General features: G+C 62.1%; 53 protein-coding genes, 1 tRNA gene and 1 pseudogene (1 of these 55 running past the window's edge). 34 read left to right on the top strand and 21 right to left on the bottom strand.

Translation table 11 applies throughout. The annotated features are described in order from the left end of the window. The 7 genes from V6M61_RS10035 to V6M61_RS10005 form a co-directional block, all read right to left on the bottom strand. On the bottom strand, positions 1–919 hold the 5' portion of the coding sequence (locus V6M61_RS10035; protein ID WP_332776429.1) for an NAD(P)/FAD-dependent oxidoreductase. 347 nt of this gene lie to the left of the window's left edge; 919 of the gene's 1,266 nt are visible here — the first part of the coding sequence; the start codon lies at positions 917–919; its stop codon lies off the left edge, out of view. Positions 920–1,210: 291 nt separating this feature from the next. Continuing rightward, positions 1,211–1,990 carry a uroporphyrinogen-III C-methyltransferase gene (gene cobA, locus V6M61_RS10030; protein ID WP_332776428.1) on the bottom strand — a complete coding sequence of 260 codons (780 nt, stop codon included), beginning with the start codon at positions 1,988–1,990 and terminating at the stop codon, positions 1,211–1,213. Between the two features lie 17 nt (positions 1,991–2,007). Beyond that, positions 2,008–2,913, bottom strand: coding sequence for a DNA-binding protein YbiB (ybiB, locus tag V6M61_RS10025; RefSeq protein WP_332776427.1), 906 nt, complete (start codon positions 2,911–2,913; stop codon positions 2,008–2,010). Between the two features lie 42 nt (positions 2,914–2,955). Further along, positions 2,956–5,955, bottom strand: coding sequence for a nitrate reductase (locus tag V6M61_RS10020; protein WP_332776426.1), 3,000 nt, complete (start codon positions 5,953–5,955; stop codon positions 2,956–2,958). An 84-nt stretch (positions 5,956–6,039) separates the two neighbouring features. Beyond that, on the bottom strand, positions 6,040–6,444 hold the full coding sequence (gene nirD, locus V6M61_RS10015) for a nitrite reductase small subunit NirD (RefSeq protein WP_332776425.1): 405 nt from the start codon (positions 6,442–6,444) through the stop codon (positions 6,040–6,042). Between the two features lie 20 nt (positions 6,445–6,464). After that, positions 6,465–8,900: a nitrite reductase large subunit NirB gene (gene nirB, locus V6M61_RS10010; protein ID WP_332776424.1), complete on the bottom strand. Its 2,436-nt coding sequence runs from the start codon at positions 8,898–8,900 to the stop codon at positions 6,465–6,467. Beyond that, a complete protein-coding gene (locus tag V6M61_RS10005) occupies positions 8,897–9,088 on the bottom strand; it encodes a hypothetical protein (RefSeq protein WP_332776423.1) in 192 nt (63 codons plus the stop codon). Before V6M61_RS10005 ends, nirB begins: the two co-directional genes overlap by 4 nt. Before the next feature lie 247 nt (positions 9,089–9,335). Between V6M61_RS10005 and V6M61_RS10000 the strand changes: the two genes are divergently transcribed. From V6M61_RS10000 to V6M61_RS09980, 5 genes are all read left to right on the top strand, one after another. Continuing rightward, on the top strand, positions 9,336–10,634 hold the full coding sequence (locus V6M61_RS10000) for a type IV pili methyl-accepting chemotaxis transducer N-terminal domain-containing protein (protein ID WP_332776422.1): 1,299 nt from the start codon (positions 9,336–9,338) through the stop codon (positions 10,632–10,634). A 74-nt stretch (positions 10,635–10,708) separates the two neighbouring features. Beyond that, positions 10,709–12,481: a bifunctional protein-serine/threonine kinase/phosphatase gene (locus tag V6M61_RS09995; RefSeq protein ID WP_332776421.1), complete on the top strand. Its 1,773-nt coding sequence runs from the start codon at positions 10,709–10,711 to the stop codon at positions 12,479–12,481. A 214-nt stretch (positions 12,482–12,695) separates the two neighbouring features. Beyond that, a complete protein-coding gene (locus tag V6M61_RS09990) occupies positions 12,696–13,058 on the top strand; it encodes a thioredoxin family protein (protein ID WP_332776420.1) in 363 nt (120 codons plus the stop codon). Then, a complete protein-coding gene (locus V6M61_RS09985; protein WP_332776419.1) occupies positions 13,048–13,749 on the top strand; it encodes a cytochrome c biogenesis CcdA family protein in 702 nt (233 codons plus the stop codon). Before V6M61_RS09990 ends, V6M61_RS09985 begins: the two co-directional genes overlap by 11 nt. A gap of 76 nt (positions 13,750–13,825) precedes the next feature. After that, a complete protein-coding gene (locus tag V6M61_RS09980) occupies positions 13,826–14,020 on the top strand; it encodes a hypothetical protein (protein ID WP_332776418.1) in 195 nt (64 codons plus the stop codon). A 198-nt stretch (positions 14,021–14,218) separates the two neighbouring features. Here the strand turns inward: V6M61_RS09980 and V6M61_RS09975 are convergent, their stop codons facing one another. The 9 genes from V6M61_RS09975 to V6M61_RS09935 all read right to left on the bottom strand — a co-directional run bounded on the left by V6M61_RS09975 (position 14,219) and on the right by V6M61_RS09935 (position 23,720). Continuing rightward, positions 14,219–14,605 (bottom strand): nuclear transport factor 2 family protein, encoded by a 387-nt coding sequence (locus V6M61_RS09975; RefSeq protein ID WP_332776417.1) that lies wholly within the window; start codon positions 14,603–14,605, stop codon positions 14,219–14,221. A 461-nt stretch (positions 14,606–15,066) separates the two neighbouring features. Next, complete coding sequence (locus tag V6M61_RS09970; RefSeq protein WP_332776416.1) at positions 15,067–16,278, bottom strand: MFS transporter; 1,212 nt, start codon at positions 16,276–16,278, stop codon at positions 15,067–15,069. Between the two features lie 322 nt (positions 16,279–16,600). Further along, on the bottom strand, positions 16,601–17,059 hold the full coding sequence (locus tag V6M61_RS09965; protein ID WP_332776415.1) for a chemotaxis protein CheX: 459 nt from the start codon (positions 17,057–17,059) through the stop codon (positions 16,601–16,603). Between the two features lie 17 nt (positions 17,060–17,076). Next, positions 17,077–17,448 (bottom strand): response regulator transcription factor, encoded by a 372-nt coding sequence (locus V6M61_RS09960; protein WP_332776414.1) that lies wholly within the window; start codon positions 17,446–17,448, stop codon positions 17,077–17,079. A gap of 15 nt (positions 17,449–17,463) precedes the next feature. Next, positions 17,464–19,593 carry a type IV pili methyl-accepting chemotaxis transducer N-terminal domain-containing protein gene (locus tag V6M61_RS09955; protein WP_332776413.1) on the bottom strand — a complete coding sequence of 710 codons (2,130 nt, stop codon included), beginning with the start codon at positions 19,591–19,593 and terminating at the stop codon, positions 17,464–17,466. 48 nt (positions 19,594–19,641) lie between these two features. Further along, positions 19,642–20,457, bottom strand: coding sequence for an ABC transporter ATP-binding protein (locus tag V6M61_RS09950; protein WP_332776412.1), 816 nt, complete (start codon positions 20,455–20,457; stop codon positions 19,642–19,644). Positions 20,458–20,467: 10 nt separating this feature from the next. Then, positions 20,468–21,451: a nitrate ABC transporter permease gene (gene ntrB, locus V6M61_RS09945; RefSeq protein ID WP_332776411.1), complete on the bottom strand. Its 984-nt coding sequence runs from the start codon at positions 21,449–21,451 to the stop codon at positions 20,468–20,470. 15 nt (positions 21,452–21,466) lie between these two features. Continuing rightward, positions 21,467–22,711 carry a CmpA/NrtA family ABC transporter substrate-binding protein gene (locus tag V6M61_RS09940; protein WP_332776410.1) on the bottom strand — a complete coding sequence of 415 codons (1,245 nt, stop codon included), beginning with the start codon at positions 22,709–22,711 and terminating at the stop codon, positions 21,467–21,469. Positions 22,712–23,087: 376 nt separating this feature from the next. Continuing rightward, positions 23,088–23,720, bottom strand: a complete 633-nt coding sequence (locus tag V6M61_RS09935; protein ID WP_332776409.1) for an ANTAR domain-containing response regulator — start codon at positions 23,718–23,720, stop codon at positions 23,088–23,090. A gap of 281 nt (positions 23,721–24,001) precedes the next feature. Between V6M61_RS09935 and tsaD the strand changes: the two genes are divergently transcribed. Next, positions 24,002–25,051, top strand: a complete 1,050-nt coding sequence (gene tsaD / locus V6M61_RS09930; RefSeq protein ID WP_332776408.1) for a tRNA (adenosine(37)-N6)-threonylcarbamoyltransferase complex transferase subunit TsaD — start codon at positions 24,002–24,004, stop codon at positions 25,049–25,051. Positions 25,052–25,072: 21 nt separating this feature from the next. Here the strand turns inward: tsaD and V6M61_RS09925 are convergent, their stop codons facing one another. Further along, the gene (locus tag V6M61_RS09925; RefSeq protein ID WP_332776407.1) at positions 25,073–25,465 is read right to left on the bottom strand and encodes an Hsp20 family protein; all 393 of its coding nucleotides are present in this window, start codon (positions 25,463–25,465) and stop codon (positions 25,073–25,075) included. Positions 25,466–25,604: 139 nt separating this feature from the next. Between V6M61_RS09925 and V6M61_RS09920 the strand changes: the two genes are divergently transcribed. From V6M61_RS09920 to V6M61_RS09800, 25 genes are all read left to right on the top strand, one after another. After that, positions 25,605–26,906 (top strand): branched-chain amino acid ABC transporter substrate-binding protein, encoded by a 1,302-nt coding sequence (locus tag V6M61_RS09920; RefSeq protein ID WP_332776406.1) that lies wholly within the window; start codon positions 25,605–25,607, stop codon positions 26,904–26,906. A gap of 32 nt (positions 26,907–26,938) precedes the next feature. After that, entirely contained in the window at positions 26,939–28,135 is a 1,197-nt protein-coding gene (locus V6M61_RS09915) for a pyridoxal phosphate-dependent aminotransferase (RefSeq protein WP_332776405.1), read from the top strand. 124 nt (positions 28,136–28,259) lie between these two features. After that, positions 28,260–28,526 carry a 30S ribosomal protein S15 gene (rpsO, locus tag V6M61_RS09910; RefSeq protein WP_332776404.1) on the top strand — a complete coding sequence of 89 codons (267 nt, stop codon included), beginning with the start codon at positions 28,260–28,262 and terminating at the stop codon, positions 28,524–28,526. Positions 28,527–28,789: 263 nt separating this feature from the next. Beyond that, a complete protein-coding gene (gene pnp / locus V6M61_RS09905) occupies positions 28,790–30,907 on the top strand; it encodes a polyribonucleotide nucleotidyltransferase (RefSeq protein WP_332776403.1) in 2,118 nt (705 codons plus the stop codon). A 77-nt stretch (positions 30,908–30,984) separates the two neighbouring features. Continuing rightward, positions 30,985–31,971, top strand: coding sequence for an NAD(P)H-quinone oxidoreductase (locus V6M61_RS09900; RefSeq protein ID WP_332776402.1), 987 nt, complete (start codon positions 30,985–30,987; stop codon positions 31,969–31,971). 12 nt (positions 31,972–31,983) lie between these two features. Continuing rightward, positions 31,984–32,745 (top strand): triose-phosphate isomerase, encoded by a 762-nt coding sequence (gene tpiA, locus V6M61_RS09895; protein ID WP_332776401.1) that lies wholly within the window; start codon positions 31,984–31,986, stop codon positions 32,743–32,745. Between the two features lie 33 nt (positions 32,746–32,778). After that, on the top strand, positions 32,779–33,180 hold the full coding sequence (gene secG / locus V6M61_RS09890; protein ID WP_332776400.1) for a preprotein translocase subunit SecG: 402 nt from the start codon (positions 32,779–32,781) through the stop codon (positions 33,178–33,180). A 117-nt stretch (positions 33,181–33,297) separates the two neighbouring features. Beyond that, positions 33,298–33,382 (top strand) — tRNA-Leu (locus V6M61_RS09885). Positions 33,383–33,491: 109 nt separating this feature from the next. Beyond that, the gene (locus tag V6M61_RS09880; RefSeq protein WP_332776399.1) at positions 33,492–33,851 is read left to right on the top strand and encodes an NADH-quinone oxidoreductase subunit A; all 360 of its coding nucleotides are present in this window, start codon (positions 33,492–33,494) and stop codon (positions 33,849–33,851) included. Between the two features lie 35 nt (positions 33,852–33,886). Then, positions 33,887–34,366, top strand: a complete 480-nt coding sequence (locus tag V6M61_RS09875) for a NuoB/complex I 20 kDa subunit family protein (protein ID WP_332776398.1) — start codon at positions 33,887–33,889, stop codon at positions 34,364–34,366. Continuing rightward, positions 34,366–34,977, top strand: coding sequence for an NADH-quinone oxidoreductase subunit C (locus V6M61_RS09870; protein WP_332776397.1), 612 nt, complete (start codon positions 34,366–34,368; stop codon positions 34,975–34,977). Before V6M61_RS09875 ends, V6M61_RS09870 begins: the two co-directional genes overlap by 1 nt. Positions 34,978–35,078: 101 nt before the next feature. Next, positions 35,079–36,332 (top strand): NADH-quinone oxidoreductase subunit D, encoded by a 1,254-nt coding sequence (locus V6M61_RS09865; RefSeq protein ID WP_332776396.1) that lies wholly within the window; start codon positions 35,079–35,081, stop codon positions 36,330–36,332. A 5-nt stretch (positions 36,333–36,337) separates the two neighbouring features. Continuing rightward, a complete protein-coding gene (gene nuoE / locus V6M61_RS09860) occupies positions 36,338–36,826 on the top strand; it encodes an NADH-quinone oxidoreductase subunit NuoE (protein WP_332776395.1) in 489 nt (162 codons plus the stop codon). A gap of 2 nt (positions 36,827–36,828) precedes the next feature. Further along, entirely contained in the window at positions 36,829–38,214 is a 1,386-nt protein-coding gene (gene nuoF / locus V6M61_RS09855; RefSeq protein WP_332776394.1) for an NADH-quinone oxidoreductase subunit NuoF, read from the top strand. A 37-nt stretch (positions 38,215–38,251) separates the two neighbouring features. Next, positions 38,252–40,420: an NADH-quinone oxidoreductase subunit NuoG gene (nuoG, locus tag V6M61_RS09850; protein ID WP_332776393.1), complete on the top strand. Its 2,169-nt coding sequence runs from the start codon at positions 38,252–38,254 to the stop codon at positions 40,418–40,420. After that, the gene (nuoH, locus tag V6M61_RS09845) at positions 40,417–41,496 is read left to right on the top strand and encodes an NADH-quinone oxidoreductase subunit NuoH (RefSeq protein ID WP_332776392.1); all 1,080 of its coding nucleotides are present in this window, start codon (positions 40,417–40,419) and stop codon (positions 41,494–41,496) included. The genes nuoG and nuoH overlap by 4 nt, the downstream gene beginning before the upstream one ends. 143 nt (positions 41,497–41,639) lie before the next feature. After that, entirely contained in the window at positions 41,640–42,137 is a 498-nt protein-coding gene (gene nuoI, locus V6M61_RS09840) for an NADH-quinone oxidoreductase subunit NuoI (protein WP_332776391.1), read from the top strand. 29 nt (positions 42,138–42,166) lie between these two features. Beyond that, positions 42,167–42,811 carry an NADH-quinone oxidoreductase subunit J gene (locus V6M61_RS09835; protein ID WP_332776390.1) on the top strand — a complete coding sequence of 215 codons (645 nt, stop codon included), beginning with the start codon at positions 42,167–42,169 and terminating at the stop codon, positions 42,809–42,811. After that, a complete protein-coding gene (gene nuoK / locus V6M61_RS09830) occupies positions 42,808–43,116 on the top strand; it encodes an NADH-quinone oxidoreductase subunit NuoK (RefSeq protein WP_332776389.1) in 309 nt (102 codons plus the stop codon). The genes V6M61_RS09835 and nuoK overlap by 4 nt, the downstream gene beginning before the upstream one ends. Positions 43,117–43,122: 6 nt before the next feature. Beyond that, complete coding sequence (gene nuoL / locus V6M61_RS09825; RefSeq protein ID WP_332776388.1) at positions 43,123–45,159, top strand: NADH-quinone oxidoreductase subunit L; 2,037 nt, start codon at positions 43,123–43,125, stop codon at positions 45,157–45,159. Positions 45,160–45,175: 16 nt separating this feature from the next. After that, the gene (locus tag V6M61_RS09820; RefSeq protein ID WP_332776387.1) at positions 45,176–46,651 is read left to right on the top strand and encodes an NADH-quinone oxidoreductase subunit M; all 1,476 of its coding nucleotides are present in this window, start codon (positions 45,176–45,178) and stop codon (positions 46,649–46,651) included. A gap of 33 nt (positions 46,652–46,684) precedes the next feature. Then, on the top strand, positions 46,685–48,187 hold the full coding sequence (nuoN, locus tag V6M61_RS09815) for an NADH-quinone oxidoreductase subunit NuoN (protein ID WP_332776386.1): 1,503 nt from the start codon (positions 46,685–46,687) through the stop codon (positions 48,185–48,187). A 9-nt stretch (positions 48,188–48,196) separates the two neighbouring features. Continuing rightward, complete coding sequence (locus tag V6M61_RS09810; RefSeq protein ID WP_332776385.1) at positions 48,197–48,499, top strand: DUF2818 family protein; 303 nt, start codon at positions 48,197–48,199, stop codon at positions 48,497–48,499. Further along, positions 48,496–49,122 carry an NUDIX hydrolase gene (locus V6M61_RS09805; RefSeq protein WP_332776384.1) on the top strand — a complete coding sequence of 209 codons (627 nt, stop codon included), beginning with the start codon at positions 48,496–48,498 and terminating at the stop codon, positions 49,120–49,122. Before V6M61_RS09810 ends, V6M61_RS09805 begins: the two co-directional genes overlap by 4 nt. Positions 49,123–49,144: 22 nt before the next feature. Further along, positions 49,145–49,594 carry a DUF1178 family protein gene (locus tag V6M61_RS09800; RefSeq protein ID WP_332776383.1) on the top strand — a complete coding sequence of 150 codons (450 nt, stop codon included), beginning with the start codon at positions 49,145–49,147 and terminating at the stop codon, positions 49,592–49,594. Positions 49,595–49,652: 58 nt separating this feature from the next. On the opposite strand, the gene V6M61_RS09795 is transcribed toward V6M61_RS09800, so the two are convergent. From V6M61_RS09795 to V6M61_RS09780, 4 genes are all read right to left on the bottom strand, one after another. Then, on the bottom strand, positions 49,653–50,975 hold the full coding sequence (locus tag V6M61_RS09795; protein WP_332776487.1) for a Glu/Leu/Phe/Val family dehydrogenase: 1,323 nt from the start codon (positions 50,973–50,975) through the stop codon (positions 49,653–49,655). Positions 50,976–51,134: 159 nt separating this feature from the next. Further along, complete coding sequence (locus V6M61_RS09790; RefSeq protein WP_332776382.1) at positions 51,135–51,533, bottom strand: tautomerase family protein; 399 nt, start codon at positions 51,531–51,533, stop codon at positions 51,135–51,137. Positions 51,534–51,590: 57 nt separating this feature from the next. Further along, entirely contained in the window at positions 51,591–52,007 is a 417-nt protein-coding gene (locus tag V6M61_RS09785; protein ID WP_332776381.1) for a MarR family winged helix-turn-helix transcriptional regulator, read from the bottom strand. Positions 52,008–52,084: 77 nt separating this feature from the next. Further along, positions 52,085–53,875 (bottom strand): ABC transporter transmembrane domain-containing protein, encoded by a 1,791-nt coding sequence (locus V6M61_RS09780; protein WP_332776380.1) that lies wholly within the window; start codon positions 53,873–53,875, stop codon positions 52,085–52,087. A gap of 622 nt (positions 53,876–54,497) precedes the next feature. On the opposite strand from V6M61_RS09780, the pseudogene V6M61_RS21025 reads away from it, so the two are divergent. The 3 genes and pseudogenes from V6M61_RS21025 to V6M61_RS09770 all read left to right on the top strand — a co-directional run. Next, positions 54,498–54,632: pseudogene (locus tag V6M61_RS21025) on the top strand (IS91 family transposase); the annotation flags it as partial. Positions 54,633–54,902: 270 nt separating this feature from the next. After that, a complete protein-coding gene (locus tag V6M61_RS09775; RefSeq protein WP_332776379.1) occupies positions 54,903–55,313 on the top strand; it encodes a hypothetical protein in 411 nt (136 codons plus the stop codon). 89 nt (positions 55,314–55,402) lie between these two features. Beyond that, positions 55,403–55,966 carry an RDD family protein gene (locus V6M61_RS09770; protein ID WP_332776378.1) on the top strand — a complete coding sequence of 188 codons (564 nt, stop codon included), beginning with the start codon at positions 55,403–55,405 and terminating at the stop codon, positions 55,964–55,966. Positions 55,967–56,270: the final 304 nt, after the last annotated feature.

The raw sequence follows: 56,270 nt of genomic DNA, 5'->3' as shown, positions 1-56,270 counted from the left end.
GGCGGCTGGGCACCAGGCCGGCCAGCTCGTTGGTAATCAGTTTTCGGGAGCTGGCTTTGGCGCGCAGCAGGGTTTCAGGCAGATCGGCGTTGGGGGCCAGGTTGATGCGAATCGGCTGTTCTTCGCGCCAGAAGCTGGAGATTTGCAGCACGGCGGGGCCACTGAGGCCGCGGTGGGTGAACAGCAGGTCTTCCAGGAACACCGTGTTTTTTTTGCGTTGCCGGGCTGTGGTGTTGGGCTCAAGCGGGCGGGTCTCAATCAGCACCGGCAGCGCCAGGCCGGCCAGCTGGGCATAGGGCTCCCAGCCCTCGCCGTCAAAGGTGAGCGGCGCCAGGCCGGCGCGCGTTTCCACCAGCCGCAGGCCAAACTGCCTGGCGATGCGGTAGCCGAAGTCGGTGGCGCCGATTTTGGGAATCGACAGGCCGCCCGTGGCAATCACCACCTGCCGGCTCTCGATCAGACCGTGGTCGCTCTCTATTTGATAGCTGCTTGCACCCGTCTGCTCTGGGCTGCGGATGCTTTTGACGCTGCATGGCTGCCAGCGGGTGACCTTGCCGGCGTCACACTCGCGCAGCAGCATGTTGATCACGTCCTCGGCCGAGCGGTCGCAAAACAGCTGGCCTTTGTGCTTTTCATGAAACGGGATGTCGTGGCGCTGCAGCAGCGCCATGAAGTCCTGCGGCGTGTAGCGCGACAGGGCCGAGCGGCAAAAGTGCGGGTTCTCGCCCAGAAACTGCGCGGGGGTGGCGTCACGGTTGGTGAAGTTGCAGCGGCCACCGCCCGAGATGCGGATTTTCTCGGCGACTTTCTCGCTGTGGTCCACGATCAGGACCTTGAGGCCGAGCTGCCCGGCCAGACCGGCGCAAAACAGCCCGGCGGCGCCTGCGCCTATCACCACCACGTCGAATTTATGCGTCAAATCAGTTCCTGGTCCAGCTAAGACGGGTGCGAGTAGCTATAAAAAGCATAGCGCCCTGGGCAAGGCCTATTGCCGGGGCTGCCGCGTCTTTTCGAACCCAAGAGTTTAGCCGCGCCCTTGATGGCCTCGGCGGCTCAGGTCTTTACCGTCTCACTGCTACTGCTTGACGATGACCGGCTGGACGGTGAACCCGTGGGCGGTTTTGGGGTCGACCGTCACGCGCACCCAGTGAATCTGCGGGCTGCCAAAGGTTTGCAGGCGCGTCAGGTGGGGCCGGGGTGGGGTGCGCGCTCAGGCGACCCGGGTCTGCGTGTGTTGCAAGCCGGCCTGCGCGATGCCGGCGATGACATCACCCACGACGATGACCGAGGGACTGGCCATTTTTTCGTGGTGCACCGTGGCCGACAACTGGCCCAGGGTGGTGGTGACATGGCGCTGCGTGGGCAGCGAGGCGTTCTGGATCACGGCCACGGGGGTGGACGCCGGCAGTCCGGTGAGCAGCTCGTCCTGGATGCGCTGGGCGCCGCTGACACCCATGTAAATCACCAGCGTGAGCCGGGCGCTGTGGGCCGTGGCCGCCAGGGCGCGCCAGTCGGTGCCGATTTGTTCGGGATCCGTGCCGGGTTTGGCATGGCCGGTCACAAATACCACGCCCTGCGCATGCTGGCGGTGCGTGAGCGGCACGCCCAGCGAGGTGGCGGCGGCCAGACCGGCGGTGATGCCGTTGACGACCTGCACCTCAACGCCGGCGGCCTGCAGGTGTTCGACCTCTTCCCCGCCGCGGCCAAAAATGAAAGGGTCGCCGCCCTTGAGGCGCACCACGTTTTCGCCCTCGCGGGCGGCCATGAGCATGAGCTTTTCAATGAAAGCCTGCGGCGTGGACTTGCAGCCACCGCGCTTGCCCACGTACACGATGCGCGCGTTGGGCGAGGCCATGGCGACGATGTCGGCGCTGACCAGGTCGTCCACCAGCAGCACCGTGGCCGCTTCGATGGCCTTGAGCGCCTTGAGAGTCAGCAGTTCCGGGTCTCCGGGGCCTGCGCCGACCAGTGTGACTTTTCCGTGTTTCATGGGGCCATGGGTGTAAGTTAGAGCTTGCTGACCAGTTGCAAGATATGTTCCACCTGCCTGGCGATCGAGCCCGGCACGGCTTGCTGGCCCGCCATCACAGCCTGAATATAGGCCGCTGTGCTGGCCGCATCAATGGTCTTGGCCAAGTCGGGCACCGTGGGCAGGGTTCCGGGCTGTGCCTCTTGCAGCACAAAGCGTTTCCCGGCGATAAAGGCCTCCATGTGCGGCGTGCGGCGGGCGTCGGCCACCACCTCGCCTTCGGTGCCGCGCAGCAGCAGGGCGTTGGCCTGGATCAGCTCGAAGATCTGCGCCATCGACACGGCATATTCCGGGTGGGTGTAGCTGCTGACGATGAGGCTTTTGCCCAGGCAGGGGTTCATGATCTTGACCAGGCTGTGCCCCGAGTTGCGCAGCCCCACGGCGCGCCGCACGTCCAGCAACTGCTTGAGGCCGGGGCACAACAGCTCGGTCGAGGCAAAGGCGACTTCGCCATTTGCTATGGTTTTAATAGCTGTCAGCGCATGGATATCAAGGACTTGAAGCACTTCGGATGCAAAAATCCGGGACGATTCCGTGGGCGTGCCATGCACCAGCACCGGCAGACCTTCGCGCGCCAGCAGCAGCGCCAGCAGCGGCGTGAGCACCGGCAGCTTGCGTGCGCCGTTGTAGCTGGGCAGCACGACCAGGGGCCGGTCGGTGGCGGGCAGGTGGTTCAGCCGCTGGTAGGTGGCGTCCAGAAAGCCGGCCATCTCTTCGGGTGTTTCGCCCTTGATGCGCATGGCCAGGCAGAAGCCGCCCACTTCGAGATCGGTCACCGTGCGGTCCAGCACCTGGCCGAACAGGTCGCTGGCCTGCTCGCGCGTCAGCGCGCGCGCGCCCTGCTTGCCACGACCGATGACCTTGATGTACTGACTAATGCTCATTGGGCAATTGTCTGCCAGAAAAGATGACTTTTTATTATGAGCTTAAGCAAGTTGCCGGACCGGTATCACCATGCGCTCAGCAGGCCCGGCGCCCGCAGGCGGCGCGCTTCTGGCCGCACGCACCAGTCGTTTGAGTTCGGGCACGCAGGAGCCGCAGTTGGTGCCGCATTTCAGAATACCCTGCAGCGAGGCCAGCCGTTCGTCATCGGTGCCCAGGTAGCCGGCCCCGCCCTCGCCGTGGCTGACCGCGGTCAAGTGATCGGCGATGGCCGCATCCGTCACGTTGAAGCAGGTGCAGACCTGTTTGCCGCGCGACTGTACCGTGACGGGTGGTTTGGCACCGGGCAGCAGCAGCAGGCGGCCATAGGCCTGTGCGGGCAACTCGTCCTGCAGCAGGGTTTTGATCCAGGCCTGGGCGCTGGTATCGCCGGCCAGCACAAAACCGGCCAGCTCGGCCTGATCGCCCTGGCGGACCAGCCGCACGGTGCGGTGCTGGCCTTTCTTTTTGTCGGCATAGCGCAGTGCGTCGCTGCCGGCCAGGCCCAGAATGCCTTCGATCTCGGCCAGCACCTCGTCAGGGGGTGCTTCGTAGCCGGCGGCACGAAACAGCACGCCGGTGCGCTCGCGGTCTTGCTCGGTCAGGGGCCTGTTGTTCGAAAACGGCACGCAACTGGTGAACGCAAACCCGGCCATCAGGGACTTGAGCCGGCTGCGTGCGCCCAGTGCATCGCTGTCGGGCAGCCAGGCCATGGCCAGCAGCGACCAGGGCAGCTCGGCCTTGAGGATTTTCACGGCGGCGTGCTTGAGCTCAGGCTGTTTGGAACTGGGGCAGTAGGCCGAGGTGGTGAGGGCGTTGACGCCCGCCAGCCGTTCGCCGGTGCTGGAGACACCGCTCAAATATTCTTCGCCCCAGTGCATGGCGATGAAAGCCTGGCTCATGCCGATTTCGCTGCTGGCCTGCACCGGCACCACGATGGAGCCGCGCCTGGAGGTGACGTGAACCAGGTCGCCTTCCTTCAGGAGGCGGCGCGCCATGTCCTGTGCATTCATCTGGATCGCGGGCTCGGCCACATGGCCAAACAACCGACCCAGCGTGCCGGTGCGGCTCATGCCGTGCCACTGGTCGCGCAGGCGGCCGGTGGTCAGCGAGAACGGAAAGCGTGATTCGCGTGGTTCGGCGACGGGTTTGTAAACGGTGTTGACGAATTTGGCCTTGCCGTCAGCCGTGGGGAAGATGCCGTCTTCGTAGAGCCGCACCTTGCCCGTGGTTTCACCTTCGCGCAACGGCCATTGCCGGGACGCGTCTTCCAGCATGGCGTAGCTCAGGCCGGTGATGTCGAGGTCGCGGCCGCGCGTGGATTCGCGGTGCTCGTTCCAGATGGTTTCAACCCCAAGCGTTTCATCGCTTAGCGAGTAAGGAAAGAGCGAGCCTGTTCGCGCACCCTCACCCCTGCCCTCTCCCAGAGGGAGAGGGGGTGAAGAAGGTGACTTGCTTGTCTCTTGTATGACTCCCTCTCCCTTTGGGAGAGGGTTGGGGTGAGGGCTCTGCGCTTCCAGCAACTTCTCCAGCCGCTGCGCAAACGCCACGGCAATCGACCAGTCGTGCCTTGTCTCGCCGGGCGCGGGCACGGCCGGCCGCACGCGGCTGATGCGGCGCTCGCTGTTGGTTACGGTGCCGGTTTTTTCGCCCCAGGTGGTGGCCGGCAGCAGCAGGTCGGCGTAATCGCAGCTGGCCGTGGTGGCAAAGGCTTCCTGCACGACGACGAACTCGGCCCGCTCCAGCGCGCGGCGCACCGTGGCCTGGTCGGGCATGGACTGGGCCGGGTTGGTGCAGGCAATCCACAAGGCCTTGATCTCACCATCGGCGGCGGCCTGGAACATCTCGACGGCTGTCTTGCCGGGTTTTTCGGGCACGGATGGCAGGCCCCAGAGCGCGGCGACTTCTGCGCGGTGGTCGGCATTGGCCAGATCGCGGTGGGCGCTCAGCAGGTTCGCCAGCCCGCCGACCTCGCGGCCCCCCATGGCATTGGGTTGGCCCGTCAGGGAAAAGGGCCCGGCGCCGGGTTTGCCGATCTGCGCCGTGGCCAGGTGCAGGTTGATCAGGGCGGCGTTTTTGGCGGTGCCGCTGCTGGACTGGTTCAGGCCCTGGCAATACAGGCTCAGGGTTGCGGTGGAGGTGGCAAACAGCTTGGCCGCCGTGAACAGGTCTTCTTTGGTGATGCCGCAGGTCTCGGCCACCAGGTCGGGCGTGTAGTCGCGTACCGTGGTTTTCAGGGCCTCAAAACCGCTGGTGTGGGCGGCGATGTAATCCGTTTTAATCCAGCCTTCCCACAGCATGATGTGCAGCATGCCGTTGAACAGCGAGACATCGGTGCCGGGCTGCAGGGCCAGGTACAGGTCGGCAATCTCGGCCGTGTCGGTGCGGCGCGGGTCGCAGAAAATGATCTTGAGCTGCGGGTTCCTGGCCTTCGCGTCCTCGATGCGGCGAAACAAAATGGGGTGCGCATAGGCCGTGTTGCTGCCGACAATGAAAATGCACTGCGCATGGTTGACGTCGTCGTAGCAGGTGGGCGGGGCGTCGGCGCCCAGCGTCTGCTTGTAGCCGGCCACCGCGCTGCTCATGCACAGGCGCGAGTTGGTGTCGATGTTGTTGGTGCCGATCAGGCCCTTGGCCAGCTTGTTGAAGACGTAGTAGTCCTCGGTCAGCAGTTGACCCGAAACGTAAAACCCCACCGCGTCCGGCCCATGGTCGCGGATGATGCGCGCGAAGTCGTCGCTGGCCAGCCCCAGGGCCGCGTCCCACGACAGGCGCTGCAGCGCTTCGCCGCGCCGCTCGCGCCGCATCGGGTGCAGCAGCCGCGTTTGCCGCGTGACGGCGGCGCTGGCCGTGAGGTGCAGGGTCGAGCCCTTGGTGCACAGCCGCCCGAAGTTCGCCGGATGGTCCGGGTCGCCGCGCACGCCGATGATCTGATCGCCTTGCGATTCGATGACCACGCCGCAGCCTACGCCGCAGTAAGGACAGGTCGACTTCGTTTCCTTCATGCTCGGCTTTCCTCCCTCGCCCTCTGGGAGAGGGCAGGGGTGAGGGCCGGAGGCGTCGGTTCTGCGCGCATGGCTGCCCTCACCCTAGCCCTCTCCCAGCGGGAGAGGGGACAAGATGGGTTGCCGCTGCGGCCCCGCGACAGGGCGGTGTGCGTCCAGCGCCAGGGTGTCGAGTTCTTTTTGATTCAGATGTACGGCGCCGCCGGTCACCTGCACGCTGAACTTCTGCGTGCAGCCTTCGTCGGGCGCCTTGGCGCAGCCGTCGGCCAGGCCAATGGTCCAGTTGTGCAGCGGGCAGGCCACGCTGGTGCCAAAGACGATGCCCTGGCTCAGGGGGCCGCCCTTGTGCGGACAGCGGTCGAGCAGCGCGAACACCTCGTCCTGGTCGTTGCGGAACACGGCCACATCCATGCCTTTTGCACGCGCCACGCGGCGCGAGCCAAGCACCGGGATGTCCTTGACCAGGCAGATTTTCTTCCATTCAGACATTTTGTACTTCCTTCCAGGGGTCAGGCCACTGCGAGTTTTTCGAACTGCCGCGTGTCCACCGCCGCCTTGGCGGTTTCGAGCCAGGGATCAGGTTCACCGTCCAGGCTGAACTGCAGGCGCTCCCACAGGGTCTTGCGGCCCTCGGCGTCGTCCAGGATCTTCTTCTTGACGTGGTCGAGGCCGACGCGGTGGATGTAGTGCACGGTGCGCTCGAGGTACCAGCCCTCCTCGCGGTACAGCTGCAGGAAGGCGCCGGCGTACTCCATCACTTCGGCCGAGGTCTTGACCTTCACGAGGAAGTGCGCTACCTCGGTCTTGATGCCACCGTTGCCGCCCACGTAGATCTCCCAGCCGGAGTCCACGCCGATCACGCCCACGTCCTTGATACCCGATTCGGCGCAGTTGCGCGGACAGCCGCTGACCGCCAGCTTGACCTTGTGCGGAGCATACATGGCCCAGAGCGCGTGCTCAAGGTCCTTGCCCATCTGCGTGCTGTCCTGCGTGCCGAAGCGGCACCACTCGCTGCCCACGCAGGTCTTCACCGTGCGCGTCGCCTTGGCGTAGGCCAGGCCGCTGGGCATGCCGAGGTCCTGCCAGACGCTCTGCAGGTCTTCCTTCTTCACGCCCAGCAGGTCGATGCGCTGGCCGCCCGTCACCTTGACGGTGGGGATCTGGTACTTGTCGGCCACGTCGGCGATGCGGCGCAGGTCGTTCGGCGTGGTGTGGCCGCCCCACATGCGTGGGATCACGCTGTAGGTGCCGTCCTTCTGGATATTGGCGTGGCTGCGCTCGTTGATGTAGCGGCTTTGCGGGTCGTCCTTGGCCTCCTTGGGCCAGGTGCTGATCAGGTAGTAGTTGATGGCGGGCCGGCAGGACGCGCAGCCGTTGGGCGTGCGCCATTCCATGGTCTGGTAGACGTCGGCAATCGTCAGCAGATGCAGCGACTTGATGGTGTCGCGCACTTCCTGATGGCTGTGGTCGGTGCAGCCGCAGATGGCCTTTTTCTTGGGCGTGGCTGAGTAGTCGCCGCCGGCGGTGAACATCAGGATCTGCTCGACCAGGCCGGTGCAGGAGCCGCAGCTCGCACTGGCCTTGGTGTGTTTTTTCACCTCGTCGAGCGTGAACAGGCCTTTTTCCTTGATGGCCTTGCAGATCGTGCCCTTGGTGACGCCGTTGCAGCCGCAGACCTCGGCGTCGTCGGGCATGGCGGCCGCTTTGTTGTGGCCTTCGTGGCCGGTGTCGCCGATATTGGACTCGCCAAACATCAGTTTGTCGCGAATGTCGCTGACGCTGCGGCCATCGCGCAGCAGCTTGAAGTAGTAGCTGCCGTCGACGGTGTCGCCGTACAGGCAGGCGCCAATCAGCTTGTCGCCCTTGATGACCAGTTTCTTGTAAACACCGCCGAACGGATCGCTCATCACGATTTCTTCGGTGCCTTCGCCGCCCATGAACTCGCCGGCCGAGAACAGGTCGATGCCCGTGACCTTGAGCTTGGTGGACGTGAGCGAACCCGTGTAGCGGCCGATGCCGAACTGCGCGAGGTGATTCGCCGCGACCTTGGCCTGCTCGAACAGCGGCGCCACCAGACCGTAGGCGATGCCGCGGTGGGCCGCGCACTCGCCAACGGAGTAGATGCGGGCGTCGGTCACGGTCTGCAGGGTGTCGGTGACCACGATGCCGCGGTTGCAGTGCAGGCGCATCTTCTCGGCCAGCTCGGTGTTGGGGCGGATGCCCACGGCCATGACCACCAGGTCGGTCGGCAGCTCGGTACCGTCCTTGAACTTGATGGCCATCACACGGCCGTCTTTGTCGGGAATCAGCTCCTGCGTCTGCGCGCCGATCATGAACTTCAGGCCGCGGTCTTCCAGCGACTTCTGCAGCAGCTTGCCCGCCACATCGTCCAGCTGGCGCTCCATCAGCCAGGGCATGACATGCACCACGGTCACTTCCATGCCGCGCAGCATCAGGCCGTTGGCCGCTTCCAGGCCCAGCAGGCCGCCGCCGATCACCACGGCTTTTTTGTATTTTTCAGAGGCTTCGATCATCGCGTTGGTGTCGGCGATGTCGCGGTAGGCGATCACGCCCTTGAGGTCTTTGCCGGGAACGGGCAGGATGAAGGGGTTGGAGCCGGTGCACATCAGCAGGCGGTCGTATTTCTCTTCGGTGCCATCGTCGGCGCGCACGATGCGGTGCACGCGGTCGACTTCAACGACCTTCTTGCCGGCGTGCAGCGTGATGTGGTTGTCTTTGTACCAGCCCCAGGAGTTGAGCACGATCTCGTCCAGCGTCTGCTCGCCGGCAAGGACTGGCGAGAGCAAAATCCGGTTGTAGTTGGGGTGCGGCTCGGCGCCGAAGACCGTGATGTCGTACAGATCAGGCGCAACCTTGAGCAGTTCCTCGATCGTGCGGACCCCTGCCATGCCGTTGCCGACCATTACCAGTTTTGACTTTTTCATGGGGCAACTCCAGATTGATTCGATGTCGTAAGTGCAAGCGCCATGCCAAATCCGCCATGGCGGAACGCCGGCAGCGCGAGGCGAGCAGGGTGGAAGGCCATGCCGTTACGGCCGCGCGCAAAGGCAGCAGCCCAGTTTTTGATGGACTGCAAGCCGCGTTGGCTTGCAAAATATGAGGTAAAAACCATGATGCTCTCTCCTGTAAAACAGGGACCCGGCTGTAAATCCGGTATGAGGCACATCATTACGCACGTCGTTATGCGCAGAACCCGCAGTGCTTTCGCTAAGGTTGGACGCTCCGTTACGTCCGCTTAGGGTTACGCAAAAGTTGTGCCATATCTCAGCCGGGTGGGTAGATGGCGCTAACATGGCAAGGGACATGGTGCGCGACTTGCGTGTTCTGCAGTCAGTTTTCCTCTTAAACCATTGATTTTTATGACCTCCGCATTGGTAGTTTTGAACGGCCCGACGGGCTCGCATCCGCTGGCGTCTGACCTTGAGGCGGTCGGTATCGAGGTCCTTGGCACCATCAATGAGCGCAGCAAACTGGTGCAGGAGGTGCTTCGCCAGGCGCCAGACCTGGTGATTTGTTACGACCCCCTGCCCGGTGAGGAGCTGTTCAAGGCCCTGCAAATCATTGGGGACACCTCGCCGCGCCCCGTCATCGTGTTCACCAGCGACGGAGATGCCGACAAAATCACGCGCGCCACGGAGGTGGGCGTTCATGCCTATGTGGTCAATGGTTATGGCCAGCAGCGCTTGCGCCCGCTCATCCATCTGGCCCGGGCGCGGTTTAGCCGCGAGCAGGCTTTGCGCGCTGAACTGCTAGACGTCTCCAGCCGCTTTGAAGAGCGCAAGATGGTGGATCGGGCCAAGGGCATTCTGATGCGCGCCCGCCAGGTGTCGGACGACGATGCGTTCCGGATGCTGCGAACCGCTTCCATGCAAAGCAACCAGCGCCTGGGTCAGGTCTCGCAGCACATCATCCATTCGGCCCGTTTTGCTGAAGATGTGAACCGTTCGGGGCAGTTGCGCATGCTGTCGCAGCGGCTGGTCAAGCTGGCGCTGCTGCAATTGGCGGGGGTGCAGGTCGCGCAGGTTAAAGAGCGGCTGAAAGAGTCGGTGCTGCGCATAGACGCCAATCTTGCGGCCCTTGGAAAAAACCTGTCCCAGCCCACTTTTGGTGACCTGTTGGGGCAGGTTGCCCGCACCTGGGCCCAGTTGAAACAGGCTTTGCAGGGCGAGCCCCAGGCCGGCCACATGACGCAGATGGATGAGCTGGCCGAGCAACTGCTGCAGGAGGCTGAGCGTCTGACCAGCAGCCTGGAAAGTGCAGGCGCCATGCCCCCTCTGCAGGTGCTGAATCTGGCGGGTCGCCAGCGCATGTTGAGCCAGCGTTTTGCGAAATACGCCCTGCTCGAGGTGGTGGGCAGCAAAGCCGCCATGCAGCGCAATGAAGCGGGCATGGCCGAGTCCAGGGCGGCGTTTGAAGCGGCGCTACGCTATCTGAACGAGATTCCCCTGACCAGCAAAGACATTCGTGCTGCGCTGGACGCTGCCGCCGTCTGTTGGGCGCAAATGCTGGCCGGAGCCGCCGGCGCCAGTCAGAGCGCAGGCCTGGATCGAATCGCTAGGATGGAGCGCCTGGCGGTGGCCAGCGAAGACCTGCTGGACGTATTTGAGCAGCTGTCCGTGCATTACGAGCGGAGCATGCAGATGCTGGTGGGCAGCTAAGCAGCCGGGCCTGCGGGTCAGGCGGGTTGTTGCAGTGCACCAAATTCAGCCGTAAAAACTGCTTATATTGGTGCATGACCTTTGAAATCGACATTGGCTTTACCTCGCTGACGGGCCGCAAGGACGTCAACGAAGACTTTGCGGCGGCCATGCTGGCCGAAGCAGGGCAGGAATCCATGGGCGCCATCGCGGCGATTGCCGATGGCGTGACCACGGGCGGCATGGGCAGGGAAGCGGCGCAAACCACAGTCACCAGCCTGGTGCGTGACTACTTCGGCACGCCGGAAACCTGGGACACCACGGTGGCGCTGGACCGCATCATTGGCGCGCAAAACGCCTGGCTGGCCGGGCTGAACCGCCGCCGGCATCCGGCGATCGGCTTGACCACACTGACGGCGGTGGTATTGCGCGGCCAGTCTTACGCATTGGCGCATGTGGGCGACACCCGGGCCTACCTGCTGCGCGAAGGGCGCATGACCCAGCTCACCAGCGATCACGTGGTTAACCACCCTGATTTCAGCCACCAGTTGCTGCGCGCGGTGGGCGCGGAAGACCGGCTGGTGGTCGATTACGCCCAGGGCGACTTGCAGGTGGGGGATGTGTTCGTGCTGCTGTCCGACGGTGTGCACAACGTGTTGCCCGACAAGCGACTCCAGACCCTGGCCGGCCCGACACCAGGCCATGAAGTGCCCGCTGACGCCCAGCGCATCAGCCAGCAGATGGTGAACGAGGCCGTGGCTGTCGGCACGCAGGACAACGCCACGGCGTTGGTGGTGCGTGTGCTGGGCTTGCTGGACGCCACCTTGCAGGACGAAAACCGCCAGGCCCTCGCGCTGCCGGTGCCGCCCCGGCTGAAGGTGGGCGACACGCTGGACGGCATGACCGTGACCGCCCCGCTGGCCGACAACGGCATCAATCTTCTCTACCAGGTGAGGGATGCAAAAAGCCAGCGTTTGTATGCGCTGAAAACACTGCACCCCGCGCGCGCCCACGACCCCGAGGAGCGCGCCATGCTGGCGCATGAGGCGTGGCTGGCCAAGCGCATGCAATCGTCCCGCGCAGCCGACTACCTGGTCAACATTCACGAGCGGCTGCCCAACGCGCAAACGCCGAGCGCGTTTTACCTGCTCTACGACTGGCACGCCGGCGAAACCCTGCAGCAACTGCTGGGCCGCCAGCACAAGTTGGGCTTGCCGCAGGTGCTGACGGTCGCCACGCAGGTCGCCAAGGCGCTGGGCCGGCTGCACCGCCAGAACGTGATCCACCGCGACATCAAGCCGGCCAACCTGCATCAGGGAGAGGATGGGGTGCTGCGGCTGCTCGACCTGGGCGTGGCCCTGACCGGCCGCGAGCCCGAGGCCATGCGCAGGCTGCACGCAGGCACGCCCAGCTACATCAATCCCGAGCAGTGGGGCTTCAGTGCCCAGTCGGGGTCTGCAGGCAATGAAGGGCCCGAGGAGCTGCCAGATGCCCAAAGTGACCTGTTCGCACTGGGCGTCACGCTGTACCAGCTGCTCACGGGCAAGCTGCCTTATGGCGAGGTGCTGCCTTACCAGTCGGGCCGCTATTACCGCGACCCGAAAGCACCCAGCCGCCACAACCCCGAGGTGCCGATCTGGCTGGACCATGTGGTGCTCAAGGCGGTGGCGCGGGACAAGCAGCAGCGCTTTGAAACCGCTGAGGAGTTGCTGCTCGCGCTCGAGCGCGGCGCGTCCCGGCCCTTGACCGCGCCGCCGGCCACGCCTTTGATTCAGCGCGACCCGGCGGCCTTGTGGAAGATCGGGGTGGTGGTGTCGGTGCTGTTTAATTTGCTGCTGGTTTACTGGTTGCTGTTTTTGCCTAAATGACGGCTTTTTTTGAGCTATTTGTGGCTCCAGCCCCTTGTAAGTTGTGCATGAGTAGCTATTAAATTGGTAGCGAAATTGTGGTGCTTCCGTTCAGACCGGGGCCGGCCCTGAGCCGTCTGTCGGCTCGGCGAAAAGCGTTCACCCCTGGCTGGGAGGGGTTGACCTTCGACTTGACCACAAGGTTTAGACTGGAGTTTTCCATCGGAAAAGCTTCATGTTCACCGTCGACTGCCCTGAGGCGGATCGTCCGGCCAGGGACGGTCCCATCCTGGGCGCCATGGAGCCAAGTCAGCGAAAGGGGCCGCACATGAGGGTAGAGCTCTTCCATAGCGCGGGCTGCAAGCGCTGCGCGGCTGCTCACGAAGGCCTTAGATCGGCTGCCGAGCAAGCGGTGCCAGGCGTGGTCTGGCGCGACATCGATGCTGTCAACGAAATTGACTACGCGCTTGAGCTGGGTGTCATGAGCCTGCCGGCGGTGGCGGTGGATGGGCACCTGGTTTTTTCTTCATTGCCGACGCCAGCGCAGCTCACCCGGGAACTGCAGCGCCGGCTGGCGGGAGCCTCCAATGGACGTTGACACGCTGCGTCAGGCCGTCGAGCAGTTCCGCTATGCCTCGCTGGGGTGGGGTTTTTTGGCGGGATTGTTCTTCAGCGTCAATCCGATCGCCATGGCGGCCATCCCCGTTTCGCTGGCCTACGTGACCCGCGCGCATGAGAAGCCCACGGCGCTGCGCTTTGGCGCGATGTTCATCCTGGGCCTGATCGTCACCCATGTGGTGCTGGGGGCGGTGGCCGGCTTGGGCGGACAATGGGTCGAGCGACTGCTCGGCCGCTATTGGGGGGCGGCGCTTGGTCCCCTGCTGATTCTCATGGGCCTGCTGTGGCCAGGCTGGATCAGGCTGCCACTGCCGGCGGCTTCATTCAAGGCCAAAAGGGTCACCGGCATGTGGGGGGCGTTTGCCTTGGGGGTGCCATTTTCCGTGGCGATCTGTCCCATCTGCACGCCCGCCCTGGTCGCACTCCTTGGCGTGGTCGCGGCCCTGGGCTCCCCTCTGTTGGGTGCCACGGTGTTGCTGGCCTTTGCGATTGGCCGCGCCATCCCCATCGGGCTCGGCGCCTGGGCCATCGGCTGGCTGGAGGACCTCAAGCCCTTGGCGCGCTACCAGCGCGCCTTTGACGTGGTGGGTGGCATCGTCCTGGTGCTGGCGGGGCTGTACATGCTCAATGTGTACTACATCGTGGTGCCTGAGCTGGCGGGAATGCCATGAGCCGCCGGGCCGTTCCCAAGGCGACAACGAAGTTGCGGCGAAGACTCACAACTGCGCGAAGCGCGGAGGCTACCCAATGAGCGCCCGGCCCAGCCTGGCTGACGACATCTCTGCGGCTTTCGGACGAGCCTGCCGCGAGAGGGACCTGGAAGTGGCAGAGCACCTGTTTCAGGCACTTGAGGCTATCGCCCACCGCGAGCGCGACGACAGCCGCCTGGAACTCGCTTTTGGCGAATTGCTCGCTGCACTTTCAGCACGCAACGTCCACTAGCCCCCACGCTTTTCACTTCGTGTAATGCGCTGGACGTGCCGCTGCGAGACGCAGCGGCTCTTCCGTCCGTCCAAGCCTGCGCAGGCAGGCTTGGAGCCGCGGACATCAGCCCCGAGGGGGCCGTCGCTTGCTCGGGGCGGCCCTTCGCGGCGCTAGCCGGAGATCGGCCGTTCGTTGACAGCAAGCGCACCGATCCGGTCAAAACATGGTGTTGCCGTTGGCCGACGTCTTCGGCACCAACTGCAGGACATCCCAGTGCTCGACGATTTTGCCCTCATGATCGAGGCGGAAAATGTCGATGCCCGCCCAGTCCTCACCGCCTGGCCACTCCTGGTGGCAGTGCAGGACGACATAGTCGCCCTCGGCAATCACGCGCTTGAAGTGCACGCGCTTGCCGGGATATTCCCTGGCCATATGCTCAAAATAGGCAATGAAGGCTGGCGCTCCGTCCGCAACATGCGGATTGTGCTGGGTATAGACAGACCCTACGAAGTGGCGCACGGCCTCGGCGGGCTGGCACTGATTGAACATCATTTCGTAGAAGCTCGTGACGTTGTGCTTGTTGCGTTCCAGTGGCGTGCTCATGACAACTCCTTGCGCTTGAGTCCTGTGGTCGGCTTCGCTACCAGCGGATCGTTGCACTCGATGGTCGGCAGCGGGAGCCGCCCATGAAGTGCGTGAACACGGTTCATTCTGGCACCGCCCCCTTGCCAGTGCAATAGACTGGAGTTCTCGCGCTAGGGTTTACGCTGCCGATCTGCGCTTCCTTGCCGGTTGTACCCCGCATCTCCCGAGACGGCGCAAGGTCAAAGCTTGGTGAGCCTGGAGGTAAAGGGACTCTCAGCCACCCGGTCCCGGCCGCTTTTTTAGTTCCAGCACGTCGTGCTTAACTTTTCTGCGAAAAGTTAGCCTACCCTGAAAGGAGGGCGGCACAGCGCTTCGCGCCTTATCAGCTGCGCTGATCACGCACTGCGTGCGCGGCCGCCTTTTTAGCTTCGCAGAAAGGGTGGGTAAAAAGCGCGTTGCGCTTTTTATCGCTTCGCTCACTACGCGCTTCGCGCTCGCCCCCCCTTTTCAGCCCAGGTGCGGGTCCAGCGGATCTGCATGATGCGCAACATGACCTGCATGGCCAGCGCCAGCACGGCGAAAGCCACAAAGCCCCAGAGGTAGGTGCCCGCGTACTGCTTGCTCAGGCCCATGGCGTTGGGCAGAAAACCACCGCCCAGGGCGCCGACCTCGCCGATCATGGAGCCCGCCACCGCTGTGGACAGCGGCCAGCGCAGCGGCACCAGCTGGAACAGGGCGCCGTTGCCGGCACCCAGCGCCGCGAAGCAGACCATGAAGAGCAGGGTGGTGATGGTCAGCGAGCTGCCGGCCAGGCCGCACAGGACCAGGGTGAGCGCGACCACCACCAGCACGCCGCTCAGGGTGTTGATGCCGCCGACGCGGTCTGAAATATAGCCACCGACCACGCGCACGGCCGAGCCCATGAGCGCTGCCAGCATGGTGAGCTGGCCGGCCTGCACCTTGGTCACGCCGAACTGGTCGTAGTAATAGGTGGGCAGAAAGCTGGCCAGGCCGATGAAGCCGCCGAAGGTGATGACGTAGATCAGGCTGAAGGCCCAGCCGTCCTTCTCGAACAGGCAGGCGATGTGCTGACGGAAGGTCTGGTGCTCGATGTCCGGCGGTTCCTTGGCGAAGACCACCATCACCACCATCGGGATCAGCATGAAGAAGGCAGCCAGGCCGTACACGGCCTGCCAGCCGTAGGCCATGGCCAGGGGCGGAGCGAACAGTACGGCCAGCACGGTGCCGGAGTTGCCGGCGCCGGCGATGCCCATGGCCAGGCCCTTGTACTTGGGCGGGAACCAGCCCGAACCCAGCGACAGCGCCACGCCGAAGCTGGCACCGGCGATGCCCAGCAGCACCCCCATGGCCAGCACATGGTCATAGGCGCTGATGAAGAAGTAGCCGTAGGCCAGGGCCAGCACGATCAGGCCCATCTCGACCAGCGCGGCATTTTTGCGGCCGATGTACTGAGCCAGAATGCCCAGCGGGAAGCGCATCAGCGCGCCGGCCAGGATGGGCACCGAAATCATGAAGCCCTTCTGGGCTGCCGTCAGGTTGAAAGCCTCGCTGATGAACGGAGCCATGGCGCCATTGAGCACCCAGACCGCAAAGCAGAAGTCAAAATACAGGAAGGCGGCGAACAGGGTCGGTGCATGGCCCGACTTCAGAAAGGTGCGAAAACCCGCCATGGTGCAAATCCTCTGTGAAAACTAAACGCTAAAAAGAAAAACTCACAGATTCAGTGCGAGAAACGTGCCAGCTTGGGGCGCGCCAAAACGCACCCATCCGGCTCAATTTCCCGAGCCGGGGCGGATTATTTTGGTGCGTTGCACAAATAACGTGCGCTGGGAGCCTGTCGGACTTGGGAAGCGTCGGCTGCAAATTGGCCGCAGCGGTCCATTTTTCACCGTCTTTTTGTCCCATAGCGGGACTATGGGCCTGCAAATCCGGTAAAAACTGTCTTCGCTGGGACCTTGTTTTCGCTTTCGACGTCCCAAGCCCGACAGGCTCCTAACCCCGTTTTTCCATGTCCACGCACACCAGCGCGGGCTGGTGGTTCCAGCGCAAGGTGATCACATAGGGGTGTTTGCGAACCCTGGCCTTGACGCCCGAGGTGCCCTGCATCTTGACCGGCACGGAAATCTGCAGGTCCGGGCCCAGGCTTTTGCGGGCGTTGCCGGCCAGGGTGTTGGCGATTTCGCCCACGGCATCGAGCAGGTTGCCGTCGCCAAGGTCGGTTTCGCGCTGCATCAGCAGCAGCTCGCGCACCAGCTTGGGCGGCATGGAGACGATGACATGGCCGTTGTAGCTGCCTGAAAAGGTGACGATGCCGTTGAACTCAAAGGCTTCCACGTCACCAGTGCCCAGAAAGGCCGAGGTGATCTGGGGTTCCTGGCGGGTGGTCACTTTCAGGTAATTTTTGATGGAGTCAACAAACAGCTTGAGGTCGTTTTCCTTGAGGGTGTCCATGCCGGTCTCCTTAACGCTTAATGAATATCGGCGACGTCGAGCAGCGCAATCTGCAGCTCTTCGTCGGAAAATGGCTTGGAGACGAAGCCGCGCGCACCCAGCTTGAGCGCCTGTATCGCGGTGGCTTTGTCGCTCAGGGCGCTGACCACCAGGATGTTGATCTTCGGATTGAGCTTGAGCAGCTCGCCAATGCATTCGATGCCGTCCATCTCGGGCATGGTCAGGTCCATGGTCACGACTTCGGGGTGGGTCGCCCGGGCGATCCTCAGCGCGTCATGGCCGTTTTTGGCCAGGCCTGTCAGCACCACACCCTTGAGCCCGCCGTTTTGCACCACCCGCGAGATGCGGGTGCGGATCATGTTGGAGTCGTCAACAATCAATAGTCGCATGGTGATTCTCCTGATCTAGACTGAAAATCGGACCTTGAACTCGGTGTGCTGGCCCGGCACGCTGGACAGCAGCAACTGGGCGCCCAGACGCTGCACATTGGCCTGCACCAGATCGAGCCCGACGCCGCGCCCGGCATGGGGCGAGGGGGTCTCGGCGGTCGAAAAACCGGGCTTGAAAATGTGCGCCACGATTTGTTTGTCGCTGAAGCTTTCCAGCTGCTCGGGGGTGTACCAGTTCAGACTCAGCAGCCGGCTGCGTATGTGCTCGGTGTTCAGGCCGGCGCCGTCATCGCGCACGCTCAGCTGCCACTGCCCGGCCTCGTCACGCGTGAGGTTGACCAGCACCTGGCCTTCCATGCTTTTGCTGGAGGCCAGCCGCGTTTGCGGTGCTTCAACGCCATGTACGACGGCATTGCGCACCAGCTGCACCGCGATCTCGCGCACCAGGTCCATCTTGTCGCCGGGCATGTCCAGCGCGCTGCTCATGCGGACGGTCGCGTTGATGCGCTTGCCGCAGCCAATGCCCACGTCGTCGGCCAGCCTGGTCAGGATGGCATTGAGCGCCTGGGGCGTGGCGTTTTGCGGTGGCGTATCAGGGGTGGTTTTGCGGGCGCCCAGGGCTTTGAAGGCAGCGACTTTGGTCAGCAGGTCTTCCAGCGGCAGGGGCAGGGCCAGCAGCGCATTGCCGGTGGCAGCGCCGGTGTCCTTGAGTTTTTGCAACTCGCTTTCAAACTGGTGTGCCAGCGTGGCCAGCACTTCCAGTCCGAGCGAGGCGGCGTCGCCCTTGAAGGCGTGGATCCGGCGGTAAGCGCCATCGACGGCCTTGAGCACCTGGGCTTCTGAAGCGGCCGAGGAGGTGCTGCGCAGCAGGTCGTTGATTTCCAGCAGCGACGCTTCGGCGCGCTCGACAAACCCCCGCATCATGGCCGGGTCGGTCTCAAAGGCCTTGAGCAGCATGGAAAACTCTTTTTGGGAGCGTTGCCGCTCGCCCGTCAGCCTGGCCTCCAGCTCTACCTTTTGGGTGATGTCCTGCACCGTGACCAGCAGGTGGCGCACCGTGGCGCCGTCCTGCACGCGGTTGAAGTGAAAGGACAGGTAGCGTGTGCTGTCCTGGCCCAGGCGGTTTTTGACGGTGACCTCCACCTCGGACAGCGGGTTGATGCCCTGCACCAGCTGTTCCTTGACGTGCGCGGAGAACAGCAGCTCCACGTAGTCGCGGGCGTCAGTTAGCGCCTTCTCGGACACCAATGGGGCCAGCAGGCCAAACAGGTTCTGACCGGGTGTGAGCTTTTTGCCAAACAGCTCATGGGCGGAGCGGGACAGCTGCGAGCCGAGCTCGTAGTCGGGCGTCAGCAGGAACAGCCCTTCGCGCACGCTGACCAGGATTTCGCGGTTTTCCTCGTTGGCCGCTTCGATGGCGGCGTCCGAGGTGCGCAGGCGGCGCAGGAACTTGAACAGGATGAAGGCGAAATTCAGCAGCGCCAGCACGATGCCGCCGGTCTGCACCATGCGCAGCGTATTGGCCCGGTTTGAGGCCACGGCTTCCAGGGCCGTGGTCAGCTCGTTCATCAAGGCCAGCAGCTTCAGGTTGTTGGCTTTCGCATAGTCGGCCGCGGCCTGCAGCTCGATTTCGGTGGCCGTGCCGGCCAGCACCGGGGCCAGTTTTTGCTGGTACGGCGTCCAGAGGCCCTGGGCCTTTTTCAGGATGTCAGCTGCTTTGTCGCCTTGTGCGGCGGGCAGGAAAACCGGCTTGCCATCGCCCCCGGGCACCGTGGCGCCGCTCTGAAAGCCTTTGAGCGACACGTCAAACAGCCTGACCGCGTTCTTCAACTCCTCAAGCTCCTTGTCGGCCGGTGCGCCCTTGATCCTGGCGGCTTCCACCGACAGCAGGGCTTTGGCCGTGCGCTGCGACAGCATGCGCTGGCGCCCCGCCAGGTTGATGCCCAAGGCGTCTTCCGCGATCTGGAACGAGGTGTAGAAGTTCAGCACCAGCACGCCCAGGTCGAACAGCAGGAAGAAGGCCACCGCGATGATGATTTCGCGGTACTTTCCGAACGAGAAACTGCTCGCCTTGCCGGCTTGCCGGCGGCCAGTCCTGGCGGAGCTTCTGGCAAAGGCGGGATCAACAGGGAGTACGGCGGCCATGTTTTTCTTCCTTTTCTTCCTGGTGGTTGGTGGGCGAGATGTCAGGTGTCAGGCCGTGAGCTTTTCGACATGCGCCTGGCGCGTGTAGAGAAAGTCGATCACCGCCTTGCGGTACTGCAGGTAACGCGTGTCTTCCGCCAGGGCCACGCGCTGGCGCGGCCGCGGCAGGTCCACGTCAAGAATTTCGCCAATGGTGGCGGCCGGGCCGTTGGTCAGCATCACGATGCGGTCGGACAGCAGCACCGCCTCGTCCACGTCGTGCGTCACCATCACGACCGTGCTTTGCGTGGTGGCGACGATTTGCAGCAGCTCGTCCTGCAGCTTGGCGCGGGTCAGGGCGTCGAGGGCGCCGAAGGGTTCGTCCATCAGCAAGACCTTGGGCTGCATGGACAGGGCGCGGGCAATCCCCACGCGCTGCTTCATGCCGCCCGAGATTTCGCCGGGGCGCTTTTGGGCAGCCGGGGTCAGCCCGACCATGGCCAGTGCGGCCTCGGTGCGGGCCTTGAGCTGGGCCTTGTTTTCCGTCGCGGCAAAGACCCGTTCGACCGCGAGGTAGACGTTCTCAAAACAGGTCAACCAGGGCAGCAGCGAGTGGTTTTGAAACACCACGCCGCGCTCCGGCCCGGGGCCCGCAATTTCCCGGTTGGCGCACAGCAGCGTGCCCTGGCTGGGGGTGGTCAGGCCGGCTATCAGGTTGAGCAGGGTTGATTTGCCGCACCCCGAGTGGCCGATCAGGGTCACAAACTCGCCCTTGGCGACGGTCAGGTTGATGTCCTGCAGCGCACGGAACGGCCCTTTGCGGGTTTTGAAGGTCTGCTCGACACCCTGGATTTCGATGTACTTGGTCGTGAAAGAGGCGCTCATGATGAAATCCTTAGTTCTTGACTTCTTCAAACGTAAAAGCCGTGGCCAGCTTGATCAGCGCGAATTCGAGGATCAGGCCGACGATGCCGATCACGAAGATCGCGATGATGATGTTCTTGACGTTGAGGTTGTTCCACTCGTCCCAGACCCAGAAGCCAATGCCCACGCCGCCGGTCAGCATCTCGGCCGCGACGATCACCAGCCAGGCCGTGCCCACCGCCAGGCGCACGCCGGTCAGCATGTAGGGCAGCACGGCGGGGAACAAAATCTTCGTGACGATCTTCCATTCGCTCAGGTTCAGCACGCGCGCCACGTTCATGTAGTCCTGCGGCACGCGCTGCACGCCCACGGCGGTGTTGATGACCATCGGCCAGATCGAACAGATGAAGATGGTCCAGATGGCGGCCGGGTTGGCACCCTTGAACACCAGCAGGCCGATCGGCAGCCAGGCCAGCGGCGAGACCGGGCGCAGCAGGCTGATCAAGGGGTTGAACATGCGGCTGAGGAAGGTGAAGCGGCCGATCATGAAACCCAGCGGAATGCCCACGGCGGCGGCCAGGCCAAAGCCCATGGCCACGCGCTTGAGCGAGCTCAGCACGTTCCAGCCCACGCCCTGGTCGTTGGGCCCTTTTTGGTAGAAGGGATCGCCGAACACCTCCACGGCCTGCTTGAAGGTCTCCAGCGGAGACGGGATGCTGCTGCCGGTCGAGATCGACACCAGCGCCCACACCCCGACCAGCAAGCCCAGGCCCAGCAGGGGCGGCAGCACGGCCAGCCATACGCCGCGCCAGTCAAACGGTGGCGTGGGCGACGCGGATGCGGTCGCGGCTTCGGGCTTGGCGTCTTGTTGCACGCCAGCCCCCGCAGTGCTTGCGTTGGTAGCTATATTTTTCATAGCGAATTTGGCCAATTCCTGGGCGGGAGCAGGGGCGGCGGCAGCGCCTGCAGGTGCAGGGTTGCCTTCGAACGGGGCGTGAAAAACGGCACTGACCATGATGCTTCTCCCTTGTCAGGTTTTGACCTTGAAACCGTCGGCGTACTTCTTCGGGTCCTTGCCGTCCCAGATCACGCCGTCGATCATCTTGCTGGTGCGCATCACGTCCTTGGGCACGGGGGCCTTGGCGGCAGTGGCGGCCTGCTTGTAGAGGTCGATCTGGTTGATCTGCTTGGCCACGGCCAGGTAGTCGGGGTGGTCCTTGAGCAGGCCCCAGCGCTTGTGCTGGGTCAGGAACCACATGCCGTCCGACAGGTAGGGGAAATTCACCGTGCCTTCATTGAAGAACTTCATGTGGTTCGGATCGTCCCAGGTCTTGCCCAGGCCGTTCTGGTAGCGGCCCAGGATGCGCTGGTTGATCGCGTCCACGCTGGTGTTCACGTAGCTCTTGTCGGCAATGGTTTCGGCCATCTTGTTCTTGTTCTGCAGGCCGGCGTCGATCCACTTGCCGGCCTCGATGATGGCCGCCGTCACGGCACGTGCCGTGTTGGGGTACTTCTTCACGAAGTCGCCGGTGGTGCCCAGCACCTTTTCGGGGTGATCCTTCCAGACGTCCTGGGTGGTGCTGGCGGTGATGCCGATGCCGTCGATGATGGCGCGGTGGTTCCAGGGCTCGCCCACGCAGTAGCCGTCCATGTTGCCCACGCGCATGTTGGCCACCATCTGCGGCGGCGGCACGGTGATGACCTTGGCGTCCTTCATCGGGTTGATGCCGTGGGCCGCCAGCCAGTAGTACAGCCACATGGCGTGCGTGCCGGTGGGGAAGGTCTGCGCGAAGGTGTATTCGCGCTTGTCGGTGGCCATCAGCTTGGCCAGACCGGCGCCATCGACAGCACCTTTTTCAGCCAGCTTTTTCGACAGGGTGATGGCCTGGCCGTTGTGGTTCAGGTTCATCAGCACGGCCATGTCCTTTTTCGGACCAGAAACACCCAGATGCACGCCATAGACCAGGCCGTAGAGCACATGGGCAAAGTCCAGCTCGCCGTTGACCAGCTTGTCGCGCACCCCGGCCCAGGAGGCTTCCTTGGTCGGGATGATCTTGACGCCGTATTTCTTGTCGATGCCCAGCACCGAGGCCATGACCACGCTGGCGCAGTCGGTCAGCGGGATGAAGCCGATCTTGACTTCCGTTTTTTCCGGAGCATCCGAGCCCTGGGCGTACACCGCGGCGCGCAAGGCCGGGGTGATGCCGATGGCACCCACCGTGGCGGCCTGCAAAACGGTGCGGCGGGTCAGTGAAGATTTCAACAACTCGGTCATGGCATCAGCTCCAGAGGTAAAAATGAAAACGAAAACAAAAAAGGCGCTCGACCCGGGCAGCCACGCTAAACGTGAGTGCAGGGTGCGAACGCCTTTGTCCTTGGGGGCATGACGCGCTTCGCCGTTGAAGCCGTCTGCCGCAGGCCATCATTGGCCGGTATTCAGTTCAACGCAAAAGCTGTGCCAGTTTCGAGCCTGGTACCGGGGGTTGGCAGTGGTTCAGATCAAACAGGCATATAGCCATTGTCTGTATTGAGCTAATAGCTATGTTATTGATAGCAAAAATAAGGGCTTGGCAAAAATCAGGGCACGTTTGAAGAAGATACGCACTGTATTTGTGCGCCGCACCATTTGAGGATGTGCTGGCGGTGCCGGGTCAGCTCAGCAAGTCCGCCACGTCGAGCATGCGCTGCGCCACATCGCCCAGGCGCAGCCCCTTGTCCATCGCGGTTTTGCGCAGCTTGTCGTAAGCCGCCTGCTCGGAGAGGCCTTGGCGCTGCATCAGCAGACCCTTGGCCCGCTCAATGACTTTGCGCTCGTGCAGTTCGGTTTTGACGTCGGCCAGCGCCCGGCGCAAGCCCTGCTCATGCTCAAAGCGCGCCATGGCGACATCCAGGATGGGGCGGATGCGATCGGGCGACAGACCCGCCACAATGTAGGCGGACACGCCCGCGGCGACGGCATCCTTTACGTGGGTGGTGTCGTTGTCATTGGTAAACAGCACAATCGGCCGGCGTGCGTCGCGGGTGGCCATCACCACATGCTCCAGCGAGTCGCGGGCCTCGCTTTCGGCGTCCACAATGATCATGTCGGGCTGCAGTTGGGCCAGGCGCTCTGCCAGAAAGGTGTCTGACGGCAGCACGGCCACGATGTTGTAGCCGTTTTCCAGCAGGCCAATGCGCAGCTGGCGTGAGCGTTCCGCCTGCGCCCGGGCATGGGCGTCGGGTGATGCGGATTCCAGTAAATCCGGCGCAATGATGACAAGGCGCAGGGTTTGGGACGGTGTCATGAATAAACAAATGCAAGATTCGCGCCAGTGTGTGCCCCCACGGTCGCTCACTGCGTGTAGCTTCCTGCCCCCCGAGGGGGCCGCTGCGCCTGCGGCCCGGCGAAGCCGGTTCCGCGGCCCCTGCTGGTGTGAAGAGTCCACACGGTCGTTCGCTGCGTGTAACTCCCTGCCCCCGAGGGGGCCGTCGCTTGCTCGGGGCGGCCCTTCGCTGCGCGGTTGTGGCCTCACCTTGTGCAGTAGCGCGTGCCCAGGGGACATTCTCCAAACCTTACACTTGAACGATGCTAGTTCTTGGAATTGAATCGAGTTGTGATGAAACGGGCGTCGCGCTGGTCGATGCCGCCGGAAAAGACGTGCCCGTGCTGCTTTCGCACGCCTTGTACAGCCAGATCGACATGCACCAGGCCTTTGGCGGCGTGGTGCCCGAACTGGCCAGTCGCGACCATATCCGGCGTGTCTTGCCTTTGACGCGAGAGGTCATGAAAGAAGCGCAGCGCTCGCTGGCGCAGGTCGATGTGATTGCCTACACGCGCGGCCCCGGCCTGGCCGGTGCACTGCTGGTGGGTGCCGGCGTGGCTTGCTCGCTGGCGGCGGCGCTGGACAAGCCGGTGATGGGGGTGCACCACCTGGAGGGGCATTTGCTGTCGCCTTTTCTGAGCGTGGATCCGCCTCAATTTCCGTTTGTGGCTTTGCTGGTCTCCGGTGGCCACACCCAGCTGATGCGGGTGGACCGGGTCGGCGGCTACGCGTTGCTCGGTGAAACCATTGATGACGCGGCGGGCGAGGCGTTTGACAAGTCGGCCAAGCTCATGGGTCTGCCGTATCCCGGGGGGCCGCATTTGTCCAGGTTGGCGCAGCAGGGTGATGCGGCCGCTTTCAAGCTGCCCCGGCCCTTGCTGCACAGTGGCGACCTGGACTTTTCGTTTGCCGGGCTGAAAACCGCCGTGCTGACGCAGGCCAAAAAGCTCGGCCCTGAACTGGAAAACCGCAAGGCCGATCTGGCGGCCTCCACGCAGGCGGCGATTGTCGAGGTGCTGGTCAAGAAGTCGCTGAAGGCGCTGGAGCAGACCGGGCTCAAGCGCCTGGTGGTGGCCGGTGGCGTGGGCGCCAACGCGCTGCTGCGCAGCCAGCTCAGTGCAGCTTGCGCGCAGCGCGGTGTGCGCGTGCACTACCCGGAGCTGCATTTGTGCACCGACAATGGCGCCATGATTGCGCTGGCCGCCGGCATGCGGCTGCAGGCGGGGCTGGAAAACCTGCAGCGCGGCTACACCTTTGACGTGAAGCCGCGCTGGAACCTGGCTGAACTAGAGCCGCCCAGTCTGGCAGCCTGAGGCAGGCCCGGGTTTCCGGACTCAATTGATCGGAATCTGCACCTCGTTGCTGACGGGTACTTTCTTGCCTAGCGTGAGGGTCAGCACGCCGTTTTCCAGCTTGGCGGCGCTGGTCGTTGCGTCGATGTCCTGCGGCAGCTCGTAAGCGGCCTTGAACTGGCGCTTGGCCTCGGCCTTGCTGGCGATGCGGACCACAGGGCCTTCGATGGCTATGTTCAGGTCTTCTTTGGCCAGTCCGGGCACATCCAGCGTGATCGTCCAGGCCTTGTCATCCTGCTCCAGCTGGAAACCGCTTTTGGCGCCGAAGGGGGCGCTGCTCAAGAGGGCCTCGTTGACGAAACGCTCGAAATGGCGGTCACAAGAACGGAAGGCCGGAGCGGCGGCGCGGGTGCGAACAATGGGGGCGAAAAACATGCTGAACTCCTTGTCAGTTAAAGCGGGACAATTGACAGGATTTATCCCGGCCTGTCCCGTACACTTCGCGGCTCTCAACCATGATTGCCGCATGCAGTGCACATAGGTGTGCGCCGGTTCTTTTCAAGGAAATTGACGAATGTATTTTTTTAATCAAAGGCTCTTGAAACGCCTGGCGGCGGCCCTAGTTGCCGGCGTTTCGCTGGCCGTGGCGGCGCAGCCCGCAGCCCAGGCGCCGACGGCGCCGGCAGCAGCGCCGCCGGTCCGCGTGGCCCTGGTTGAAAGCCTCTCGGGCGCGTTTGCCAATACCGGCGAAGCGGTGTTTCGCAACCTGGTCTGGGCCACGGAGCGCGTCAATGCGCGCGGTGGCGTCAAGCTGGCCGGCGGCAACCGCCCGCTGGTGATTGAGCGCTACGACAGCAAGGGCCAGAACGAGGAGGCGCTGGCGGCGCTGCGCTCGGCCATCGACGATGGCGTTCGCATCATTGCGCAGGGCAACTCGTCGGCCATTGCGGCGGTGCTGATCGATGCCATCAACAAGCACAACGAGCGCGAGCCCTCCAAACGCGTGCTGTTTTTGAACTACTCGGCCGTGGACCCGATACTGACCAATGAGAAATGCAGTTACTGGCATTTCAGGTTTGACGCCCATGCCGACATGCGCATGGCCGCCCTGATGGACGTGCTCAAGGACGACAAGGCGCTCAAGAGCATTTACCTGATTGGCCAGGACTACAGCTTCGGCCAGGCGGTTCTGCGCGAGGCGCGCAAGCAGCTGGGCGCGCAGCGCCCGGACGTGCATATCGTGGGTGACGAGCTGCATGCGCTGGGCCGCGTGAAGGATTTCATCCCCTATGCCATCAAGATCAAGTCCAGCGGCGCACAGGCCGTGCTCACGGGCAACTGGGGCAATGACCTGACGCTGCTGATCAAGGCCGCCAAGGAAGTCGGTTTTGAAGGCAAGTTCTACACCTTCTACGGCAACGCATTGGGTGTGCCGGCAGCATTGGGTGATGCCGGTGTGGGCAAGGTGATTGCCGTGGCCGACTGGTTCCCCAACTCGCCCAGCGCCCAGTCCGAAGCGTTTTACCAGTCCTTCCGCCAGCGCTTTCCCAAGCCCCAGGACGACTATGTGCACATGCGCATGCAGCTGATGATGGAGGCCCTGGCGCAGAGTATCGAGAAGGCGGGCGCTACAGATTCGCTAGCTGTCGCCGCGCAGCTGGAGCGGGCTTCCGTGCTGTTCACCTCTCACAAAGGGACGATGCGGGCGGCTGACCATCAATTCCAGCAACCCTTGCTGGTGGCGGTGATGGACAGGCAGGGCACCCCCGGTGTGAAGTTTGATGTGGAAGGTTCAGGTTACGGCTTTCGGGTGATCAAGGCCATTGCCCCGGAGCGCGCCGAGCAGTCGCACAGCTGCAAAATGGTGCGTCCTTAACTGCTCTTAACTGTATTGGAGTCAAAACGACCATGCGGCAAACTGTTCTCAACCTTGAAGCGTCGCTGATCCGGCAGGTTGCCAACGCGGGCATGGGGCGCAGCGATGTGCTCAAGTTCTGGTTTGGCGAGAGTGACGAGGTCACCCCGGCCTTTATCCGTGAGGCGGCCGCCCAGTCGCTGTCGCGGGGCGAGACTTTTTATGCGCATAACCTCGGGCTCCCCGAGCTGCGTGAAGCCATTGCGGACTATGCCACGGCCTTGCGCTGCACCGGGGCCGCAACCATCGGTGCTGACCGTATCGCGGTGACGTCCGGGGGCGTCAATGCCTTGATGCTGGCCGTGCAGGCGCTGGTGGATGCGGGTGATGAAGTGGTGGCCGTGACGCCCGTGTGGCCCAACCTCACGGCGCAACCGGCCATCATGGGCGCGCATGTCAAATGCGTCAGCCTCAAGCCGGTGGCTGGGCAGTGGCAGCTGGACATGGCTGAACTGTTGGCGGCCATCACGGCCAAAACCAGGCTTTTGATCGTCAACGCGCCCAACAATCCGACCGGCTGGACGCTGAGCCGCGCCGAGCAGCAGGCCATTTTGGCGCACTGCCGCAGCACGGGCACCTGGATTCTGGCGGACGAGGTGTATGAACGGCTGTATTTTGAGTCCTCACCGAATGGCTGCGCACCCAGTTTTCTGGATCTGGCCAGCCCCGACGACCGGCTGGTCGTGGTCCACAGTTTCTCGAAAAGCTTTCTGATGACGGGCTGGCGGCTGGGCTGGCTGGTGATGCCGCCGGCCATGACGGAGCAGTTGGGCAAGCTGATTGAGTTCAATACCTCGTGTGCGCCGGTGTTCATCCAGCGGGCCGGGGTGGCGGCGCTGCAGCACACCGATGAGGTGACGCCCAGGGTGGTGGCCCATCTCAAAACCTGCCGCGACACCCTGATTCCGCTGCTGCAGGCGGTGCCGGGTGTCCAGGTGGCGCCGGCCCAGGGCGGGATGTACGCTTTTTTCAGGCTGACAGGCCAGGCCCGGTTTAGCGACTCGTTCGACACGGCCAAACGGCTGGTGGTGGAGGCCGGGCTGGGGCTGGCGCCGGGCAGCGCGTTCATCACCGACCGCTCGCCCGAAGCCCAGGGCTGGCTGCGCTGGTGTTTTGCCAGCCAGGACGTGGCCAGGCTGGGGCAGGGCGTGGAGCGCCTCAAGCGCTGGCTGGCGCTTCCTGGGCTATAATTCGAGGCTCTGTGCCGTAGCGCGTCTTTTAAAGGCGCGCCCGCCAGAACACGACGAAAGCGGTCAAGTCTCAATAGTGGGAACGCTGCTTCGCTCGCAAGTGCACAAGTTGCAAGAGGAAAACATGATCGAGAAATCAGTCAAGGCCGAGATTGTCAAGGCCAACGCACGCGCTGCCAACGACACCGGCAGTCCCGAAGTTCAGGTGGCCCTGCTGACCGGCCGCATCAACGAACTGACCCCCCATTTCAAGGCCAACGCCAAAGACCACCATGGTCGCCGCGGCCTGCTGCGCATGGTGAGCCGTCGCCGCAAGCTGCTGGACTACCTGAAGTCCAAAGACGCTGACCGCTACACCGCGCTGATCGCCAAACTTGGCCTGCGCAAGTAAGCGATAAACGAACAGAGAGCGCCTGAGTTAGTTCACTAGCTCAGGCGCTTTGCGCTTTAAAGATAGAAAAAAACCAATTTCAAAAAGCGCCATCGGCGCCGATGAATTACTTCGGAGCAAGGCAAAACGGGCACGCGCTGTGTCATTCCACAAGAAAAGCCCTGAAATTGCAGGCATTTTGTGGAATGGCATCGTGTTCAGCTAGTCCGGCTCCGGGCCTTCAGGTGCAGCCTCATGCGCCTCGCTAAAGTGGAGAAAAGAACATGAGCATTTTCAACAAAGTCACCAAATCCTTCCAGTGGGGCCAGCACAAGGTCACGATGGAAACCGGCGAAATCGCCCGTCAGTCCAGCGGCGCAGTCGTCGTTGACATGGACGGCACCGTGGTGCTGGCCACTGTGGTCGCCAAAACCGACGCCAAGCCCGGCCAGGACTTCTTCCCCCTGACGGTGGACTACCTGGAAAAAACCTATGCCGCCGGCCGCATCCCCGGCAGCTTCTTCAAGCGTGAAGGCCGCCCCAGCGAATTCGAAACGCTGACCTCGCGCCTGATCGACCGCCCGATCCGCCCGCTGTTCCCGGAAGGCTTCTTCAACGAAGTGCAGGTCGTGATCCACGTGCTGTCGCTCAACCCTGAAGTCGAAGGCGACATTCCGGCGCTGATCGCCTCCAGCGCAGCCCTGTCGGTTTCCGGCATTCCTTTCAACGGCCCCATCGGCGCCGCACGTGTGGCCTACATCGACGGCCAGTACGTGCTGAACCCCGGCAAGACCCAGCTCAAAGACTCCAAGATGGATCTGGTCGTGGCCGGCACCGAAGCCGCCGTGCTGATGGTCGAGTCGGAGGCGCAGCAGCTGTCCGAAGAAATCATGCTGGGCGCCGTGGTGTTTGGCCACGAGCAGGGCAACATCGCCATCAACGCCATTCACGAACTCGTTCGTGACGCCGGCAAGCCGGTCTGGGACTGGCAAGCGCCTGCCAAGAATGAGCCGCTGATCGCCAAGGTGGGCGAGCTCGCCGGCGCCAAGCTGCAAGCCGCCTACCAGATCCGCAGCAAGCAGGCGCGTACGCAAGCCTGCCGCGTGGCCTATGCCGACGTGATGGCCGCCCTGAAAGCCGACGGCGTGGAATTCGACGGCGTGGCCGTTGAGGGCATGCTGTTTGACATCGAAGCCAAGATCGTTCGCAGCCAGATCCTGGCCGGCGAGCCACGCATCGACGGCCGTGACACCCGCACCGTGCGCGCCATTGAAATCCGCAACAGCGTGCTGCCCCGCACCCACGGCTCGGCCCTGTTCACCCGCGGCGAAACCCAGGCGCTGGTGGTGACCACGCTGGGCACCGAGCGTGATGCACAGCGCATCGACGCGCTGTCCGGCGACTACGAAGACCGCTTCATGCTGCACTACAACATGCCTCCGTTCGCCACCGGCGAAACCGGCCGTGTCGGCAGCCCGAAACGCCGCGAAATCGGTCATGGGCGGCTTGCGAAGCGCGCGCTGATTGCCGTGCTGCCCAGCAAGGAAGAGTTCCCGTACACCATGCGTGTGGTCAGCGAGATCACGGAGTCCAACGGCTCGTCGTCGATGGCTTCCGTTTGCGGTGGCTGCCTGTCGTTGATGGACGCCGGCGTGCCGATGAAAGCGCACGTGGCCGGTATCGCCATGGGCCTGATCAAGGAAGACAACCGCTTTGCCGTGCTGACCGATATTCTGGGTGACGAAGATCACCTGGGCGACATGGACTTCAAGGTCGCCGGCACCACCTTCGGTATCACCGCGCTGCAGATGGACATCAAGATCCAGGGCATCACCAAGGAAATCATGCAGGTCGCACTGGCCCAGGCCAAGGAAGCCCGCATGCACATTCTGGGCAAGATGCAGGAAGCCATGGGCGAAGCCAAGGCCGAGGTGTCCGACTTCGCGCCGCGCCTGTATGTGATGAAAATCAACCCCGAGAAGATCCGTGACGTGATCGGCAAGGGCGGCGCCGTCATCCGTGCGCTGACCGAAGAGACCGGCACCCAGATCAACATCGAGGAAGACGGCACCATCACCATCGCCTCGAACGACAGCGCCAAGGCCGACGAGGCCAAGCGCCGCATCGCCGAGATCACCGCCGAAGTCGAAATCGGCAAGGTCTACGAAGGTGCCATCACCAAGCTGCTCGACTTCGGTGCACTGGTCAACCTGCTGCCCGGCAAGGACGGTCTGCTGCACATCAGCCAGATCGCCCACGAGCGCGTGGAGAAGGTCACCGACTACCTGAGCGAAGGCCAGATCGTCAGGGTCAAGGTTCTCGAGACCGACGAAAAAGGCCGCGTCAAGCTGTCCATGAAGGCGCTGCTGGACCGTCCTGGCCAAAGCCAGGACCAGGGTTGATCGGTATCTGCTATTGATTTTGTAGCTGCTTGCGCCCGAAAGACGGGCGTTGGCGGCGCAAATGACCTGGTAACTCCATGAAGGTTGTTGAAATCACTTCTTATGGTGCCCCCGACGTTTTGCGTCTGGGTGAGCGTGTGGCGCCTGTCGCGGGCGCCGGCGAGGTGTTGATCCGTGTTGCTGCCTCCGGCGTGAACCGGCCCGATGTCCTGCAGCGCACCGGCAACTACCCGGTGCCGCCCGGTGCCTCCGACATTCCGGGGCTGGAGGTGGCCGGCGAGATCGTGGCGGGTGACGCCGAGGCGATGAAGGCCGCCGGTTTCAAGGTCGGCGATCGCGTCTGCGCGCTCGTCGCGGGGGGTGGCTATGCCGAGCTTTGCGTGGCGCCGGTCGGTCAATGCCTGCCCGTGCCCGAGGGTTGGAGCGATGTTGAAGCGGCATCGTTGCCGGAAACTTTTTTCACGGTCTGGAGCAATGTGTTTGACCGGGCCCGCCTGCAACCGGGTGAGACCCTGCTGATCCAGGGGGGCTCGAGCGGCATTGGCGTGACGGCCATCCAGATGGCCAAAGCGCTGGGTGCCACCGTGTTGGTCACGGCCGGCAGCGATGACAAATGCGCCGCCTGCCTGGCGCTGGGGGCGGACCATGCGATCAACTACAAGACCAGCGATTTTGCCGTCGAAGCCAAAAAACTGACCGGTGGAAAAGGCGTCAATGTCATCCTCGACATGGTGGCCGGCAGCTATGTGGCGCGTGAAGTGGAGTGCCTCGCCGAAGATGGCCGGTTGGTCATCATTGCGGTGCAGGGCGGTGTCAAGGCCGAGGCCAATGCGGGCCTGATCCTGCGCAAGCGGCTGACCATCACCGGCTCGACACTGCGCCCGCGCTCGACGGAGTTCAAGACGGCCATTGCACGGGCGCTCCAGGAAAAGGTGTGGCCGCTCTTGCGCAGTGGCGCCATCAAGCCCGTGGTTCACAGCACGTTTGCCGCCTTTGACGCAGCCAAGGCGCATGCGCTGATGGAGTCCAACCAGCATGTCGGAAAAATCGTTTTAACCTGGTAATTCGTAACGCTCATGAAGAAGCTGATTGCGGGAAATTGGAAGATGAATGGCAGCCTGGCTGCCAACGAAGCCTTGCTGTCGGCGCTCGCACAGGGCCTGGCTGTCGACCAGCCGCTTTGCGATGTGGCCGTGTGCGTGCCTGCGCCTTACCTGGCGCAAGTGCATGCGCTGGTGTCCAGCCAGCCTGCGCTGTCTGTGCTGGGTCTGGGCGCGCAAGACGTTTCAAATCAGGCCTCGGGTGCCTACACCGGGGAAGTGAGTGCGGCCATGCTCAGGGAGCTGGGCTGTCGTTACGTCATCGTCGGCCATTCCGAGCGGCGCCAGTACCATGGCGAAACCGATGCGGTGGTTGCGGGCAAAGTCCAGCAGGCGCTGGCTGCCGCGGTCACCCCGATTGTGTGCGTGGGTGAAACCCTGTCAGAGCGGGAAGCCGGACAAACCGAAGCGGTGGTCAAGCGTCAGCTGGCTGCCGTGATTCACGCCAACGGTCATTGCATCAGCGAGATCGTGGTGGCGTATGAGCCGGTGTGGGCCATTGGTACGGGCAAAACAGCCTCGCCTGAAGAGGCGCAAGCGGTTCATGCCGTGCTGCGGGCCCAGCTCAAGGCGGCGACCGATCAGGCCGCGCGCGTGAAAATCCTGTACGGCGGCAGCATGAACGCCTCCAACGCCGCTTCGCTGCTGGCTCAGCCCGATATCGATGGCGGCCTGATTGGCGGCGCATCGCTCAAGGCCCCGGATTTTTTAACAATTATTGCTGCAGCCCGCGCCTGATGGGCGTCACAAGCTATTAAATTAGGAGTAAATATGAACACAGTTTTAACCGTTGTACTGGCGATCCAGATGCTGGCAGCGCTGGGCATGATCGGCCTGATCCTGGTGCAGCACGGCAAGGGCGCCGACATGGGTGCGGCTTTTGGCAGCGGCAGCTCGGGCAGCCTGTTTGGCGCCAGCGGCAGCGCCAACTTTCTGTCGCGCACCACGGCCATTTTGGCCGGTGTGTTTTTCGCCTGCACGCTGGCGCTGGCCTATTTTGGCAACGTGCAGCCACGCAGCAGCTCCAGTGTTCTCGAAGGCGCTGCAGTGACTGCCCCCGCACCGGCCGCCGCCCAGATTCCCGCAACGGCAGCGCCCGCAGCCCCCGGCACGGCGGTGCCCGCACCCGCAGCGCCGGCCACGCCAGGCGCTGGGCAAATTCCGACGAAATAACGCGATTAAGACACCCGCTCCGGCTGGAGAGGGTGTGATTTCAGGGTAAACTCTGAGTCTGTCCGGAAAGCCAAAAACCATCAGGTTTCCTCATGCCATCCGGGCAGCACAAACACCGCCGACGTGGTGAAATTGGTAGACACGCTATCTTGAGGGGGTAGTGGCGAAAGCTGTGCGAGTTCGAGTCTCGCCGTCGGCACCAAACGAAAGCATCGGCAGCATTGCGCAAGCGGTGCTGCCGATTTCAAACGGCAAATGGATACGACTGCAAAAGCGGCGCAAGCGGCAATTGGCAAGAAGTAGCAAGCAAGATGAACCTCGAGCAATACCTTCCCGTCCTGTTGTTTATTCTGGTGGGTGTCGCGGTAGGCGTCGTGCCCCAGGTGCTGGGTCGTTTGCTGGGACCCAACCGTCCTGACAGCGAAAAAAACTCCCCTTACGAGTGCGGCTTCGAGGCTTTCGAAGACGCCCGCATGAAATTCGATGTGCGCTACTACCTGGTCGCCATCCTCTTCATTCTTTTCGACCTTGAAATCGCTTTTCTCTTTCCCTGGGCTGTCGTGCTCAAGGACGTTGGCGCGGTGGGTTTCTGGTCCATGATGATTTTCCTGGGTATTTTGGTCGTGGGCTTTGTCTACGAGTGGAAAAAAGGCGCCCTGGACTGGGAATAAGCGCTTGCAAAAGCTGTGGCCACAAAGGTATTGGTATGTCGCTTGAAGGTGTTTTCAACGAAGGTTTCATGACCACGAGTTACGACTCGGTGGTCAACTGGGCCAAGACAGGCTCGCTTTGGCCGATGACTTTTGGTCTGGCCTGTTGCGCGGTGGAAATGATGCACGCCGGCGCCGCGCGCTACGACCTGGACCGTTTCGGCATGCTGTTTCGCCCCAGCCCGCGCCAGTCGGACCTGATGATCGTGGCCGGTACGCTGTGCAACAAGATGGGCCCTGCCTTGCGCAAGGTGTATGACCAGATGTCCGAGCCGCGCTGGGTGCTCTCCATGGGCTCCTGTGCCAATGGTGGTGGCTACTATCACTACAGCTACTCGGTGGTGCGCGGCTGCGACCGCATCGTGCCGGTGGACGTGTATGTGCCGGGCTGCCCGCCGACCGCCGAAGCGCTGATCTACGGCATCATCCAGCTGCAGCAGAAAATCCGCCGCACCAACACGATTGCGAGGGCTTGATGGGTCCTTTGCATCCGGCATCTGCGCAGCAAATCGGTGAGGCCGTCTCTGCGGCCCTTGGTGAAAAAGCAAAACGGGTCACCGTGGCGCTGGGCGAAGTCACTGTGGTGGTGACTCCCGCCGACTACCATGCCGCCGCCATCATTCTGCGTGACACCAAGGCCTGCCAGTTCGAGCAGTTGATCGATCTGTGCGGCGTGGACTATTCCGAATACAAGGACGGCCAGTACGACGGACGGCGCTACTGCGTGGTGTCGCACCTGCTTTCCGTCAGCCTGAACCAGCGTGTGCGCCTGAAAGTGTTCTGCGAAGACGATGAGCTTCCCGTGGTGGCCTCGCTCAACGATGTCTGGAACTCCGCCAACTGGTTCGAGCGCGAGGCGTTCGACCTGTACGGCATCATCTTCGAAGGCCACAACGATTTGCGCCGCATCCTCACGGACTACGGCTTCATCGGCCATCCCTTCCGCAAGGACTTCCCGACAACGGGTTACGTGGAAATGCGTTATGACCCCGAGCAAAAACGTGTGATCTACCAGCCCGTGACGATTGAGCCTCGCGAAATCACGCCGCGCGTGATCCGCGAAGACAACTATGGGGGGTTGCAGTAGTCATTTGTCATTGCGGGCCTGACCCGCAATCCACGGTGGCATGTCCACCCGCATGGATGTCGGATCGAGTCCGGCATGACAAGTCAAAGGCAGAACCGAACATGGCTGAAATCAAAAACTACACGCTCAACTTTGGGCCACAGCACCCTGCCGCGCACGGTGTTTTGCGTCTGGTGCTGGAACTCGACGGTGAGGTGATCCAGCGTGCCGATCCCCACATCGGCCTGCTGCACCGGGCGACGGAAAAACTCGCTGAAAGCAAGACCTACATCCAGTCATTGCCGTACATGGACCGTCTCGACTACGTGTCGATGATGTCCAACGAGCAGGCCTACTGCCTGGCCATTGAAAAACTGCTCGGCGTGGATGTGCCCGAGCGCGCGCAGTACATCCGCGTGATGTTCGCGGAAATCACGCGCCTGCTCAACCACCTGCTGTGGCTGGGCGCGCATGGTTTCGACTGTGGTGCGATGAACATCCTGATCTACTGCTTCCGTGAGCGTGAAAACCTGTTTGACATGTACGAGGCGGTGTCTGGTGCGCGCATGCATGCGGCCTACTTCCGGCCCGGGGGCGTTTACCGTGACTTGCCGGACACCATGCCCCAGTACAAGGCCAGCAAGATCAAAAACGCCAGGGCGATTGCCGCGCTCAATGAAAACCGACAGGGCTCACTGCTCGACTTCATCGATGACTTCTGCCGCAGATTTCCCAAGCTGGTCGATGAGTACGAAACCCTGCTGACGGATAACCGCATCTGGAAGCAGCGCACGGTGGGTATCGGCGTGGTCTCTCCCGAGCGCGCGCTCAATCTGGGCTTTACCGGCCCCATGCTGCGCGGTTCCGGCCTTGCCTGGGATCTGCGCAAGCAGCAGCCCTACGATGTCTATGACCGCATGGATTTTGATATTCCGGTGGGCAAGACGGGTGATTGCTACGACCGCTATCTGGTCCGTGTTGAGGAAATGCGCCAGTCCAACCGCATCATCAAGCAGTGCGTCGATTGGCTGCGCGTCAATCCCGGTCCGGTGATCACCAGCAACCACAAGGTGGCGGCGCCGGATCGCCAATCCATGAAGTCCAACATGGAAGAGCTGATTCACCACTTCAAGCTGTTCACCGAGGGCTTTCATGTGCCCGAAGGCGAGGCCTACGCGGCGGTGGAGCACCCGAAGGGCGAGTTTGGCATCTACATCGTCAGCGATGGCGCCAACAAGCCCTACCGACTGAAGATCCGCCCGCCCGGGTTCCCGCATCTGGCCGCCATGGACGAGATGTCGCGCGGCCACATGATCGCCGATGCGGTGGCCGTGATCGGCACGATGGACATTGTGTTTGGTGAGATTGACCGCTGAAACCTATGATTTCTGAACAAACCAAAGCGCGGTTTGACCGCGAAGTCGCCAAGTACCCCGCTGATCAGAAGCAGTCTGCCGTGATGGCCTGTCTGGCCATCGTCCAGCAGGAGCAGGGCCATGTCAGTGCGGACAGCGAAAAGGACGTGGCGGCCTATCTGGGCATGGCGCCGATCGCCGTGCATGAAGTCACGACCTTCTACAACATGTACAACCAGCAGCCGGTGGGCAAGTACAAGATCAACGTCTGCACAAACCTGCCGTGCCAGCTGCGCGATGGCAACAAGGCCCTGGCCTACCTGGAGCAAAAGCTCGGTGTGACCATGGGCGGCACGACGGCCGATGGCCTGTTCACGCTGCAGCAGTCCGAGTGCCTCGGCGCCTGTGCCGACTCACCGGTCATGCTGGTCAATGACCTGGCGATGTGCAGCTTCATGAGCAATGACAAGCTCGACCAACTGATTGACGGCCTTAAATCTGCCGAGGCGAAGTAAACATGTCTGCCTTAACCATTGCATCCGCTGCTTCCACTGCCTCGCAAAACGTTCTGGCTCAATTTGCCGCAACCGGTGTTCAGACATCCTTTCATGGCCGGCACATCACCCCGCAAATCATGGCGGGGCTGGACGGCAGCAACTGGCGCCTGAAAGATTACGAAGCGCGCGGTGGTTACCAGGCGCTGCGCAAGATTCTGGGCAAAGACGGCGGCGAGGGCTTGACGCCTGACCAGGTGATTGCCGAGGTCAAGGCCGGCAGCCTGCGCGGGCGCGGCGGTGCGGGTTTCCCGACCGGGCTCAAGTGGAGCTTCATGCCGCGCCAGTTCCCGGGGCAAAAGTACCTGGTCTGCAATTCGGACGAGGGCGAGCCGGGCACGGCCAAAGACCGCGACATCATGCAGTACAACCCGCATATTGTCATTGAGGGCATGGCGATCGCCGCGTATGCCATGGGCATCAGCGTGGGCTACAACTACATCCACGGCGAGATTTTCGCGACCTACCGGCGGTTTGAAGAGGCGCTTGAAGAAGCGCGTGCGGCAGGCCTGCTGGGTAACAACATTCTGGGCAGCAACTACAGCTTCCAGCTGCATGCCGCCCATGGTTTTGGCGCCTACATCTGCGGCGAGGAAACCGCCTTGCTGGAGTCGCTGGAAGGCAAAAAGGGCCAGCCGCGCTTCAAGCCGCCGTTTCCCGCCAGCTTTGGCCTGTACGGCAAGCCCACGACCATCAACAACACCGAAACGTTTGCGGCCGTTCCCTGGATCATCCGCAACGGCGGCCAGGCTTACCTGGAGTGCGGCAAGCCCAACAATGGCGGCACCAAGATTTTCACCATCAGTGGTGACGTCGAACGCCCCGGCAACTACGAGATCCCCATGGGCACGCCCTTTGCCAAGCTGCTCGAGCTGGCCGGTGGCATGCGCGGTGGCCGCAAGCTCAAGGCCGTGATTCCGGGCGGCTCGTCGATGCCGGTGCTGCCGGCCGACATCATGATGGCCACCGACATGGATTACGACTCCATTGCCAAGGCCGGCTCCATGCTGGGCTCCGGCGCCGTGATCGTCATGGACGAAACGCGCTGCATGGTCAAAAGCCTGCTGCGCCTGTCCTACTTCTACATGCACGAAAGCTGCGGCCAGTGCACGCCGTGCCGCGAAGGCACGGGCTGGATCTGGCGCATGGTGGAACGGATTGAAAACGGGCAGGGCCGCGAGAGCGATCTGGAAATGCTCAACTCCATCTCTGACAACATCCAGGGCCGCACCATCTGTGCGCTCGGTGACGCCGCCGCCATGCCGGTGCGCGCCATGATCAAGCACTTCCGCTCCGAGTTTGAGCACCACATCACCCACAAGACCTGCGTGGTCCCCGTTTACGCGTAAGTCAGAGTACTGCGCCTGATAAAGCAAGAAATTCACCATGGTTGAAATCGAACTCGACGGTCAGAAAGTGGAAGTGCTTGAAGGCAGCACCGTGATGCACGCGGCCGAAAAAGCCGGCACCTACATTCCGCATTTCTGCTATCACAAGAAGCTCAGCATTGCGGCCAATTGCCGCATGTGCCTGGTCGATGTGGAAAAGGCCCCCAAGCCCATGCCGGCCTGCGCCACGCCTGTCACGCAGGGCATGATCGTGCGCACCAAGAACGACAAAGCCCTCAAGGCCCAGAAGGGCGTGATGGAGTTTTTGCTGATCAACCACCCGCTGGATTGCCCTATTTGCGACCAGGGCGGTGAATGCCAGCTGCAGGACCTGGCCGTGGGCTATGGCAGCAGCGGTTCGCGCTATGAAGAAGAAAAACGCGTGGTCTTCCACAAGGACGTCGGCCCGCTGATCTCGATGGAAGAGATGAGCCGCTGCATTCACTGCACCCGCTGCGTGCGCTTCGGCCAGGAAGTCGCCGGCGTGATGGAGCTGGGCATGTCGCACCGCGGCGAGCATGCCGAGATTGAAACCTTTGTCGGCATGTCGGTCGATTCCGAGCTGTCCGGCAACATGATTGACCTTTGCCCGGTAGGTGCGCTGACCAGCAAGCCTTTCCGCTACAGCGCCCGCACCTGGGAGCTGTCACGCCGCAAGTCGGTCAGCCCGCATGATTCCACCGGCGCCAACCTGATCGTTCAGGTCAAGAGCAACAAGGTGATGCGCGTTGTTCCGTTCGAAAACGAGGACATCAACGAGTGCTGGATTGCCGACCGTGACCGTTTCTCCTACGAGGCACTCAACAGCGACGAGCGCTTGACCAGCCCCATGCTCAAGCAGGGCGGCGAGTGGAAAGCCGTCGACTGGCAGACCGCGCTCGAGTACGTGGCCAACGGCCTCAAGCAGATCAAGGCCGATCACGGCGCGGCCAGCATTGGCACTTTGGCCAGCCCGCACAGCACGCTTGAAGAGCTGTACCTTGCCGGCGCCCTGATGCGCGGCCTGGGCAGCGACAACATCGACTACCGGCTGCGCCATGCCGAGTTTGCGCCGGCCGCGTCGATTCGCTGGCTGGGCACTTCGATCGCGTCGCTGTCGCAACTCCAGCGTGCGCTTGTCGTCGGCTCGAACCTGCGCAAGGATCACCCGCTGTTTGCACAACGAATTCGCCAGTCTGTCCGCAAGGGTTGCGCGCTGAGTGCTATTAATTCAGTAGCGGAGCTGGCTTCCGCCGACGCGTGGGCGATGCCCGTCGCCCACTCGGTGCTGGCCGAGCCTGCTGCCTGGGTGCAGGCGCTGGCCGATGTGGCTGCGGCCATTGCAGCCGAAAAAGGCATTCCTGCACCGGTATCGGGTCAGGCTGGAGACAGGGCCAAAGCCATGGCGGCGTCGCTGCTGGGCGGGGAGCGCAAGGCCATTCTGCTGGGCAATGCCGCCGCGCACCACGCCAACGCGTCCAGTCTGCTGGCGCTGGCCAACTGGATTGGCGAGCAAACCGGTGCAAGCGTGGGCTATCTGACGGAGGCCGCCAACACCGTGGGCGCCCAGCTGGCCAAGGCTTTGCCTGCCGGCAAGGGCCTGAACGCCGGGCAAATGCTGGCTGGCCATCTGAAGGCTGTCATTTTGCTCAATAACGAGCCAGAGTTTGATTCAGCCGCAGGGGCACAGGCCAGTGCCGCGCTGGGCCAAGCCCAAATGGTGGTCACTCTGAGCCCGTTCAAGGCGAATATGGATTTCAGCGATGTGCTGCTGCCGATCGCCCCTTTTACGGAAACACCGGGCACCTTCGTCAATGCTGAAGGCCGTGTGCAGAGTTTTCACGCCGTGGTGAAGCCGCTGGGCGACACGCGTCCGGCCTGGAAGGTGCTGCGCGTGCTGGCCAATCTGCTGGGTGTGCAGGGTTTTGATTTTGAATCGTCCCAGGAGGTGCTGAGCCAGCTCATGGGTGCCGGGAGTTCGGATATGACGCAAATTCCTGCCGACAAGCTGGGCAATCAGACGCCGGCCGGTATCGATGTGTCCCGTGGTGCATCCCGCGCAGACGCCGCCACTCCGGTGGTTGCCAGCATTTACCAGCTGGACGGCCTGGTCAGGCGGGCCACGTCGCTGCAATTGACGGCTGACGCCCGGCAGGCATCTGTTGTTCATAGCGGGGTGAGCGCATGATTGACACTGTCTACGCTTTTGGCCAAGGCCTGATGGGCGGCATCTGGCCGGGCACTGTCTGGCCCGTGTTCTGGAGCCTGATCAAGATTGTCTGTGTGCTGTTGCCCCTGATGGGTTGCGTGGCCTACCTCACGCTGTGGGAGCGCAAAGCCATCGGTTTTACCCAGATCCGCTTCGGCCCCAACCGTGTGGGTCCGTTTGGCCTGTTGCAGCCGATTGCCGATGCACTCAAGCTGCTGACCAAAGAGATCATCATGCCTTCGGCGGCCAGCAAAGGCCTGTTTGTGCTGGGTCCCATCATGACCATCATGCCGGCCCTGGCGGCCTGGGCCGTGGTGCCGTTTGGGCCGGAAGTCGCATTGGCCAACATCAACGCCGGCCTGCTCTTTTTGATGGCCATAACGTCGATGGAGGTGTACGGCGTCATCATCGCTGGCTGGGCTTCCAACTCCAAATACGCCTTCCTGGGTGCCATGCGCGCCTCGGCGCAGATGGTCAGCTACGAAATTGCCATGGGGTTCTGCCTTGTGGTGGTGCTCATGGTTTCCGCCAGCATGAACATGACGGACATTGTGATGAGCCAGGCAACCGGCATGGCGGCGAGCAAGGGCCTGAATTTCCTGTCCTGGAACTGGCTGCCCCTGCTGCCCATTTTCGTGGTGTATTTCATCGCCGGTCTGGCAGAAACCAATCGCCATCCCTTTGACGTGGTCGAAGGGGAGTCCGAGATTGTGGCCGGGCACATGGTCGAGTATTCCGGCATGGCGTTTGCCATGTTCTTCCTGGCCGAATACGCCAACATGATTCTGGTGTCCATCCTCTGCGTGATCCTGTTCCTGGGGGGCTGGCTGCCGCCGATCGACAGCGCCGTGTTCAACTGGGTTCCGGGCTGGATCTGGCTGGGCATCAAAACCTTTGTGGTGGTCACGATGTTCCTGTGGGTGCGCGCCACTTTCCCACGCTTTCGCTACGACCAGATCATGCGTCTGGGCTGGAAAATCTTCATACCGGTGACCCTGGTTTGGCTGGTGGTCGTTGGGGCCTGGATGCAGACCCCTTACAACATCTGGAAATAACATGAGCCCCCACGTTCGCTCACTTCGTGTAGCTCTCTGCCCCCCGAGGGGGCCGCTGCGCCTGCGGCCCGGCGAAGCCGGTTCCGCGGCCCCTGCTTGCATCAACGCGTCGCCAGCGAGCTCCACTCCCGCAGGAAACTGATATGTCTACCGTAGCCTCCGTCAAGGATTTTGTATCGAGCTTCATGCTCACCGAGCTGTTCAAGGGCATGGCCCTGACCGGCAAGTACATGTTCAGCCGCAAAATCACGGTTCTGTTTCCCGAGGAAAAAACACCGCTGAGCCCTCGTTTCCGGGGCCTGCACGCCTTGCGCCGTTATGAAAATGGCGAAGAGCGCTGCATTGCCTGCAAGCTGTGCGAGGCGATTTGCCCGGCCCTGGCCATCACCATCGAATCCGACATGCGCGACGACGGCAGCCGCCGCACCTCGCGCTACGACATTGACCTGACCAAATGCATTTTTTGCGGCTTCTGCGAGGAAGCCTGCCCGGTGGACGCAATTGTCGAGACCCATATCTTCGAATACCACGGTGAAAAGCGCGGTGATTTGTATTTCACCAAAGAGATGCTGCTGGCCGTCGGCGACCGTTATGAAACAGAAATTGCTGCTGCCAAAGCAGCCGATGCCAAGTACCGCTAGGTCATTGGCACAAGAAAGAGCCCCACAACATGGACGCTAAAACAGGTCTTTTCTATGTCTTCGCCGCGGTGCTGCTGTTTGCGGCATTCCGGGTGATCACCGCACGCAACACGGTGCATGCCGCTCTGTACCTGGTGCTGGCATTTTGCCAGGCTGCTGCTGTATGGATTTTGCTCAAGGCAGAGTTTCTGGCCATCACGCTGGTGCTGGTCTATGTCGGGGCGGTGATGGTGCTGTTCCTGTTTGTGGTCATGATGCTGGACCTCAACCTCGACGGTGTTCGGCAGGGCTTCTGGAAGCATTTCCCCCTGGCGGGCACCATGGGTGCGGTGATTGCACTCGAGATGTCCTATGTCCTGATGGGGGGCTTCCGCGAGCCTCCCAAAACAGCCGCCCTACCCGAGCAGATCGCGGCCCAGGTTTCCAACACCAAAGAGCTCGGGAAAGCACTTTATACGCAGTATTTGTACCCAATGGAAATCGCAGCGGTCATCCTGCTGGTGGCCATTGTGGCGGCGATCGCCCTGACCATGCGCGAGCGCAAAGACTCCAAATACCTCAACCCCTCGGATCAGGTCCGGGTCAAGGCCGCTGACCGCCTGACGCTGGTCAAGCTCAAACCCACGCTTGCCGCGCCTGCCGCGGTGATGCCCGCAGAGGAAAAGCAATCATGACGCTCACGCTGGGACATTTTCTTTCGCTGGGTGCGATGCTGTTTGCGCTGTCGGTGATTGGCATTTTCCTCAACCGCAAGAACCTGATTGTTCTGCTGATGGCCATCGAGCTGATGCTGCTTGCCGTCAACATGAATTTCGTGGCCTTTTCCTACTACCTCGGCGATATGGCGGGGCAGATTTTTGTGTTCTTCATCCTGACGGTTGCCGCGGCCGAGTCGGCCATTGGCCTGGCCATTCTGGTGCTGCTGTTCCGTAACAAGTCCAGCATCAATGTGGACGAACTCAACACGCTCAAGGGTTAATAAAAAATGAGTCAAACCCTTTCTGCATCCGCTTTGCTGGCGGTCCCTATGGCCCCGCTGGTCGGTTGTTTGCTGGCCGGTATTCTGGGGACATCATTTGGCGGCAACTGGATTGGTCGCCGCTTGTCGCACACGCTCACCATACTGGGTGTGCTGATCGCTTTTGTCCTGTCGGCCATGACGCTGAAAAGCGTGGCGCTCGACGGGGCCCGTTTCAATGAAACCATCTACACCTGGATGGTGGTTGGCGGGCTGAAGATGGAAATCGGCTTCCTCATCGACGGCCTGACCGCGATGATGATGTGCGTCGTGACCTTTGTGTCGCTGATGGTGCATATCTACACCATTGGCTACATGGAAGAAGACGAGGGCTACAACCGCTTTTTTGCCTACATCTCGCTGTTCACCTTCTCCATGCTGATGCTCGTGATGAGCAACAACATGCTGCAGCTGTTCTTCGGCTGGGAGGCGGTGGGCCTGGTGTCCTACCTGCTGATCGGCTTCTGGTTCAACAGGCCCAGTGCCATCTTTGCCAACATGAAGGCCTTTCTGGTCAACCGCGTGGGTGACTTTGGCTTCATTCTGGGTATCGGCCTGATCGCGGCCTATGCCGGCACGCTCAATTATGGCGAGGCTTTCGCCAAAGCCGGCGAGCTGTCAACGCTGACCTTTCCCGGCACCGGCTGGATGCTGGTCACGGTCATCTGCATTTGCCTGTTTGTTGGCGCCATGGGTAAATCAGCCCAGTTCCCGCTGCATGTGTGGCTGCCGGACTCCATGGAAGGCCCAACACCGATCTCGGCCCTGATTCACGCGGCGACCATGGTGACGGCCGGCATCTTCATGGTGGCGCGCATGTCGCCGCTGTTCGAGCTGAGCGATACCGCCTTGAGTTTCATCATGGTGATTGGCGCCATCACGGCGCTGTTCATGGGCTTCCTGGGCGTTATCCAGAACGACATCAAGCGCGTGGTGGCGTACTCCACGCTGTCGCAGCTCGGCTACATGACGGTGGCGCTCGGTGCCTCGGCTTATTCCGTCGCGGTGTTCCACCTGATGACACACGCCTTCTTCAAGGCCTTGCTGTTCCTGGCGGCAGGTTCGGTCATCATCGGCATGCACCACAATCAGGACATCCGCTGGATGGGGGGCGTGCGCAAGTACATGCCCATCACCTGGATCACCGCGCTGCTGGGCTCGCTCGCCCTGATCGGCACGCCATTGTTTGCGGGTTTCTACTCCAAGGACAGCATCATCGAGGCGGTTCACGAGAGCCACCTGTGGGGAGCGGGCTTCGCGTATTGGGCCGTGCTGGCCGGCGTGTTCGTCACGGCGTTCTATTCCTTCCGCATGTACTTCCTGGTGTTCCACGGCAAGGAGCGGTTCGATCAGAACCCCGACGCCCATGACCATGACCCGAGCGAAGAGCCCGATCCGCACCACCACCGGGACGAGCACCAAACCCCGCACGAGTCGCCCTGGGTGGTGACGGTGCCGCTGATCCTGCTGGCGATTCCTTCGGTGGTGATCGGCTTCATGACGATTCAGCCCATGCTGTTCGGCGAGTTCCTCAAGGACGCGATTGTCTTCAATGCCCAGACGCATCCCGGGATGCAGGAGCTGGCCAAGGCCTTCCATGGTCCGGTGCAGATGGCCCTGCATGGCCTGATGGCCGCGCCGTTCTGGCTGGCCCTGTCGGGTGTGGCTGCCGCCTACTACATGTACATGGTCAACCCGGCGCTGCCCACCGCCATCAAGGCACGCGTGCAGCCCCTGTACGCGGTGCTCGAAAACAAGTACTACATGGACTGGTTCAACGAAAACGTCCTGGCCCGTGGGGCGCGCGCTTTGGGCGTCGGCCTGTGGAAGGGCGGAGACGAGGCCGTGATTGATGGCGCGCTGGTCAATGGATCATGGAAGCTGGTGGGCTTGGTGTCAGGCGTCGTGCGGCGCCTGCAATCGGGCTACATCTACCACTATGCGCTGGGGATGATCATTGGCGTGTTTGTGTTGATGACGTATTTCGTCTGGCTCAACAAATAACAAGGAAGAATAAAAAATGGGTTTGCTGAGCCTTGCCATCTGGACGCCAATCGTTTTTGGCGTTGTGCTGCTGGCCATTGGCCGTGACGATCAGGCGCGCTCCGTGCGCTGGATCGCACTGATTGGTGCTGTCGTCAGCTTTCTCGTCACGCTGCCCCTGTATGACGGCTTCAAACTGGGCACGTCAGCCATGCAGTTCGTGGAAAAAGCAGCCTGGATAGAACGTTTCAATGTCTACTACCACCTCGGCGTGGATGGCATTTCGCTCTGGTTTATTTTGCTGACGGCCTTCATCAACGTGGTGGTCGTCATTTCCGCCTGGGAGGTTATCACCGAGCGTGTCAACCAGTACATGGGTGCGTTCCTGATTCTCAGCGGCCTGATGATTGGCGTGTTTGCCGCGATTGACGGCATGCTGTTTTACGTGTTTTTCGAAGCGACGCTGATACCGATGTACCTGATCATCGGTGTCTGGGGTGGGCCCAACAAGATTTATGCGGCGTTCAAATTCTTTCTCTACACGCTGATCGGCTCGCTGCTGCTGCTGGTTGCATTTATTTTCCTGTACGTCAAGTCGGGCGGAAGTTTTGACATTGTCACCTGGTACAAGTTGCCGCTGGGCAGCACCGCGCAGACCTTGCTGTTCTTTGCCTTCTTTGCCGCCTTTGCGGTGAAGGTGCCGATGTGGCCGGTCCACACCTGGCTGCCCGATGTGCACGTCGAGGCCCCGACGGGTGGTTCGGCCGTGCTGGCGGCCATCATGCTCAAGCTCGGTGCTTACGGTTTCCTGCGGTTTTCCATGCCGATTGCGCCCGACGCGGCGCGTGAGTGGGCGTGGCTGATGATTGCCCTGTCGCTGATTGCCGTGATTTATGTGGGCCTGGTGGCCATGGTTCAGCACGACATGAAAAAGCTGGTGGCCTATTCATCGGTTGCGCACATGGGTTTTGTGACGCTGGGCTTCTTCATTTTCAGCGACATTGGCATATCCGGCGGTATCGTGCAGATGATTGCCCACGGCTTTGTCTCGGGCGCGATGTTCCTTTGCATTGGCGTGCTGTATGACCGTGTGCATTCGCGCGAGATTGCGAGCTACGGTGGCGTGGTCAACACCATGCCCAAGTTCACGGCCTTCGCCATGCTGTTTGCCATGGCCAATTGCGGCCTGCCCGCGACGGCCGGGTTCGTGGGTGAGTGGATGGTCATTCTGGGGGCCATCAAGGTGAACTTCTGGCTGGGCCTGGCCGCCGCGACCGCGCTGATTTTTGGCGCCGCCTACACCTTGTGGATGTTCAAGCGCGTGTACCTCGGGCCGGTGGCCAACGACGAGGTCAAGGCGTTGACCGACATCAACAGCCGTGAATTCCTCATGCTGGCCCTGCTGGCCATCGCCGTGTTGTACATGGGCATTTATCCCAAGCCGTTTACCGATGTGATGGACACCTCGGTGGCTGATCTGCTCAAGCATGTAGCGGCCTCGAAACTGAACTAAGCTGAACCCAAGCAACCTATCCAAAGAATTCAGATGATTGACAAACTCAGTTGGATCGCGGTCTACCCTGAAATCGTGCTGCTGGCCATGGCCTGCGTGATTGCGCTGGTTGACCTGGGGGTGAAGAGTTCGCATCGCACCCTTACCTATGTGCTGACGCTGCTGACATTGGCCGTGGTGGCCGTTCTGCAGGCGTTTTACGCAAGCGGGGGCAATACGTTTTACGGCTTTGGCAACATGGTCGTCAGTGACCCCATGGGCAACTGGCTCAAATGCTTTGCCACGGTGGCGCTGATGATCACCCTGGTGTATGGCCGCCCCTATGCCGCAGACCGCGACATGCTGCGCGGTGGTGAGCTGTTCACGCTCAGCCTGTTTGCATTGCTGGGCATGTTTGTGATGATTTCCGGGCACAACTTCCTGGTGATCTACATGGGGCTGGAGTTGCTGACCCTGTCGAGCTATGCGCTGGTGGCGCTGCGCCGGGACCATGCAACGGCCACGGAAGCCGCCATGAAGTACTTTGTCCTGGGTGCGCTGGCATCCGGCTTCCTGCTTTACGGCTTGTCCATGATGTATGGCGCCACCGGCTCGCTGGACCTCAATGAAGTGTTCCAGGCCATCGCCAGCCGCCAGGTGAAGCATCAGGTGCTGGTGTTTGGCCTGGTCTTTATCGTGGCCGGCCTGGCCTTCAAGCTGGGCGCCGTGCCATTTCACATGTGGATTCCCGACGTTTACCAGGGGGCGCCGACGGCGGTGACCCTGCTGATTGCGGGCGCTCCCAAACTGGCCGCTTTTGCCATCTGCATGCGGCTGCTGGTCGAGGGCATGCTGCCGCTGGCAATTGACTGGCAGCAGATGCTGGCCTTGCTGGCGATTGGCTCCCTGCTCATTGGCAACCTGGCCGCGATTGCGCAAGCCAACCTCAAACGGATGCTGGCGTTTTCAACGATCTCGCAAATCGGCTTCCTGCTGCTGGCCTTGCTGGCCGGTGTGGTCAACGGCAACAAGCTCAATGCCGAATACGCCTATGGCGCAGCGATGTTCTATGTGGTCACCTACGTGCTGACCACACTCGCGGCGTTCGGCATTATTTTGCTGCTGGCCCGTGCGGGGCATGAGGCGGAGGAAATTTCCGACCTGGCGGGCCTGAACCAGCGCAGCCCCCTGTTTGCCGCTGTCATGGCGCTCAGCATGTTTTCACTGGCCGGCCTGCCGCCGCTGGTGGGTTTTTATGCGAAGCTGGCGGTCCTGCAGGCGCTGATCTCTTCGCAATTGACCAGCTACCTGGTGCTGGCCATCTTTGCCGTCATGATGTCTCTGGTGGGCGCCTTTTACTACCTGCGCGTGGTCAAGGTCATGTACTTTGATGCACCTGCCAGCCACAACGCCATGGCCGTCTCTGCGCCCGCCGACGTGACGGCCGTGCTCTCTGTCAACGGCGCACTGCTGCTGGTGCTTGGCATCATGCCCGGCGGTTTGATGACGCTGTGCGCCCAATCCATTGCCAGTGTTGTCAAATCACTGGGCACCTGAACCGTCTCCATGAGCCAGACAGCCTCAGTATGGCTGGTGGTGCTGCTGGCCCTGCTGGCCGCCAACCTGCCATTTATCAACAACCGTGTTTTCGCGGTTTATCGGCTGCAAATCGCCAAGACCCTGCCGGTGCGGCTGGCTGAACTGGTGGTCTGGTATTTTGTGGTCGGCGCCATCGGGCTCTTCCTGGAGCAGCGGGCCGGGCAAATTGCACCGCAGGGCTGGGAGTTCTACGCGATCACTGCAACGCTGTTCATTACCTTCGCTTTTCCTGGGTTTGTTTACCGCTACCTCTTTAGGCACCGGGCATGAGACCACCTGATCGCATCACTGGCAGCGCGGCGGGCGTTGCCGCTGCAGCAGATGCGCATCTCGTCGAGACAAAGCTTCGCGGCGAAGAAATACTCCGCGGCAATTTCCTTCAGGCCTGCCGCGACACGGTGCGGCTGCCGGATGGGTCGCAAGCCACGCGCGAGTATGTGGTGCATCCCGGCGCCGTCATGATCATCGCCCAGCTGGACGATGGCCGGCTGGTGCTGGAGCGCCAGTACCGCTATCCCGTCCAAAGGGTCATGCTAGAGTTTCCGGCCGGCAAGCTCGACCCCGGGGAGGCCTCGCTGGCCTGTGCCCAGCGCGAACTCCTCGAAGAAACGGGTTACACAGCAGGCCAGTGGGCCCGGGCCGGGGTGCTGCACCCCGTCATTTCGTATTCCACCGAATTCATAGACATCTGGTTTGCGCGTGATCTGACCCTGGGTGAGCGCAAGCTCGATGCCGGTGAATTTCTGGATGTTTTGACCGCAACACCGGCCGAGCTGCTGGCGTGCTGCCGCGATGGCCAGGTGACCGATGCCAAAACCCTGACAGGGGCGCTCTGGCTGCAAAATGTACTGTCGGGTGCCTGGGTACTGGACTGGAAATCCACCACGCGGTAACAGGCGGGCGGATAATTGAGGTATGAAAGTTCTTGACCTGCAGTGTTCACACCAGCATTCGTTTGAAGGCTGGTTTGCGTCTGAGGATGACTTTCAGAGCCAGCTGTCGCGCGGCATGGTTCAGTGTCCGCTATGCAGCGATACGGTCATTGTCAAAAAACTCAGCGCACCGCGGCTGAATCTGGGTCACTCGCACGAAGTGGCCACGCCTGCCAAGCACGATGTCATGTCCTCCCCGGGCGATCACAAGCTGCAGGCCAGCTGGCTCCAGATGGTGCGCCACGTGATGGCCAACACCGAAGACGTGGGTGAGAAATTTGCCGAGGAAGCGCGCAAGATTCATTACGGTGAAGCCAAAGAGCGCAACATCCGGGGCCAGGCCTCGCGCGAAGAGACCGAAGCCCTGATTGAAGAAGGCATTGCGGTGCTGCCGCTGCCGATTCCAGCCGCGCTGAAAGAGCCTCTGCAGTAGCAAGGGGCTTCAGCCGCCGCTTCACAGGCGGCGGCTGGCCGGGAAAAACACCAGGGTATCAGGGGTACAGCCCGCGCAGTTCACGCGTGTGCAGGATGCGTTTGCAAGCCACGATAAATGTCGCGGTCCGCAGGCTGACCTTGTGGTCCTGGGCGACCTGCCAGACGCCGGCAAAGGCTTCCTTCATGATGCGCACCAGGCGTGCGTTGATCTCGGCTTCATCCCAGAAAAAGCTGGAGAAATCCTGCACCCATTCAAAATAACTGACGGTCACGCCGCCGGCGTTGGCAATCACGTCGGGCAGCACGAGCACATTGCGTTCTTGCAGAATGTCGTCGGCTTCGGGTGTGGTCGGCCCGTTCGCGCCTTCAATGATCATGCGCGCCTTGATGCGCCCGGCATTTTCGGCGGTGATTTGCTGCTCCAGCGCGGCGGGGATGAGTATTTCGCATTCCACTTCCCAGAACAGCTCATTGGCAATCACTTCGGCCTGCGCAAAGCCGGCCACGCTGCCGGTCTCGGCCACATGCTTGAGCAGGGAAGGAACGTCCAGCCCCGCTGCGCGGTAAATGGTGCCGCCATGGTCTTGCACGGCCACCACGCGCGCGCCGGCTTCTGCGAACAGCTTGCCGGCGATGCCTCCCACATTGCCGAAGCCCTGCACCGCCACCCGCGCGTTGCTGATGTCCAGCTCGATGTGTTTGGCCGCTTCAACGCCTACCGTGAACACGCCGCGGCCCGTGGCTTCGCGCCGGCCCAGTGAGCCACCCAGATCGACGGGTTTTCCGGTGACGACGCCGGTGGAGGTGGAACCGGTGTTCATCGAGTAGGTGTCCATCATCCACGCCATGACCTGCTCGTTGGTGTTCACGTCGGGCGCCGGGATATCCTTGTTCGGGCCGATGATGATGCCGATCTCGCTGGTATAGCGGCGTGTTATGCGCTCCAGCTCGCCACGTGACAGGGTTTTGGGATCGACGCGTATGCCGCCTTTGGCGCCGCCGTAAGGCACGTTCACCGCCGCGTTCTTGATGGACATCCAGGCCGACAAGGCCATCACTTCAGACAGCGTGACATCCTGGTGGAAGCGCACGCCACCCTTGCCGGGGCCGCGCGAGACGTTGTGCTGCACGCGGTAGCCTTCAAAGTGCGCCACCGTGCCGTTGTCCATGTGAATCGGCACATCCACAATCAGCACGCGCTTGGGGCGCTTCAGTGTTTCGGCCCAGCGCGCCAGACTGCCCAGGTGCGGTATGACGCGGTCAACCTGCTGCAGGTAATTACCCCAGGGCCCGAGGTTGTCGGCCTGAAGGTAGGAGGGGAGGGGGTGGGTGGTCGAGAGGGCGGCGCCGGGGGGGGTACCCGTGCCGAGGGGTGACATGAACAAAACAAACTCCTTGTGGGAACAGTCAAGGCGCCGAGCTTAGAAGCCCGGCGCGCATCTGTCCAAGGCATTGTTTGTCACGATGTATGCAAAAAATGCATAGTTTTAGAAAACCTGATTTTCAACCCCGGCCGGGCATGTGCTGCATGCTGCCCGTCAGGGCTTGGCCTTGATGTAGCGGTACTCCTGCGTCAGCCCGCCATACCCATAAGCTTCGGCCCGCACGTCCTGCACGTAGATATAGCTCTCCTCGTGCAAGGGCCCCAGCAGTTTGGCAAAGGCGGTGAAGCATTCGGCGATGTACTGCGCCTTTTCATCCTTGGTGTTGGTGCCGTCCACCACCTTGATGTCGAAGTAAAAACTGTTCTTGCCCTGCGCGGCGAGCGTGGCGCCGCCGACCACCCAGTGTTCGGGCGGCACGTAGTCGATGGCAATCGCCGTGAGTTCGCGCTTCTTGCGCAGGATGCGGGTGGTGAGTTCGAGCAGGGTTTCCGAGATGGCTTGCGTCAGGGCGGCGCTTGCGGGCTGGCTGACTTTGACGTTGAGGATGGGCATGGGGTCTCCTGGAAAAATGATTAGCTATGCAACTATATGGGTTGAAAAATGAATTGCTCATTTGAGGGCCGAGCAAACGCCACGGACTTTGCTGACGGTGTCGTTGAAATTCTCCTTTCCGATCTGGCGCTGGATGCGCTGGGTGACCTGGCCGCTCGCGGCGTTGAGCGCCGCCTGGATGTCTTGCGCCGCCGGGGTGGGGTAGACCGCCCAATGGCGGGCATCGAACGCCGCCTCGCGCCGTTCGACCAGGCCGAGCTTCTGCAGGCCGTCGAGCAGTCGGGTCGCGGTGGGCCGTGCAATCGTGAGCTCGGTGGCGAGTTCGTGCTGCGACAAGCCGGGCCGGGCCAACACCAGCCGCAGCAGGAAGCCCTGGGGCGGCGTCAGGCCGAAGGGCTTGAAGGCCGCCGCCCACTCGCGCTCCACCACGCGGGCCAGCGCGGTGGTGTTGAAGTACAGGCAGTGATCGAACATGGCTGCATCATAGGGGCAAATGGTTAGCTATGCAACTAATTGATTGTCGCAGTGCCCAACACCGGGCCACAGGGCTCTCAATCCATGAACTGCAAAGCTGCCAGCCGCGCGTAAACCCCGTTCTCCGCCACCAGTGATTCGTGTGTTCCCTGCTCGACGATTTTTCCGTGGTCCAGCACGACGATGCGGTCGGCTTTCTGCACGGTGGCCAGGCGGTGGGCGATCACCAGCGTCGTGCGGCCCTTCATGGCCGACTCGAGCGCGGCCTGCACCATGCGCTCGCTCTCGGCATCCAGCGCGCTGGTGGCTTCGTCGAGCAGCAGCAGTGGCGGGTTTTTCAGCATGGCGCGGGCGATGGCGATGCGCTGGCGCTGCCCGCCGGACAGGCGCACGCCGCGCTCGCCCAGGAAGGTGGCATAGCCCTCGGGCAGGGCGCTGATGAAGTCATGGGCAAAGGCCGCCTTGGCCGCGGCCTTCACGTCCTCGTCGCTGGCTCCGGGCTTGCCATAGCGGATGTTCTCCAGCGCGCTGCTCGAGAAGATCACCGCGTCCTGCGGCACGATGCCGATGCGCTGTCGCAGGTCTTGCAGCGCCAGCGCACGCGTGGCCAGGCTGTCGAGGCGGATGGTCCCGGCGTTCGGGTCATAAAAGCGCAGCAGCAGCTGGAACACCGTGCTCTTGCCGGCGCCGCTGGGCCCCACCAAGGCCACGGTTTCGCCCGGCGCGACGCGCAGGCTGAAGTCGCGCAAGGCGGGCGTGGCCGGCCGCGAGGGGTAGTGAAAGGTAATTGCTTCGAATTCGATAGCGCTTCCCGCAATAGAAACGGGGGCTGCAGCCGGATTGGAGGGCGAGGCAATGGGCGAGCGGCTGCCCAGCAACTCCATCAGGCGCTCGGTGGCGCCCGCCGCGCGCAGCAGATCGCCATAGACCTCGCCCAGCACGGCAAAGGCGCTGGCCAGGATGATCACGTAAACCACCGTCTGGCCCAGGTGGCCGGCCGTGATGTCACCACGCAGCACCGCCTGCGTGCCCTGGTACAGGCCCCAGAGCAGCGCTGCCGACGTGGCAATGATGATGAAGGCCACGAGCACCGAGCGCGCCTTGGTGCGGCGCACGGCCATCTTGAAGGCGTTGTCGGTGGAGGTGTCAAAGCGTGCCGATTCGCGCGCCTCGGCGGTGTAGCTCTGCACCACCGGGATGGCGTTGAGCACTTCGGCGGCAATCGCGCTGGAGTCGGCCACCCGGTCCTGGCTGGCGCGCGAGAGCTTGCGCACGCGCCGCCCGAACCAGACGCTGGGCAGCACCACCAGCACCAGGATGCCGAGCACCTGAAACATCACGTAAGGGTTGGTCCAGATCAGCATGGCCAGCGCCCCCACGCCCATCACGGTGTTGCGCAGGCCCATGCTCAGCGATGAACCGACCACGGTTTGCACCAGCGTGGTGTCGGTGGTCAGGCGCGAGAGCACCTCGCCGGTTTGCGTGGTCTCGAAAAACTCGGGGCTTTGCTGCAGCACATGGTGGTACACGGCATTGCGCAGGTCCGCGGTCACCCGTTCACCGAGCCAGCTCACCAGGTAAAAGCGCACCGCGGAAAAAAAGCCCAGCGCTGCCGCCACGGCAAACAAGGCAAAGAAGTGCTCACGCAAAGCCAACACCTGGGTGCCTTTGTCGGCTGCGCTCAGGCTGCCATCAATCAGGCTGCGCAGCGCCAGCGGAAAGACGAGGGTGGCACCCGCCGCCAGCACCAGGAACAGCAAGGCCAGCGCAATACGGCCGCGATAGGGCCGCAGAAAAGGCACCAGGCCCGACAGTGATCGCGGTGCGCCTTTGGGCGCGACATGGGAGGATGAGGAGGACGCAGCCATGCACAGAGTGTAGCGACAGGGCTTGCCGTGCTGCCGGCCATCGGCACAGCTCGCTTCAAGACGCCTCGCAGGCGTTCTTCATGAAGATGGTGACGACGTTCAATGCCACGCGCGGGTCCACTTACCGGGCCGATTTGCCGCTCGTACCAGCTTCCCACAGGGCGCGAGCGTGCCAATTGCGGCATCCGAGGCAACGCATTGATGTGGGGAAGGAAATTCCGGTGGTGCTCAGCCGCATCCAGAACGCCTGCCTGGCGGGCTTCATGCGCGAGGAGTGGCAAACCCTCATGTGGCCGACGCGGCACTGCTGCCGCAGCTTACTTAGCAGTCCGAAAGTAGTGCGACATACTTTGTCATCCTGAGCGCAGCGAAGGATCTCGGTATGCCGGCAAGATTCTTCGCTGCGCTCAGAATGACAGCATGGCTGGCGTCGCCTTCGTTACGGACTGCTGAATAATGGCTCGCTGGGTGTGACGCGCCAGGGGGCGGGCAGTGCGGATGCGGCGGCGAGGGCGCATTGATGAATGAAATCGGCCATTAGCCCAGGTGTAACGGGCGCGAATAGCTACTAAAAGAATAGCGTTTCAGGGCATCAGGCCATCATGGTGGTGCTGACGTCGTTGTGGCCAAGCTGGATGTGCTGCAGTGTCCGTGTTGCCAGCAGTCTTGCTTGCGGGTGGTGGCCCAGTTGAGCGCCTCAGGCCGTTTGCCCGCTCCAGGGCGGGCGCCGATGCCAGCCAGTCGAGGCCCGCCGTGATTGAGCGGGGCCGAAAAAACAAGAAATGGACACGGCACTTCAGGCCGTGTTGTGGCGATGCTTGCATATGTCGCTGCAAACCGTCACGACACGGCGTCAGGCCCCCTCTGTCGTCAGGCAGTCTTCGCCACAGGATGGATTCGGGCAATAAATCACAGCTCACGGCCAGCCAAAGCTCAGTCATAATTTGATCCGCTTGGCCGCCTGGAAATTACAAACCCCTATCGGTCATCAGATCAACGTTGTTCGTTAGGCATTGCAGGAGATACCGTGGCGAAAGTGAGCATCAAGGGCATCATCATCGGAACGGTCGTCATGCTGTTACTCGACCTCGTCGGGGGAATCGCGTTGATGATTGCGCTCGGTGGCGCATCGCTTTATGAACTGCCCCAAGAGGGGCAGGGCGCAGCCATCGCCGAGTTCGCCCACTCCCTTCCGTACCTAACGGGCAGTGTGATCATCGGCCTGTTAATCACCGTGTTGGGTGGGTACCTCGCCGCCCGCATAGCCAAGCGAGAGGCCTATCTAAACTCGGGTATGTTGGGAGTGGTGGGCGTAGTCATTGGGCTGTTCTTGGCCGAAGGGTTGCCGCTATGGTTCAACGCTGTCGCCTTCCTACTAACCATCCCTGCGGCGCTTCTTGGGGGCCACCTCGCAAAAGGTAAGCCGGGCAATGCCTAACGGGTCAATCGACACGGACCACAACAGCAGGAGGCGGCTTCGCCGCAGAGGGTGGTGGCCCGGTCATTTTTACTACAAGGCGTCTCAATATGCCCTATGCGACCTTCTTGCGCAGACTTGCCGCCTACGGTATCGACGTTGCACTTCTCCTCACCATCATGGTCCTTCTGAGCAAGTTGACCGCGGCCAACAAAGCACTTGCAATGGCCACCACTGCGGTGAACGGGTTCGCATACGTGACCTACACGTTCCTTCTTCACGGGAAGTGTGGTCAAACCTTGGGTAAACGGCTTCTTCGCCTCCGAGTGCTCACTTCAGACTTCCACCGTCTCTCTATGGTCGACTCGGCACGCCGGAACCTCTTCTTCTTCGCTTGCAGCCTTCCGTGGGTAGTGGCAACTCTGGTCGCGATGTCGCGCCTGCCCGCTTCCATGTACTACGCGCCAAGAGATCGGGCGTACTTTGTTCTTGAGGAACAGATGCTCCCCGACTGGTACGCCTATACCGACTTCGCCCTCGCCGGCGCTCTTGCCCTCGAGATCGGCGCCTTCATCTGGACGAAGCGCCGCCAGACGCTCCACGACCTGATCGCCAGTACAGTCGTTGTTCACGAGTTGGCCACCGCTCCTCCGACAGATGGGCAGATCAAGTAGTAGCCGTCACAAGCGTCACTGGGACGAGACGGCTAACCCTTTACCGCTTCGCGGCAATTGTTGCGGTCCGGTCAGCTCCAACGTTGACATGGCTTAACTCTGTCAAGAGGGTGCGCGAGCGCACCAGGACGTAGGCGCCTTGTCATTCGATGCCTTTGCGGAGTTTGTTGATTTGTTATCACTGCATAGTCGACGCTGGCCGAGGAAATGCTGATATAAACCAACCAGTTACGAAGAAAAGGAAGCTGTGAGCATGAGTGATCTGCCATGGTGTTCCGCAGGTTTGCGCTCTGTATCACATTAG

The sequence above is a fragment of the Polaromonas sp. genome (assembly GCF_036676035.1).
Taxonomy (GTDB): Bacteria; Pseudomonadota; Gammaproteobacteria; order Burkholderiales; family Burkholderiaceae_C; genus Polaromonas.
This window is presented reverse-complemented; position numbering and strand designations above follow the sequence as displayed.

Bases quoted from the DNA above. Each gene is read 5' to 3' on its own strand.
- cobA (WP_332776428.1), bottom strand. From the start codon at position 1,990: ATGAAACACGGAAAAGTCACACTGGTCGGCGCAGGCCCCGGAGACCCG.
- ybiB (WP_332776427.1), bottom strand. From the start codon at position 2,913: ATGAGCATTAGTCAGTACATCAAGGTCATCGGTCGTGGCAAGCAGGGC.
- V6M61_RS10020 (WP_332776426.1), bottom strand. From the start codon at position 5,955: ATGAAGGAAACGAAGTCGACCTGTCCTTACTGCGGCGTAGGCTGCGGC.
- nirD (WP_332776425.1), bottom strand. From the start codon at position 6,444: ATGTCTGAATGGAAGAAAATCTGCCTGGTCAAGGACATCCCGGTGCTT.
- nirB (WP_332776424.1), bottom strand. From the start codon at position 8,900: ATGAAAAAGTCAAAACTGGTAATGGTCGGCAACGGCATGGCAGGGGTC.
- V6M61_RS10005 (WP_332776423.1), bottom strand. From the start codon at position 9,088: ATGGTTTTTACCTCATATTTTGCAAGCCAACGCGGCTTGCAGTCCATC.
- V6M61_RS10000 (WP_332776422.1), top strand. From the start codon at position 9,336: ATGACCTCCGCATTGGTAGTTTTGAACGGCCCGACGGGCTCGCATCCG.
- V6M61_RS09995 (WP_332776421.1), top strand. From the start codon at position 10,709: ATGACCTTTGAAATCGACATTGGCTTTACCTCGCTGACGGGCCGCAAG.
- V6M61_RS09990 (WP_332776420.1), top strand. From the start codon at position 12,696: ATGTTCACCGTCGACTGCCCTGAGGCGGATCGTCCGGCCAGGGACGGT.
- V6M61_RS09985 (WP_332776419.1), top strand. From the start codon at position 13,048: ATGGACGTTGACACGCTGCGTCAGGCCGTCGAGCAGTTCCGCTATGCC.
- V6M61_RS09980 (WP_332776418.1), top strand. From the start codon at position 13,826: ATGAGCGCCCGGCCCAGCCTGGCTGACGACATCTCTGCGGCTTTCGGA.
- V6M61_RS09975 (WP_332776417.1), bottom strand. From the start codon at position 14,605: ATGAGCACGCCACTGGAACGCAACAAGCACAACGTCACGAGCTTCTAC.
- V6M61_RS09970 (WP_332776416.1), bottom strand. From the start codon at position 16,278: ATGGCGGGTTTTCGCACCTTTCTGAAGTCGGGCCATGCACCGACCCTG.
- V6M61_RS09965 (WP_332776415.1), bottom strand. From the start codon at position 17,059: ATGGACACCCTCAAGGAAAACGACCTCAAGCTGTTTGTTGACTCCATC.
- V6M61_RS09960 (WP_332776414.1), bottom strand. From the start codon at position 17,448: ATGCGACTATTGATTGTTGACGACTCCAACATGATCCGCACCCGCATC.
- V6M61_RS09955 (WP_332776413.1), bottom strand. From the start codon at position 19,593: ATGGCCGCCGTACTCCCTGTTGATCCCGCCTTTGCCAGAAGCTCCGCC.
- V6M61_RS09950 (WP_332776412.1), bottom strand. From the start codon at position 20,457: ATGAGCGCCTCTTTCACGACCAAGTACATCGAAATCCAGGGTGTCGAG.
- ntrB (WP_332776411.1), bottom strand. From the start codon at position 21,451: ATGGTCAGTGCCGTTTTTCACGCCCCGTTCGAAGGCAACCCTGCACCT.
- V6M61_RS09940 (WP_332776410.1), bottom strand. From the start codon at position 22,711: ATGACCGAGTTGTTGAAATCTTCACTGACCCGCCGCACCGTTTTGCAG.
- V6M61_RS09935 (WP_332776409.1), bottom strand. From the start codon at position 23,720: ATGACACCGTCCCAAACCCTGCGCCTTGTCATCATTGCGCCGGATTTA.
- tsaD (WP_332776408.1), top strand. From the start codon at position 24,002: ATGCTAGTTCTTGGAATTGAATCGAGTTGTGATGAAACGGGCGTCGCG.
- V6M61_RS09925 (WP_332776407.1), bottom strand. From the start codon at position 25,465: ATGTTTTTCGCCCCCATTGTTCGCACCCGCGCCGCCGCTCCGGCCTTC.
- V6M61_RS09920 (WP_332776406.1), top strand. From the start codon at position 25,605: ATGTATTTTTTTAATCAAAGGCTCTTGAAACGCCTGGCGGCGGCCCTA.
- V6M61_RS09915 (WP_332776405.1), top strand. From the start codon at position 26,939: ATGCGGCAAACTGTTCTCAACCTTGAAGCGTCGCTGATCCGGCAGGTT.
- rpsO (WP_332776404.1), top strand. From the start codon at position 28,260: ATGATCGAGAAATCAGTCAAGGCCGAGATTGTCAAGGCCAACGCACGC.
- pnp (WP_332776403.1), top strand. From the start codon at position 28,790: ATGAGCATTTTCAACAAAGTCACCAAATCCTTCCAGTGGGGCCAGCAC.
- V6M61_RS09900 (WP_332776402.1), top strand. From the start codon at position 30,985: ATGAAGGTTGTTGAAATCACTTCTTATGGTGCCCCCGACGTTTTGCGT.
- tpiA (WP_332776401.1), top strand. From the start codon at position 31,984: ATGAAGAAGCTGATTGCGGGAAATTGGAAGATGAATGGCAGCCTGGCT.
- secG (WP_332776400.1), top strand. From the start codon at position 32,779: ATGAACACAGTTTTAACCGTTGTACTGGCGATCCAGATGCTGGCAGCG.
- V6M61_RS09880 (WP_332776399.1), top strand. From the start codon at position 33,492: ATGAACCTCGAGCAATACCTTCCCGTCCTGTTGTTTATTCTGGTGGGT.
- V6M61_RS09875 (WP_332776398.1), top strand. From the start codon at position 33,887: ATGTCGCTTGAAGGTGTTTTCAACGAAGGTTTCATGACCACGAGTTAC.
- V6M61_RS09870 (WP_332776397.1), top strand. From the start codon at position 34,366: ATGGGTCCTTTGCATCCGGCATCTGCGCAGCAAATCGGTGAGGCCGTC.
- V6M61_RS09865 (WP_332776396.1), top strand. From the start codon at position 35,079: ATGGCTGAAATCAAAAACTACACGCTCAACTTTGGGCCACAGCACCCT.
- nuoE (WP_332776395.1), top strand. From the start codon at position 36,338: ATGATTTCTGAACAAACCAAAGCGCGGTTTGACCGCGAAGTCGCCAAG.
- nuoF (WP_332776394.1), top strand. From the start codon at position 36,829: ATGTCTGCCTTAACCATTGCATCCGCTGCTTCCACTGCCTCGCAAAAC.
- nuoG (WP_332776393.1), top strand. From the start codon at position 38,252: ATGGTTGAAATCGAACTCGACGGTCAGAAAGTGGAAGTGCTTGAAGGC.
- nuoH (WP_332776392.1), top strand. From the start codon at position 40,417: ATGATTGACACTGTCTACGCTTTTGGCCAAGGCCTGATGGGCGGCATC.
- nuoI (WP_332776391.1), top strand. From the start codon at position 41,640: ATGTCTACCGTAGCCTCCGTCAAGGATTTTGTATCGAGCTTCATGCTC.
- V6M61_RS09835 (WP_332776390.1), top strand. From the start codon at position 42,167: ATGGACGCTAAAACAGGTCTTTTCTATGTCTTCGCCGCGGTGCTGCTG.
- nuoK (WP_332776389.1), top strand. From the start codon at position 42,808: ATGACGCTCACGCTGGGACATTTTCTTTCGCTGGGTGCGATGCTGTTT.
- nuoL (WP_332776388.1), top strand. From the start codon at position 43,123: ATGAGTCAAACCCTTTCTGCATCCGCTTTGCTGGCGGTCCCTATGGCC.
- V6M61_RS09820 (WP_332776387.1), top strand. From the start codon at position 45,176: ATGGGTTTGCTGAGCCTTGCCATCTGGACGCCAATCGTTTTTGGCGTT.
- nuoN (WP_332776386.1), top strand. From the start codon at position 46,685: ATGATTGACAAACTCAGTTGGATCGCGGTCTACCCTGAAATCGTGCTG.
- V6M61_RS09810 (WP_332776385.1), top strand. From the start codon at position 48,197: ATGAGCCAGACAGCCTCAGTATGGCTGGTGGTGCTGCTGGCCCTGCTG.
- V6M61_RS09805 (WP_332776384.1), top strand. From the start codon at position 48,496: ATGAGACCACCTGATCGCATCACTGGCAGCGCGGCGGGCGTTGCCGCT.
- V6M61_RS09800 (WP_332776383.1), top strand. From the start codon at position 49,145: ATGAAAGTTCTTGACCTGCAGTGTTCACACCAGCATTCGTTTGAAGGC.
- V6M61_RS09795 (WP_332776487.1), bottom strand. From the start codon at position 50,975: ATGTCACCCCTCGGCACGGGTACCCCCCCCGGCGCCGCCCTCTCGACC.
- V6M61_RS09790 (WP_332776382.1), bottom strand. From the start codon at position 51,533: ATGCCCATCCTCAACGTCAAAGTCAGCCAGCCCGCAAGCGCCGCCCTG.
- V6M61_RS09785 (WP_332776381.1), bottom strand. From the start codon at position 52,007: ATGTTCGATCACTGCCTGTACTTCAACACCACCGCGCTGGCCCGCGTG.
- V6M61_RS09780 (WP_332776380.1), bottom strand. From the start codon at position 53,875: ATGGCTGCGTCCTCCTCATCCTCCCATGTCGCGCCCAAAGGCGCACCG.
- V6M61_RS09770 (WP_332776378.1), top strand. From the start codon at position 55,403: ATGCCCTATGCGACCTTCTTGCGCAGACTTGCCGCCTACGGTATCGAC.